Genomic DNA, 47,563 nt, shown 5'->3' with positions numbered 1-47,563 from the left:
AGGCGCCTTTTTCACTGTAACCAACAGGCTAGTCGACCTTGATATATAAAGTCAAGTCATTTGTCATAAAATCTCCACCTGTAGTGTAGGGATTTCGTTCATTCATCTTCAATTGTCATTAATAATCACGTGGTTATTTTTTCGCAAAAGCTTGCATGCAATTTTAAACAAATTAATACTATTTATACCAACATACCAACTTTAAAATCTTACGTATTTTACTTCGAGCACTCATCAATTGTTGTTGATTTACAACACATGCCTTTGAATAACGTCAATCAATTCTTTCCTGGCAAAGGGTTTGGTCAGATATCCATTTGAACCAGCCATATGACCCCTTGCTTTATCAAATATTCCATTTTTACTGGACAACATGATGACTGGCGTTGCATGAAAGCATGAATTCTTTTTAATCAACCGACACGCCTGATAACCATCAAGCCGCGGCATAATAACATCAATAAAAATTATATCCGGATGATTATCAACAATTTTAGCCATTGCATCAAAACCGTCTGCTGCCAAAATAACTTCACACCCGGTATTATTTAAAAAAATTTCCGCACTTCTTCGAATAGTACTGCTATCGTCAACTATTAACACCTTGATACCACATAATGCGTCAAGATCATCCACCTAAAAACTCCTTCTGTTTTTATTCATGAATGCATTAACTTTCATAATTTTAAACCTTTCCAATAGGCACTATTTTCTCCAGAAAGCGGGTGTAAATACTACCAGTAATGTAAAAAACTCTAACCTTCCAAGCAGCATGGCAAAGCTGCAAATCCATGTCTGAAATTCCGTTAATGAAGCATAAGTAGTGCCTGGACCTATTCCCCCCAAACCGGGACCTAGATTATTGATACAGGCTACAGCTGCTGAGAAAGCCGTCATTTCATCCAATCCACTCAATGTTAAAACCAATGTCATCAGCACAATACTGACGATATAAACGAATATAAATACTAAAACAGCAAAAACAACTCGACTAGATATAACCGTTTTACCTAATTTTGCAGGTGTTACCGCATTTGGGTGCATCATGGTAATTAACTCACGATATACTTGCTGGTATAAAATCCTTGCCCGCATCATTTTGATCCCACCACCTGTAGAACCGGACGACGTACAGAAAGCAGAGAGAAACAACATCCAGAAAGGAATAAAGATAGGCCATAAACTGTAATCTGTGCTGCTATAACCGGTTGTTGTCGCCACTGAAATGATATTAAAGCTGGCATAACGCAAAGCGGTTAATGGATCTGTATATATGTTAAAAAACCACAGATAGAGGGCGAACCCCAGACAACTTGCGAGCACAATAAATAAAAACCACCCTAACTCAGGGTCAAAACGGTAAGAAATAAAATTTTTTGCGCGCCATGCGACAAAATGCGTCGCAAAATTAATTCCGGCTATCAACATAAAAATTATGGCAACAAGCTCAATCAAGGGAGAATCCCAATAACCAAAACTTGCGTCATGCGAGGAAAAACCTCCTAAACCAAGAGTAGTAAAAGCATGCATGACCGCGTCAAACCAGTCCATACCGGCCCACCGATAGGCCAACATACAGACCATTGTCAAACTTGCATATATCAACCACAATCCTTTGGCAGTTTCGGCTATACGCGGTGTTAATTTGCTTTCTTTCATGGGTCCCGGGGTCTCAGCTTTAAAGATTTGTCGTCCACCTACACCCAGTAACGGTAAAATGGCAACTGCAAGTACAATAAGACCCATACCCCCCAACCAAACAATTTCACCGCGCCACAAATTTATTGAAAGGGGCAGATTATCCAACCCAGTCAACACCGTCCCCCCGGTCGCTGTTAATCCAGAGACCGCTTCAAAATAAGCCATACTCAGACTCAGGTCCGGCAAACAAAACAAAAACGGCAGCATGGCAAAAGCAGGCAAAACTGCCCATATCAGTACGACCAATAAAAATCCATCCCGCGTTTGCAATTCACGCTTGTAGCGCCGCGTAAGCAACCACATAATTAGACCGCAACTTAATGTAACCAGGATAGACTCTTGAAACACCCAACCTGCTCCATCATCAAGCCAGAGCGCCAGGCACAATGGAATCAGCATTGTCAGTCCGAATACCGCAATCATTTTGCCTAGCACATTAACAACCACAAGAAGTCGATTCATAGAATCATCAAACAACTATAAAAAACCGACCTTTACCTGGAACAATTTCTCCACTTCGCGAATCATCTTTCTGTTTACAACGAATAAAATCACATGATCTTCTGATTCAATCACCGTGTCATGATGCGCGATGATTACCTTGACTTCAGCGGACACATTTTTTTGTTCATCCAAAGTTTCGTCATAAACACTGTTCTGCGCTGGCAAACCGCGAACAATTGCACCGATTGTTGCACCTTTCGGCAGTTCAATGTCTTCTATTTTTCTGTCGACAACATTAGAAGACTGCGCATCTCCGTGCGCTACCAATTCAAGCGCTTCGGCCGCTCCTCGCCGCAGACTATGAACAGCCACCACATCACCTTGACGTACATAAGCTAACAATGAGCCAATTGTTACTTGCGCCGGGGAAATCGCGATATCAATGCCGCCACTTTGCACCAGATCGACGTAGGCGCGCCGGTTGATCAACGCGATAACTTTGCGTGCCCCCATACGTTTGGCGAGTAACGCCGCCATAATATTGTTTTCATCGTCATTGGTTAGTGCACAAAACATATCCATCTCGGCAATATTTTCGCTTTCTAACAATTTTTCATCCGTAGCGTCACCGTTTAACACCAATGTATGGTGTAATTCTGCAGCAAGACGTTCACTAGCCTTATAATTGCGTTCGATGATTCTGACCTGATAATCCTTTTCCAATGTTTTACCAAGACGCCTGCCGATCTTACCGCCGCCCGCAATCATTACACGTTTGACCGGCTTATCCATATTTCGTAACTCACGCATGACCGCTCGAATATTTTCAGCTGCTGCAATGAAAAAAACTTCATCCTCTACTTCTATAATGGTGTTACCCTCTGGAATAATAGGGCGATTCTTACGAAAGATTGCAGCAACACGCGTATCCACATTGGGCACATGTATACGTAATTCCTGCAACTGTTGTCCCACAAGCAGACCACCATATAAAGCCCTTACAGCAACCAAGCTGACTTTCCCTTCAGCAAAATCGAGGACCTGTAATGCTTCGGGAAATTCAATTAAGTTTTCGATATATTCAGTCAAAATTTGCTCTGGACAAATAGCAAAATCAACACAGAAATTATCCGTCGAAAATATTTCAGGATGAGCAAGATACTCAGAAGAACGAATACGCGCAATTTTGGTGGGCGTATTGAACATTGATGCAGCAAGTTTACAAGCTACAAGATTTGTTTCATCGTGTTCCGTAACTGCCAGAATCATATCCGCATCTTCCGCACCTGCACTAACCAAAACAGAAGGATGCGAAGCATTACCCACCACTGCGCGCAAATCCAAGCGATCCTGTAACAGAGACAAACGCTCCGAATCAACATCAACCATTGTAATGTCGTTGGCCTCGCTAACCAGACTTTCTGCTACGGATGAACCCACCTGGCCCGCGCCAAGAATGATAATTTTCAATTGTGTTCTACCTACCTGCCTACAACATAATGCGATTGGTCATTCTTACCTTTCAAGGTTTATTTATGTTCCCGGACCCAATCGCGCCACTGTTCAAACAAAGCCGCATCCAGCGCAGCAATAACTGAACGTCGCCACGGAGAACCTGCCCAATAATCATCATACTCAAAACCCGACATATGACCGCCTGCCTCCTCCAATATCAGACTACCTGCCGCATAATCCCACGGTTTCTGTCCGCCATGCAGATACAGATCAAAAAAACCGGCGGCGGTATAACACCATTCCAATGCACAGGCGCCGTAATTTCTCTGTGAAGCATAAGGAGGATTGGCTGCAACTTCAATTGCCAGTTTTTTGTGCAATCTTTTTAAATCAACATTTGCTATGGCACTGGACAGAACAGAAGCATTTCGTTTGATTGGCAGCGGCTTATTGTTCAGAAATGCACCGCACCCTTTTTCTGCGTAAAACATTTCATCTGTAACCGGGTTATAAATGACACCCAGCTCACTTTTGCCTTGCACCATCCAAGCTACCGAAATAGCAAAATATGGCAATCCATTTAGAAAATTAGACGTACCATCAATGGGATCCACACTCCACAAACCTTCCGCCTCGCCATTTATTCCTTTGAGCCACTGCACTTCCTGCGCTTCCTGAGACATCTCTTCTCCCATCACAGCGCCTGGACGAATTGTTTGAAGTGCTTGCAGCAATACTTTCTGTGCTGCAATATCTGCTTCGGTAAAACTACTGCCGTCCGCTTTTACTTGCCGAGCAACCCGCATATAACGTGGCATAACTTCTTGTTGAGCGACCTCTCTAACAATCGCTATAATGTCTTTTAACACTGTTATTCGGAACGCCACTTAATAGAACAGCCAATACTTGGTATCTGATCTTTAGGACCTTGACCGGTCTCGGCAACCTGAAGCATACCTTCAAACAAGTCACGACGCACATCAGGTGCTGCAGCCTCTTTGCGTGAAGCATCCAGACGCCCGCGATACTGCAGTTCAAGTTTATTATTGAAACCAAAAAAATCAGGCGTGCACACAGCACCATAGGCTTTGGCAACTTGCTGCGTTTCATCCCATACATAAGGAAAAGGATAATTGAGTTTCTTAGCAACCAATGCCATATTTTCAAAAGAATCCTCAGGATATTCATCCGGATCATTTGACATAACTGCAATCGCATTGACGCCATGCTGCTTTAGTTGATTGACATCTCGAATAAGCTTGTCCTGTATTGCTTTAACGTAAGGACAATGGTTACAAATAAACATCACCAACAACCCATTCTCTCCTTTAGCCGAAGCTAAATTATGGCGCTTTCCATCAACACCCAACAGGTCAAAATCAATCGCTTTCCAGCCAAAGTCACAAACAGGCGTTTCCAAACTTGCCATATCTATATATCTCCTTACAAGTGCTATTTCAATTCAAAGTGTCATTTTGTTATTACTACGCGACCATTTACCATACCAATCAGTTAATCACATCTAATTATCTGGACAGTAACGATCATTACTTGTCATGGTATATTAGCATGAGTAGACACAGTGATTTTGTTACTTACCTATCAAACCTTGGTTATGCCACCTCGTTTATTTCATGATGGCGAAATTTGCGCCGGAAAAACCGTTGAATTAGAAATGAACACCGGACATCATGCAACTCGCGTACTACGAATCAAAGCCGGTGATTCGGTCATTTTATTTAACGGAAAAGGTGGAGAATTTTCTGGCCGCATTGAGCGTATCCAGAAAACCTCTACTCAGGTTATCATTGATCAATTCAATGCTATCGAACGTGAGTCACCACTAGCCATTGAGCTTGTGCAAGCAATATGCGTTAATGAGAAAATGGATCTAATTATACAAAAATCTGTTGAATTGGGTGTCACCTGCATTCAGCCTGTTACGACAGCCCGGAGTATTGTCCGCCTTTCCGAAGAACGTGCAATGAAGCGACTACGGCACTGGCAACGCGTAATTATTTCAGCTTGCGAACAATGCGGTAGAAATTTTATACCAACCATCTTTCCCCTGGTTGCGTTAACCCATTGGATTAACAACAGAGATACCAAACCGGCCCATCACCTAAACTTTATGCTCTCAACAACTGGCAACGAAAGTTTAAAAAATTTAACCAGACCATCAGTGAACACACATTTGACATTAACCGTAGGCCCGGAAGGCGGCTTGACTTCAGAGGAAGAAATCATTTTGCAACAAGCAGATTTTACTCCCCTTCGGGTTGGCAAACGAACTTTGCGAACGGAAACAGCCGCACTGGCAACAATTGCTGCTTTGCAAATGCGTTGGGGTGATTTTTAAATTCATCTATGATCTACGTATCCAAGCGCTGGAATAAGATAATCAGTGCAATTTTTAACTGCTCTCTCGAAGTAATAAAACTTTATAGTTGCCGATGAATTCTACTGCAGATTTTGTTGCCTGGTTTCGCTCTGTAGCTCCCTATGTAAACACATTCAGAGGGAAAGTCTTTGTGATTGGTTTTAGCGGAGATATGGTCACTGATGAGAATTTCCTCAGTTTTATTCATGATATCAATTTATTAGCCAGCCTGGGCGTTCGACTGGTATTGGTCTATGGCGCTCGCCCGCAAATACATCAACGATTGCGCGAATGCCACTTGGAACACAAGTCTGCAATGGGTATCGATATAACTGATACAGCTTCATTGCAATGCGCTAAAGAAGCCATTGGGCGCATTCATTTTGAAATTGAGGCGCAACTATCCATGGGATTACCTAATTCTCCCATGGCAAACGCGGCAATTCGTGTTGCCAGTGGCAATTTCGTCACTGCCTGTCCATTTGGAATTATTGAAGGTGTTGATTTCATGCATACCGGCAAAGTACGTAAAGTAAATGTACCTGCCATCAAAACCTGTCTGGAACAAGGCAATGTTGTCTTGATTTCACCATTGGGCTATTCGCCCACAGGTGAAATTTTTAATCTGACTCTTGAAAATACTGCAACCGAAGTCGCAATTGCATTGAACGCTGAAAAGCTTATTTTTCTTTTGGATTCACTCAAAGATAATCTTTCTGCATTGAATAATGAGAAACTCCTTCCCCGTGAATTAACCGTTGCACAAAGTAAACTATTCTTACAAAGCAAAAAAAACAATGCATGCGCTTTGCCCGACGAGATTCAGAAATCACTTGCTTGCGCCATAAAAGCCTGCGAAGGTAATGTTGCACGCACACACCTTATTAACCGTCACACGGATGGCGCCATATTAAAAGAATTGTTTACACATTATGGTATCGGCTGCATGATTTCACGAGAAGCCTTGGAATCACTTAGAAAAGCCAGGATTGAAGATGTGGGAACCATATTGCAGTTGATTGAGCCTCTAGAAACCGATGGTATATTGGTCAGAAGAAACCGCGAGTTACTGGAAATTGAAATTGATCGTTTTATCGTTTTTGAACATGACGGCATGATTATTGGCTGCGCTGCTATGTATCCATTTCCGCAGGAAAATATTTGTGAATTGGCATGTCTGGCTATCCATCCGTCTTACCGTAATCTAGGTCATGGCAATCAATTACTAAAAACGATTGAAGAAATCACACTTTCGCAAGGAAACAATAAACTATTTGTACTGACCACCCATGCGACACATTGGTTTATTGAGCATGGGTTTATCGAAGTGTCATTGGCTGAATTGCCCAAACTCAAACAAGATTTATATAATTACAAACGCAGATCAAAAGTTTTTATGAAAACATTAAAAGCATGACTGAATTTCAGATTCGAGCATATTCATGTTTACTCTCGCGCAATGAGTCGCCATAATTGCAAGCTTTATGATTTCTTGAGGTTTCCAGATGACGAGAACAGTTGAATGCATCAAACTTGGGCGTGAGGCTGAAGGCCTTGATTTTCCACCCTATCCTGGTGAGTTAGGAAAACGTATATATGACAATATTTCAAAAGAAGCATGGCGCGAATGGATCAATCATCAAACCATGATAATCAACGAAAATCGTCTCAATCTTTCCGACAGCAAAGCACGTAAATACCTTGCCGAACAAATGGAAGCGCATTTTTTTGGCGAAGGTGCGGAGCAACCTAAAGGCTATGTTTCACCTGAGAACTAGAACGCTTTTCAGATCGCGTGTCTACTGAAGTCGAACTTAAATTACGCTTCCCGCCTCGATACTCTTGTTATATTAAACAACTGCAGCTTCTAAATGATTACGAGATCAAAACACCAATTAAGCAAAAACTTCATAGCATCTACTACGACTCGCCTGATTTTATACTCCGACAACATCGTATCGGGCTACGCATGCGCAAAATCGAGAACCAATGGATACAAACTATTAAGAATAATGGCACAATTTATGACGGCCTGCATCGACACAACGAGTGGGAATATCCAGTTACCCATGAAAATCCAGATTTTTCACACATTACGGATCAGGATTTAAAAAAATTCTTTGCTGATGAAGCGCTTCGTAAGTCATTACAATCCATATTTGTTACTGACTTTCAACGAACCACCTATTTTCTGAAACCCGGAAAAGACTTCATACTCGAGTTCTGTATTGATGAAGGAAGCATCACTGCCAATCAATTAACGCAGCCTATTTGTGAAATTGAGCTCGAACTCAAATCGGGCGGCACATCGCAACTGCTTCAGTTCTCGGCAACACTTCAGAAACAATGTTCCTTTTCGTTGATTCCGGAAAATACAAACAAAGCCATGCGCGGTTATGCCCTACTTACACAGTCTCTTAAAAAGCGAAACGCATATGGAGAATCAGACAATTAACCTTGTCTGATTCTCCATTTCTATTTGTGGTATTCAAAAAGTATGATTAGTTGAATAAACCTATCAATCCTTGTGCAGGACAGAACAATTTTTTATTTATTGTCAACTATTTAACGACCGGATCTAGCTCACCTTTTGCATACCGTACCGCCATGTCGTCCAACTGAATAACTTTAATCTTACTGGCCTGACCGGCACAGCCGAAAGATTCAAATCTTGCTCTACAGATATCTTTTGCTGCCGCGGTTGCTTCTTTAAGAAACTTGCGTGGATCAAAGTTACTTTTATCTTGACTCATATGTCGGCGGATTGCACCCGTCATAGCCAAACGTATATCTGTATCGATATTGACTTTACGTACGCCATTTTTGATACCCTCCCGAATTTCCTCAACCGGTACGCCGTAGGTTTCTTTCATTTCACCGCCATATTGACGGATAATTTCCAGCCATTCCTGTGGCACTGAACTAGAACCATGCATGACTAAATGTGTATTCGGTATACGCTGGTGAATTTCCTTGATCCGCTCAATCGCCAAAATATCACCCGTTGGCTTACGCGTAAATTTATAGGCACCATGTGATGTGCCGATTGCAATGGCCAACGCATCCACACCTGTTTTCTTGACAAAATCGGCTGCTTCTTCGGGATCTGTTAACAGCTGATCATGAGACAGTTTACCCTCAGCACCATGTCCGTCTTCCGCCTCTCCCATACCGGATTCCAGTGAACCCAGACAACCTAATTCGCCTTCAACCGAAACACCAACCGAATGCGCAATACCCACAACCTCTGATGTTACTTTTACATTATATTCATAGGTTGAGGGTGTTTTAGCATCCGCTTCTAGAGAACCATCCATCATGACGCTTGAAAATCCGCTACGAATAGCATTCACACAAACTGAAGGTGACGCACCGTGATCCTGATGCATCACAATCGGAATATGTGGATACGCTTCAACTGCAGCTGCAATCAAATGACGCAGAAAAGGCTCGCCTGCATATTTCCGCGCACCTGCAGACCCTTGCATAATCACTGGACTATCGCATTCGTCAGCTGCTTGCATAATGGCGTGAATTTGCTCCAGATTGTTTACATTGAACGCCGGCAATCCATAATCGTTCTCTGCAGCGTGATCCAAAAGTTGTCTTAATGATACAAGTGCCATATACGTCTCCTTAAAATATTAATTTGATATGTTTATGTTTCCAATACGTTAATCATTCTTAGCATTAATGGATTCGGCAAAATCAACTGTGCCGGATTGATATGCAATCATGTACTTTCTACGGCATTGTCGTCTTCATTTGCTTTACACTCACCCACCCTGATGATTTTCATGGTATTTGTGCCACCCGTTTTCCCAATAGGTTCGCCAATTGTCATTATCATTATGTCCCCACTGCGCACAATTCCTCTTTCGAGCAATTCATCCTCTGCAAGCTCCAAGATCATTTCAGTATCACTGAGTCCTTCGCCAAACTCCACAGGATAAACGCCTCTGAAAAGAGTCACTTTCCGGCGCGTGCTTTCGTGTGGGCTCAGTGCGACAATCGGCACCTTCGAGCTTCTACGGGACATGAGCAATGCGGTTTCCCCGCTTTGAGTCAAGGCGGCAATTGCACGAATCTGCAAACTTGTCGCTGTAAACATGGTTGCTCTGGCAATAGCCTCTTCAATAGAAGCAGGATGATTAGAAGGTTGCCGCCTGTCCACATTAACTAAATATTCCTTTTCAGCTTCCTGACAAACTCTTGCCATTGCCGCGACAGATTCAACAGGGTATTCTCCAGCAGCTGATTCAGCCGACAACATAACAGCATCGGTGCCATCCAACACTGCATTTGCCACGTCCGAAACCTCTGCACGCGTCGGAATTGGACTAGTTATCATAGATTCCATCATCTGAGTTGCCGTCACAACCAGTTTATTGTTGATGCGCGCAGATCGTATCATTTTTTTTTGTAATGCTGGGACTGCAGCATCACCTACTTCAATCGCCAAATCACCTCTGGCCACCATAATCGCATCCGAGGCTTCAATAATATCATCCAAGGCAAGAATCGCCTCTGAGCGCTCTATTTTTGCCATAACGAGGCTTTTACCACCTGAAGCAAGCATCATTTCTCGTGCTTGCCTAATGTCATCGCCAGATCGTACAAAAGAAACTGCCAAGTAGTCCGCACTCATTTCAGCAGCTATTTTAATATCTTCTATATCCTTACTGGTTAGAGCTGGCGCACCTAATCCGCCACCCTTGCGGTTGATCCCTTTATTATTCGACAACATGCCGCCTTGTTCAACTACGCATAAGATCTGGTCACCTGTTACCATGGATACACCCAATACAATGCGCCCGTCATCCAGCATAAGTGTCGCCCCTGTTTCTACATCATTGGGCAATTCCTTGTAATCCAGACCCACTCTTTCCTGATTGCCCAATTCACAAGCAGCATCCAGTATAAATTTATCTCCTATTTCCAGCTTGATTCTGCCTTGCTCAAATTTTCCAATACGTATTTTTGGGCCTTGCAGATCAGCCAGCACACCCACTGTTCGTCCAAGCGATTGGGCGACTGAACGCGTCATCTCAGCATATTTCATATGCTGTTCACATGTTCCATGCGAAAAATTAATCCGTACCACGTCCACGCCTGCACGTAACATTCTTTCAAGTACTTTTGGATTTGTGCAGCTCGCCGGGCCTAGAATTGCAACAATTTTTGTTCGCCGGATCATTTCAATTTATTTGGAAAAATTATTTTGCGCGTGCTTCAAGTATTTCAACTGCCGGCAGTTTTTTGCCTTCTAAAAACTCAAGAAACGCCCCCCCTGCTGTTGATATATACGACACTTTGTCATATATGTCATATTTTTGAATAGCTGCGATCGTATCGCCGCCGCCTGCTAATGTAAAAGCTTCTGTCTCGGCAATGGCACGGGCAATTTTTTCGGTACCTGCACCAAATTGATCAAATTCAAAAACACCTACGGGTCCGTTCCAGACCACTGTACCCGCTTTCATAATAATATCCACTAATTCTTGCGCGCTTTTGGGCCCAATATCGAAAATCATTTCATCATCTGCGACTGTATCCGCGCCTTTCAAGATAGCAGGCTCATTAGCATCAAACTTTTTCCCAACAACTACATCCACCGCAATAGGTATGGAAGCATTTCGGTTGATCATTTTTTCCATGAGCGATTTCGCTGTAGGAACAAGATCATCTTCGCATAATGATTTACCAATATTCTTTCCAGCTGCTTTAAGAAAGGTATTGGCAATACCGCCACCTACGACCAGTTGATCTACCTTTTCTGAAAGCGACTCAAGCACAGTCAGTTTTGTCGATACTTTTGAACCTCCCACTATCGCCACCATAGGCCTTGCGGGATCGTGCAAAGCTTTAGTCAACGCTTCGAGCTCTTCGGTCAATAAAATACCTGCACACGCAACAGTCGCGAATTGCGCTATACCATGGGTCGATGCTTGCGCGCGATGCGCGGTACCAAATGCATCCATGACAAAAATATCGCATAAACTTGCATATTTCCGGGCGGTCTCTTCTGAGTTTTTCTTTTCGCCCTTGTTGATGCGACAATTTTCTAACACAACCAATTCACCATCTGCCACATCAAAACCACCATCAACCCAGTTCTTGATTAAACGAACCGGTTTATTCAAGCGCACTGCAATATTATCCGCAACAGGCTTCAATGAATTTTCTTCTGACCACTCTCCTTCCTCTGGTCGGCCCAAGTGCGAAGTGACCATCACCTTCGCTCCTGCTTTCAGGCAATGGACGATAGTAGCCATTGAGGCTGTAATGCGTGCATCCGACGTCACTTGACCCTCTTTTACAGGGACATTTAAATCGGAACGAATAAAAACACGCTTACCTTTGAGATCCAGGTCTACAAGCTTGATAACAGACACGGTGCACTCCAAATTTGTCTTAAAATAAATAAAGGATAGCGTGTGCTACCCTTTATTTATTGTTGTTTAATTAAATAGACTATTGTTGAATGGCAAAAGGTACCCGGCCTTGATCAGCCGTGACTCCTGCACCATTCCAATCACCCTCATTAACTATGAGGATACCACAAATTAATTTCCGGCGACGGTACGGACCATTTCTAGGACTTTGGTAGAGTAGCCCCATTCGTTATCGTACCACGCCACCACTTTCACAAAACTACCATCAAGCGCCATACCGGCTTCTGCATCAAAAATAGAAGTGCAGCTCTCACCGCGGAAGTCGGTAGAAACCACTTTTTGATCGGTATATCCAAGAACGCCCTTCATTTCTCCTTCTGACGCATCTTTCATAGCTTTACAAATTTCTTCATAAGCCACATCCTTGTTCAGTTCAACAGTTAGATCAACTACTGACACATCAGATGTAGGCACACGAAACGCCATACCGGTTAACTTTTTGTTCAACTCAGGAATAACAACACCGACCGCTTTGGCTGCACCTGTTGAAGAAGGAATAATATTTTCCAAAATGCCACGACCGCCACGCCAATCTTTATTGGATGGCCCATCAACCGTCTTTTGTGTCGCCGTTGCCGCATGTACTGTAGTCATCAGGCCACGTTTAATACCAAACTTGTCATTCAATACTTTTGCCACCGGCGCCAGACAGTTAGTTGTACATGATGCGTTTGAAATAATTGTCTCACCTTTATAAGTTTTATCATTAACCCCATAAACAAACATCGGTGTGTCATCTTTGGACGGTGCTGACATTATCACTTTCTTGGCGCCCGCTGCCAGATGTTTTTCACATGTTTCTTTGGTCAAGAAAAGACCGGTTGATTCTACTACCACCTCTGCGCCTACGTCATTCCATTTCAGTTCGGCAGGATCCTTAATGGCTGTCAGTCGAATTCTGTTACCATTTACGACAAGCGTGTCACCATCTATCGAAATCTCACCCTGGAAACGGCCATGCACCGAGTCATGTTTTAACATATATGCTAAATAGTCCGGTTCCAGCAAATCGTTTATAGCGACGATTTCAATGTCCGGAAAATTTTGAACCGCGGAACGAAAAACCATGCGTCCAATACGACCAAATCCATTAATACCCACCTTAATTGTCATATAAAAACTCCTTAAATAAAAATCTTTTAGTGTGTAAATCTATTTGCTTTGCTGATCAAATACTATTTGATCACTTCCTTTACAGTTTTAACCACATTTGCAACGGTAAAACCGAAGTGCTCAAATAAAACATTGGCAGGTGCCGACTCGCCAAAGGTATCAATCCCAACGACCGCACCATCCAGGCCTACGTATTTACGCCAATAATCGGTGACACCGGCTTCAATCGCAACGCGCACCACGCCACGTGGCAAGACACTTTCCTTATATGCTCGATCCTGACGATCAAACACGTTTGTACAGGGCATTGAAACAACTCTTGCCTGAATACCATCTTTAGTCAATATGCTCTGGGCTTGCATTGCCAAATCAACTTCAGACCCCGTCGCAATTAAAATCACCTGTGGTTCTCCGCTACTCACCTCGGACAAAATATAACCACCCTTATCAATCAACTTGATTGTAGCTGTATCACGCTTTTGGAATGGCAGGTTTTGACGACTGAAAATTAATATAGATGGTCCGTCTGTTCGTTCAATTGAGCGTGCCCACGCAACGGTAGATTCAACAGTGTCGCAGGGTCGCCATACATCCATATTGGGAATCAACCGTAAGGTCGCGGTTTGTTCAACAGGTTGATGTGTAGGTCCATCTTCACCTAAACCAATGGAATCATGTGTAAAAACAAATAAATTACGTATCTTCATTAATGCAGCCATGCGTAAAGCATTACGTGCATATTCGGAGAACATCAGAAAGGTGGCACCATACGGAATCAATCCACCATGTAATGATATGCCGTTCATCATGGCACTCATGCCAAATTCACGCACACCATAGTAAACATAATTGCCACCTGTTTCGCGGTCCACGGCTTTCGACCCTGACCATAAAGTTAGATTGGAGCCCGCCAAATCCGCTGACCCTCCGATCAATTCAGGTAACATAGGCGCCAACCCTTCAATCGCATTTTGTGAAGCTTTACGACTAGCGATATTTTCCGCTTTACCATTTACCTCATTTACAACCGCTTCGACATGGGTCGCCCAGTTAGCAGGCAATTCACCCGCCATACGACGTTTAAACTCAGCAGCTTCAGTTGGATACTTGTTCGCATATTCTGCAAATTTCTGATTCCACTCACCTTCAAGCAGCTTTCCTTTGTCCTTCGCATCCCAAGCATTGTAGATTTCATCCGGAATGTCAAAAGGAGGATGATGCCAGCCGATATGGGGACGTGCAGCCGCAATTTCGGCATCACCCAATGCAGCTCCATGCACAGCATGCGTGTTAGCCATATTCGGAGAACCCAAGCCAATGACCGTTTTACAGCATATCATGGTCGGCTTGTCATTTGCTCGCTTTGCCTCTTCAATAGCCGCCTCAATAGCAACCGGGTCATGACCGTTGACATTGGGGACCACATGCCAACCATATGACTCAAACCGCTTAGGCGTGTCATCAGTAAACCAACCTTCAACATGGCCATCAATTGAGATGCCATTGTCATCATAGAAGCATATTAATTTACCCAGACCCAATGTGCCCGCAAGAGAACATGCCTCATGTGAAATACCTTCCATCAGACAGCCATCGCCCAGAAAAACATAGGTATGATGGTTAACAATATCAAACCCTGGGCGATTAAATTCAGCAGCCAACACTTTTTCAGCTAAAGCCATGCCTACTGCGTTGGTAATTCCCTGGCCCAACGGTCCAGTTGTTGTCTCGACGCCCGGTGTATAGCCATATTCAGGATGTCCGGGTGTTTTAGAGTGGAACTGACGGAATTTTTTTATTTCTTCCATTGGCAGATCGTAACCGGTCAGGTGTAATAGCGCATAGATCAACATGGATCCATGGCCATTCGAAAGCACAAATCGATCACGGTCAAACCATTCTGGGTTACCAGGATTATGCCGGAGATGATGTATCCACAGTACCTCAGCGATTTCAGCCATACCCATCGGCATACCTGGGTGACCAGAATTGGCCTTTTGCACGGCATCCATAGCCAATGCACGTACGGCACTGGTCAAATTCTTAAATACCGGCTCTTCAAAATCTTTGAATGTATCCATTGATACTCACTCCCTTATTCCTTTTATTTATAAATTTTTTAAATCAAATCTTAAATTTTTCTGAAAATGCCTGATCAGCGATTATCTTTAACTGATATGATCATAAGGTTAAACACAAAAACAGAATATTATCCCTTAAGATGATTTTTGAGACAACAACTGATACTTTATTTAACAAATATATAAAGTATCAGTTTCTTTAAAAAACGACGATTCTTTTGTTGGCATTTTACAACGGTACATATATAGAAATGTAACAAAAATTTCTCGCTGCAAACTACAAATTCCGGATCAAACTTTAAACAGAATATGCACCACTATCGATAGTCACTTGATCACTCAAATAGTTGAATGAATTATTTTACGGAGAGAAATTGAATATGAGACGATTAATTTTGCTGTGCGCAGTTAATGCTCGTTTCTACAATATGCTCTTTGTTTAACGCAAAGCAACCAATCGCTTAATGCAGCCCGCATCCGAACAGGGTAACTGACACGCTATTTTTTTGCATCAGTTTTACGCGGCGTTGTAAGAATTGTCAGCATGACGCCGAGTGCAAAAAAAATTAATAACAGGACACTCAGCGGCAGCTCTAACGATTGATTCTGATAATAAAATAAAGTTGTATTTTCTAAATTAATTGCCGCAAAACCAACCAGAAAGACAAATACGATTAAACGCAGTAGCCATATTATTAGTTGCATGATAGATAAAACTCAAAGGATTTAAACAAGTTTCCATTCCATACTATAAGTTACTACGTGTAACCTGTTGTAACAAGCAGGCGCAAAGATAAACACATAATGTACTTATCAAACCGCCCACTTCTTCGTTAACCAATTTTTATATTGTTTATCTCATAGAATAAGAATAATTAATTCTTGTAATCAACACGCTCTCTCATTTCTTTACCAGCTTTGAAGTGCGGAACATATTTTGCAGGAACTTGCACCTTTTCACCAGATTTAGGGTTCCGTCCAAGTCTCGGCGGACGGTAATTCAAATCGAAACTACCAAAACCACGAATTTCTATACGCTGACCCTCAGCCAAGCTCTTTGCCATTGCATCTATGATCATTTTAACGGAAAGCTCAGCATCTTTTGCCACAAGTTGCGGAAAACGGGCCGCAAGCCGGGAAATCAATTCAGATTTCGTCATGAATATTCCTTATTGCTCTGTATTTTTACTATCCATTTTAGCTTTAAGTAACGCGCCCAGGCTTGTTGTTCCTGCATTTGCCGGCGCTTTAATTTTTTGCATTGCGCTGGTTTCATCAGATTTGTCTTTAGCCTTGATTGAAAGATTAATAGCGCGGTTTTTACGATCAACATTGATCACCATGGTTTCCACTTTCTCACCCTCTTTCAAGTGAGCACGAATATCTTCAACACGGTCGCGTGAAATTTCAGATGCGCGCAAGTATCCATCAATTTCATCAGTTAACGCAATAACAGCACCTTTTGCATCAATGGATTTTACAGTTCCCTCAACAATACTATTTTTATCATATTCAGCGACAAAATTGTTAAATGGGTCATCCTCTAGCTGTTTGATACCTAACGAAATACGTTCACGTTCCACATCAATGGAGAGTATGACAGCTTCAACCTCATCACCTTTTTTATAATTACAAACCGCATCTTCACCAGGTTGATTCCACGACAAATCAGACAAGTGCACCAAACCATCAATATTACCTGGCAATCCAATGAAAACACCAAAATCAGTAATAGATTTGATTTGCCCCTTGACCTTATCGTTTTTTTCATGATTCATTGAGAATTCATCCCAAGGATTTACCTGACATTGTTTCATTCCCAGCGAAATACGGCGGCGTTCTTCATCAATCTCAAGTATCATCACCTCAACTTCATCACCCAGCTGCACAACTTTGGACGGATAAACATTCTTGTTCGTCCAATCCATTTCAGAAACATGCACAAGCCCTTCGATGCCTTGTTCAATTTCAATAAATGCACCATAGTCTGTCAGATTGGTTACTTTACCGAACAGGCGCGTACGCGGGGGATAGCGGCGCGACAGACCCACCCATGGATCCTCAGTCAATTGTTTCATACCAAGTGAAACGCGGTTTTTTTCTTGATCAAATTTAAGCACTTTTGCAGTTACTTCGTCCCCTATATTGACAACTTCAGATGGATGCTTAACGCGTCTCCATGCCAAGTCTGTAATATGCAGCAGGCCATCAATACCACCCAAATCCACAAACGCACCATAATCAGTGATATTCTTGACAATGCCCTGCACTACCGAACCTTCTTCAAGACTTGCCAGTAATGATTCACGATCCGCCCCTTGCGTTTCTTCAAGAACAGCACGACGCGAAACAACTACGTTGTTACGTTTGCGATCAAGCTTGATAACCTTGAACTCCATTTCCTTATTTTCATAAGGTGTTGTGTCTTTAACAGGGCGGATATCAACCAGCGAGCCAGGCAAAAAAGCGCGAATACCATTGATCATAGCCGTCAAACCACCTTTCACTTTACCATTGACCATACCGGTTACAACTGCCCCACTTTCCATAGCTTCTTCTAGATCATGCCATGCAGTCAGGCGCTTAGCTTTATCACGGGATAAACGCGTTTCTCCATAACCATCTTCTAACGTTTCGATAGCGACACTGACAAAGTCACCTGGTTCAACCTCGATCTCACCTTTATCATTTTTAAATTCCTCTACGGGAATAAAACTTTCCGATTTCAAACCAGCATTAACCACAACTATATTGTAGTCGACGCGCACAACTTCAGCTGTGATGACTTCACCCGCACGCATTTCTTGACGCGCAAGGCTTTCTTCAAACAGCTCGGCAAAACTTTCTGTGGACTTTGTTACAGTGGAAACAGTAGTCATTATAAAAAATACCTGATATTTTCCTTTTTTAAAAAAGGATGGGTTAGTTAAAAAATTGCTTGAAAAATATACGCTCTTCTTTTCCGAACGCTACATTTCAAACCCGCTTACTTGCACAGCATTCTCTGTACCATTCAAGCACGCTATTCTGCGCTTGCAAAATAGAAAGCGAGGTTGTATCAAGCAACCTCGCATCTGCGTTTTGCTGCAGAGGTGCAACACCGCGATTACTGTCTCGTTGATCACGTTTTTGGATATCCCTCTGCAATTCGTGAATATTAGCACTCATTCCTTTCTCTATCAACTGCTTATATCGCCTTTGCGCACGTATCTCAGCACTAGCGGTGAGAAAGACTTTGAGCAACGCGTCCGGAAAAATAACAGACCCCATGTCACGGCCATCTGCAACCAGACCAGGAAATTGACGAAAAGCACGTTGACGCATGACCAGAAATTTTCTGACCAGCGGATATGAAGCAAGCCTTGAAGCCATTAAACCACATTCCTCGGTCCGAATTTCATCAGTGACCGGAACATTATCCAAAAAGATTTGCTCATCCTTAAAAGCAACATCGAGATTTGCCGCTATTTCCGCAAGTTTATTTTCTTCAGAAACAGCAGCGCCTATCTGTAATGCTTTTAATGCAACCAGCCGATACAAAGCACCACTGTCCAGATAATGGAATTCTAGTTCTTTTGCTACCAACTGAGCGATTGTTCCCTTTCCCGATGCCGAAGGACCATCAATCGCGATTACCGGGACTTCGTCTAAGCGGCACATTATCAATTGCTTCATCCAGACTGAACAATTCGACTGAACTGATCAAAGTAATCAGGAAAAGTTTTAGACACACAACCCGGATCATTAATACGCACGGGGGCTCCAAAAGCCACCAAGGAAAAGCACATCGCCATGCGATGGTCATCATATGTATCAATGGCAACATCGGGGGTTAAGCCATTTTCCGGCGGATTGATACGCAGATAATCTTCACCCATTTCAATTTGAGCACCCAGTTTTTGAAGTTCTTTGGTCATTGCCGCCAGTCTATCCGTTTCTTTTAAGCGCCAACTTGCGATATTTCGAAGTGTTGTAACTCCTTTTGCAAACAGCGCAACGACAGCCAGTGTCATGGCCGCATCCGGTATATGATTACAGTCCAGATCAATTGCCCGTAGAGACTGATTGGAAAGTATACAATCAGATTCAATCCAGTTTTCACTCATACTGACATGCGCCCCCATTTTTTCCAATGCATCTACAAAACGAACGTCGCCTTGTGCGCTTTCACTGCCGACACCCAGCACACGCACAGGACCACCGCCTATGGCACCAGCGGCCAGAAAATATGAAGCCGAAGATGCATCACCCTCAACCGTAATATGACCAGGACTACGATAATATTGTTGCGCAGGAAGCGTAAATCTTTGCCATGAATCATGTTCAACAACAACACCAAAACGCTGCATCTGGGCTAGCGTCAATGCAATATAAGGCTGTGAAATTAATGTGCCAGACACGTCAATAACTGCTTTTTTTCCAGTAATCGGTAGCGCCATCAGCAATCCAGTTAAAAATTGACTGGATACATCGCCTTTTACAGTAAGGTGAATGCTATCATGATTAAATTTAACCGGCTTTATTTCCAGCGGCGGATAACCTTGGTCTTCCAAATAGTTAATATCTGCTCCGAGTTGGCGCAATGCGTCAACCAAGTCGCCTATAGGGCGCTCATGCATACGCGCAACACCCGACATTTGATAGCGCCCTTGCATCAGCGCCAGCACTGCCACCAGCGGACGAAAAGCAGTACCTGCATTGCCCAGAAACAAACGAGCATCGCGCACATGAAACTGGCCTTCGGCACCAATGATCTGATAGCTGTTTTCGCCCGTAGACGCAATACTGACACCCAGAGAAACCAGCGCCTTCAACATAAAATCGGTATCATCTGAAGCAAGCAAATCAATAACCTGGGTTGTCCCTTTCGCCAATGCTGCCAGCAACAGTATCCGGTTGGAAATACTCTTGGATCCAGGTAACTGAATAATGCCCTGCGCTTTTTTGGCAACCGGCAAATCAAGCCATTTCATGAAATTTTATATAAAAGTGAAAATGAATAATAATGTTGTGTGTTTACTTCGCATGAAATGCCTGCTCACCCACTACCGAACAACAACTTCAAAGTTGCGCAATAAAAAAATTTTATCAATATTTCTGTTTAAGGTAATCTAATACTGATGGTTGATATAATATTATAAGTTTTCTTTTTGTAAAAAAAGAAAATGTTATTTTAGCAGTTGTATACAAACTCAGGGATGATTCATAAAATGAAATCTCATAAAATACAACAAATGCAAATGCACAATGAAACAGACCAAAATAGGCCTCTACGCCATAACATCATGATATATAAGGAAGGGATTCACAAATGGAAGATGCAGAAATTGCTTTAATGTTTTCTCTACTGATGATTCCGGTCATTGTCTGGTTACAAGTTTGGGTAAAAAACCGCAGGGAAAATCGCAGAAATGAGTTAGGTGATGAAGAATTTGAAACTACAGGGCGCGCATTCTTCTCCATCATAGTTGAGGGTACGGCTGTTGTCGGCGGCCTGATAATGATTATTGTTTCATCTGGTGTTGTCGTTAAATACATCATCAATTTTTATACTTAACATACTTCGTGAATATAAAACCCGATGCTCAACATTTGACAGGTCGTTTGGATATCGGGTTTTTATTGCAAAAGAAATACAACCCAAGTAATCAGGTACGACTCATGTTGCCTTTGTTTTTTTAGCCGTTGATTTTTCATTAGCCTGTTTTGCATTCGCTTTAGGCTCGGCTTCCGTTTCTTTTTTAGATTTTTTCTGCTCGAATTCAAATGCAATTTTTCCATCAGCGTTTCTTACAAGATAAGCTGAAAAAGGCCTGCCTTTCTTGGAAATAAATTTTGTGAGCAAATCCGTTTTTCCTGCTTCAAGCAATTTTGCAACCTGTTCTTGTTCAATAGAGCGCTTCAGAATAATTTTTCCTATTTTGAAGTTGCAAGAACGTGATACGCCAACAGCCTTTTCACACGTATAGTGCATACCATGCTCATACACAGAATGTTGACACAAGGGACATTTTCCCAAAGCCACCTGCTCTGAAAAATCAACAGGCACTTGATCTTCATCATCATTGCCGAAATCAAACTTCATCTCGAAATCTTCGGTAAGCTTGATATTGGCATCAAACAATCGTCCCATTTTACTTCGAAAGCCTTGTAGCGGTCCAACCTCTCTTTGCGTAATGAGCGTCTCCATCTCTTCAACTTCGAACTGACGCCCGGCAAGTATCTTCCAGACTGCAAAGTCGCAATGCTGGCACTTAAATTTTTTGTAAGTCTCATGCACGACCCCGCCACATTTAGGGCAAGGCGACTTGAGAGTGGAAAAATCACCTTCGATCGTCTCACCGCGATGGCTTTTTGCCTGCTCAACAATATGCCGCGTCATCTCTGCAATTTTTTCCATAAATGCACTGCGTTTCAACTCACCTTTTTCGATCTGTCGCAGCTGAAATTCCCAATTACCCGTCAATTCCGGTGAGATCAATTCAGGAACCCTAAGACCACGTAACAATGTAATGAGCGAGAAGGCTTTGGCAGTTGGATGCAGTTCGCGACCTACTCTTAACAGATAATTTTCCGAAACCAAACCTTCGATGATTGCAGCACGCGTGGCAGGGGTACCCAGTCCTTTTGCGCTCATAGCAGCGCGCAGCTCTTCATCTTCTACCAGCTTACCGGCACTCTCCATGGCCGACAACAGAGTTGCTTCATTGAATCGGGCGGGTGGACGCGTCTGATAAGCAATCGTTTTAACTTCTTTTGTTGTCGCGGCTTTTTCAGGCCCAATCGCAATCAGCGAAGCATCATCTTCGACTCGATTATGCGCCGCCTTTCCATAGACAATTTGCCACCCCGGGTTAACCATTACTTTTCCTTCCGTCTTAAATGGCTCATTTTCTACCCGAGTAATACGCGTGGTAATCAAAAATTCTGCTGCAGGATAGAAAATGGCTAAAAATCGCTTGGTAACCAGATCATAAAGTTTGGCTTCCGCTTCATTCAGTTTCTTGGGGTTCAGCAATGTCGGAATAATGGCAAAATGATCAGAAATTTTGCCATTATTAAAAATGCGCTTATTAGGCTTTACCCAGTCTGATACCAATATCTTCCTGGAAAACTCTTCATAAACGGTTCCTCCAAGATTTTGCAAGGTATCTTTAACCGTAGCAATATAATCCTCCGGCAAGGCGCGTGAATCAGTACGCGGATATGTCAGCACTTTATGTTTTTCATATAAAGCTTGTGCCAGCCCCAGTGTTGCCTTTGCTGAAAACCCAAAACGACTGTTAGCATCGCGCTGCAAGCTGGTCAAGTCATAAAGTAACGGACAAGTTTCCTTGGACGGTTTACTTTCTTCACTGATAATACCCGGTTTTCCCTGGCATTTGATACGTATCGACTCAGCTTTATCTCGTTCCCAAATACGCTCTGCCTTTAATTCAATATTAGTTTTATCTTTTTTAAAATGTTCATTGAACCATTTGCCATGATAGCTTCCATTTTCAATGGCAAATTCACCATGCACTTCCCAATAATCTTTAGGTTTAAATTTCTTGATCTTTTCTTCGCGCTCAACAAGAATTGCCAGAGTCGGTGTTTGCACACGCCCAACAGTTGTTTTATGAAACCCGCCTTCCTGAGAATTAAAGGCGGTCATGGCGCGCGTACCGTTAATCCCAACCAACCAGTCTGATTCCGAACGACTGACGGCGGCCTCCGCCAGTGAATGAACCTCCGAATTGTCTAAGAGTTTTGCAAAGCCTTCCCGGATAGCATCCGGTGTCATAGACTGCAACCAAAGTCGTTTGACCGGTTTCTTGGTACCCGTATGGCGTACAATATAGTTAAAAATCAACTCACCTTCACGTCCTGCATCACAGGCGTTTATTAGAGTATCAACCTCTTTGCGCTTGATAAGCTTTGTTAAAAGCTTTAATCGCGCAGCGGTTTTCTCAATTGGGTTTAAATCAAAATGAGGCGGAATCACCGGAAGATTCGCAAAACTCCATTTGCCACGCTTAACTTCGTATTTTTCAGGCACAACGAGTTCGAGCAAATGACCAATTGCTGATGAGACGATATACTCGTCGCTCTCAAAATAATCAGTATGCTTTGTAAAGTTACCCAATGCACGCGTAATATCCGTTGCCACAGAAGGTTTTTCTGCTATTATCAATGACTTACTCATTATTTTTCTCTAAATAAAGAAGAATTAGTCATATTTTCAGCAGCAAGCGCGGCAATCATTGATTTAATATTTATTTTTGGCAAAACAGGCCTGTTTTTTTGGAATAATTTTGAAAAATTCATTTCTGGAAAAGTGATCTTTTGTGAAATTGCAATCAATGAATACGCAAGATCTTAATGCTTATAGTGCGAATCACTCACAACCAATAATTTTTCCAGAATAGCGTCATCAGAAAGCTGGTTATGTATCCAGAGTTCTGTCAGAACGATTAATTTGATTTTCTCCAGACTTGAAGAATCTTCGTCCATAGCGATAACACGGTCAATTAACAGTTCGCGCTGCAAGGGATTAATAATCTTAGATTGCTCAAGAAAAGTGATGAATCCACGCCCCTCCGTATCAATATTTTCCATTTCAAGCGCACTAAAGCAACGGAAAGATTTGTTGTCGGCAAGCGTGGCAGGATAACTCCCAATGTCCTGGCGCGCCAATTCTGATAACCAGTCAAGCGCCTGATGAATATCCTCATCATTAAAACCGGCCATAGTCAGTTTACGTGTAAGCGTCGCTGAATCAGGATAACTTCCTGAGTCAAAATAATTTTCAAATAAATAGTAAAGTATGTCAAACATCATATTTTTTAAAATTTATAAATATGTTTACGGTACAAACCGATCAATGACTAGACCGCAGATCCGTTTCATATCAGTTATACGATCTGTAACATAATGGAATTTAATGATTTAACTGTATTATATTATTTTTATTATGTAATTTTTTGATAACATCCACCTGGAAGGCTGGCGATCTGACCATCAAGTTCAAGCGTTAATAGCATGGCGGATACAGACTCAACCGTCAAGCCACTACGCACACATAAAGTATCCACATCTACAACATCATGACCCAGGCACATGAGTAGCCTTGTATTTTCATTAGACAGTTCATTATCCACTGGTTCGGTTGTGCTTGGATTTTTTTGAGCGGCAGAATAATTCAATTCGTCAAGAACATCCTGGGTGCTTTCAACCAGCTTAGCGCCTTCTTTGATGAGCGCATGACAGCCCTTTGACAGTGGAGAGTGAATAGAACCCGGTATTGCCAAAACTTCCCGCCCTTGTTCCAGTGCTTGCCTGGCTGTTATCAATGATCCACTTCGCAGTGCCGCTTCAACCACCAGACAGCCTTGGCTCATGCCACTGATAATCCTGTTTCTTCTGGGAAAATTCCTGCCAATAGCTGGCATACCAAGCGGCAACTCCGATATCAACGCCCCTTTTTTTGCCAGTTTATGTGCCAGTTGATGATTTCTTGCTGGATAGACGATATCCAGCCCCGTGCCAACAACAGCAATACTTGCGGAAGCCCCGCGCAAACCACCTTGATGCGCAGCAGTATCTATTCCGAGGGCCATGCCACTGATAATACAAATCCCTGCATTACTGATTGATTCAGCAAAAGCCTCCGCATTGGATAATCCTTGCGGTGTCGCATTGCGGCTACCAACAACTGCAAGTGCAGGTGCATTCAGAAGCTCACGTCTGCCCTTTAAATAAAGCAAAGGCGGTGGGTCTGAAATATTGAGCAATTGAGACGGATAATCAGAGTCTGCCAGAGTAATAATCGAATTAGTTGGATCCCTAAGCCAATCAATCGTGACATTAATTCTATCTGGGTCGGCGCCAAACTTTAGATGCTTTGCAATTGATTTTCCGACTATCCGCTCAAGTGCCGCTACAGGTGCAGTTAACACTGCGGCAGGAGCGCCGAAGGCGACTAACAGCCGCCGTATGGACTCATCGCCCACACCCTTAATAAGACAGAGTTGAAGCCAGGACTCAATGTCTGCTTCATGTTTCATATAATTTTTTAATAAAACGCTGATCCGCCTGAATATTCAGTTTTTTAGTATTCCTGTAACAAATATCAACTGTCAAGCGAATATTATTGTATTGCAATTGAAAAATTTATTTTTAATTTTATATCAGGTTTATGGGTTTTTGACCGCATCCAGAATCTGAATTGCGCTTGTGCTTTGCACAACAAGCGCATAGGAAACATGATCAAATACTCTAAATACAAAAACCAACCCATTGCGTTCATCTGGCAACGCTACCATTTTCCCATCCGGCATTCGAGTCAGGCTTCTCCGATATACTGCGAGAACATGCCCCATTTCCAAGCCGTCCAGCATACCTTTGTTAAGCGTGACAATAGAACCTTTACCGATTTCTGTAACTCCGCCATATACAGATATTATTCGACCATTGATAGATAAATCGGGCGCATGTGGCGCATAATTATTGAAAATAATACCGGGCGCGGGAATAAGACGGTCACCCTTTAAAATTTCCTGTGTCGAATACGTAATGACTGCCGTACTGATTTCATCAAAAGCTTTAACACTCGCATTGCCTAGATATTCTGCTTCATAGCCAATCACCTGATTGTTCCGGTCGGGGTCCTTTAATGCCTTACCTGTTCTAAAAATCTGCCATGCCTTACCCAAATCAAATGGCATGTTACTTATATATACTGTGTTGCCAGCACTCAGAATAACACGGTTATCACTTGTACCCAGTAAATGGGGTGCCAATGCAAGACCACCTTTCTCAACGACTAGTGGTTGACTGAGAAATGGCTCGATGACAGATGCCGGAATGCTTGGAATGGCGCCAGATTTAACTTGCTCAATACGTATTTGAGGCGATAACTTAACAGTTCTCTGATCCCCCTTACCCTTAATGAGTTGCAGGCGGTTGCCTTTCAGTGTTTTTTCCAAAACAATGATATCACCCGGATAAATTTTATGGGGATTTTTCAATTGATCACGGTTAAGCCCCCAAATTTCAGGCCAATGCCATGGCTCTTTCAAAAATCGCGCAGCAATTCCCCACAATGTATCACCCTTTACAACCTCATACCGATCGGGTGTATCACTTCTCAACATACCAGTATCAACCGCGCTGACTGGCAGCGTAGAAAGCAGGCCTAGAAACAGGATTATGGATATAATAAGCTTACGCATAAATAACCTCGAATACAGAAATAGTTTTAGTGAGCGCAGAATTACTCGTCAATGATACGGTCTATACAGGTCGTTTAGTTTATTAAATTAGATAATTTTTTTATGGCTATTCTAAAAATTTTACAATACCCGGATGAAAGACTTCACACTGTCGCCACACCTGTAACTCATGTAAATGACAAAACACGCACACTGATTCAGGATATGGCTGAAACAATGTATGCCGCCCCAGGTATTGGTCTTGCAGCGACACAGGTCGATGTTCATGAACGTATTATCGTCATTGATACTTCTGAAACGCATGATCAGCTACATGTCTTTATTAATCCAAAAATCATTGTGCGTAACGGATCGCATGAGTATGAAGAAGGCTGCTTATCCGTGCCCGGAATTTTCGGCAAAGTAAATCGGGCAGAATCAATAACGGTAAAAGCACTGGATATCGAAGGAAAATCCTTTACGCTTGAGGCTACAGGACTATTGGCCGTGTGTATTCAGCATGAAATGGACCATCTCGAGGGCAAGGTCTTTGTGGAATACTGGTCTAAGTTTAAACAATCCAGGGTTCTGGCAAAATTAAAAAAACATCAACGCAGCGCAATGTAACCGAAAAAATATTTTTTAATTATTGCCATGATTTAAAATCCATTTCTACTGATTGAAGAACGAACAGCATAATGAAAATAATTTTTGCAGGGACACCGGTTTTTGCAGCAACCGCGCTGGATGCATTGTTGAAAACAAAACATGAAATTGCATTGGTACTCACACAACCGGATCGGCCCGCCGGCAGAGGGATGAAAATGGTTGCTAGCGCAGTCAAGCAATCAGCTGACATGCATGGATTATCGATACTGCAACCACAATCACTGAAAGAACATGCATTACATACGCAACTAAGCGCGATAAATGCGGATGTCATGATTGTAGCCGCATATGGCCTTATTTTACCCGAAGCCGTATTAAAAATACCGCGTTATGGATGTCTCAATATTCACGCGTCCATACTGCCTCGCTGGCGTGGTGCAGCACCCATACAAAGAGCCATTCTGGCAGGCGACAAAGACACAGGTATTACCATTATGCAAATGGACACCGGCTTAGATACCGGCGCCATGCTTTTAAAGGAAAACTTAGATATTTCACAAGATGATACAACCCAGACGCTGCATGACAAACTGTGCAGGCTGGGGGCACATACCATTATCAAGGCTTTGAGCCTGTACGAACAACAAAAACTAACACCCGTTCAGCAGGATGAATCACAGGCTTGCTATGCTGCCAAAATCAAAAAAACAGAAGCACAAATCAACTGGCAGCAGTCAGCTGAAGAAATTGAACGCAAGGTTCGCGCCTTTAATCCAGCACCTGGTGCTTATAGTCTTTTCCGGGGAAATAAAATCAAGATCTGGCAAGCAAAAGTAATACCGGAGATTTCCGGTCGATGCGGAACAATAATGGCAACCGAACGTGATGGTATTACTGTCGCTTGCGGAGCAGATTCACTGCTCCTTGAAATCATACAAAAGCCGGGTGGAAAACGATTGACCGCAACTGAATTTCTAGCTGGATTTAATATGCACACAGGTGATTATTTTGATGTCATCGACAAGACACTTGAAACATGATCAAAACACAGCTTATCGCTGTATCGGTTGTCAGTAAGGTTTTAGCCGGATCCAGTTTAACAGCTGTACTCCTTGAATGTTGGCAACAACATGCAACACTTTCTGGTCAACAAAAAGGCGCCATTCAGGATTTCAGTTATGGCGTGCTGCGTTTTTATGGACAGCTCTCTGAAATTCTGGCAATTCTGCTCAGCAAGCCACCCCAGGATAAGAAAATATATTACCTGTTGCTAATAAGCCTATATCAATTGCTTTATAGCAAGTTGCCGGCGTATACGATAGTCAACCAGGCTGTTGCCGCCTCGCGAACACTTACCAGGAGTATAAAAATACAGGGACTGGTCAATGCAGTGTTGCGCAACTTCATCCGGCAGAAAGAAATGCTGTTAACAAAGGCAGCAGAAAAAGAAGTGGGTCTTTATTCCCACCCGCAATGGTGGATAGACAAGTTGCGTGCCCAATACCCACATCATTTTCATGCAGTCCTGAATGCAGATAATAAGCGCCCTCCCATGACCTTACGTGTCAATCAAAGCAAAATCAATATAGCAGCCTATCAGCAACTGCTTGCAAATAGCGGCATGGAATCAAGGCTGATATGGCCTGAGGCATTAATGCTCAATAAACCTGTTGGTGTTGAAAAGCTACCCGGGTTTAATGACGGACTGGTCTCCATACAAGATGCCGGCGCTCAGTTAGCTGCGCCATTGCTTGATGTGCAACAGGGTATGCGCGTGTTGGATGCATGCGCCGCACCGGGCGGCAAGAGCGGCCATTTGTTAGAACTGGCAGACATTTCCCTAACGGTACTTGATAATAATAAAAGCAGGCTTATTCAGGTTAAACAGAATCTTGAGCGCCTACAAAAGCGTGCGGCATGCATCGTCTGCGCTGATGCGGCTCACCCCGACGTATGGTGGGATGGAAAATTATTTGATCGTATTCTAGCTGATGTACCATGCTCATCCTCGGGAGTGGTATGTCGACACCCTGATATTAAATGGCTGCGGCGTGAAAGTGATTTGCAAAAATTTTCTGTTCAGCAACAGGCAATCTTGCATGCTTTATGGCAAATTTTAGCAAGAAATGGTAAGTTGCTTTATGCCACCTGTTCAATATTCCCAGAAGAGAACAAATTGCTAATAAAACAATTTTTACAACAGCATTCCGATGCTCGAATTGAACCGCTCTCAGAACCCAAAATACAGGATGGTCAGCTATTACCAGATATTCAACATGATGGTTTTTTCTATACGCGCTTGCATAAACGATAAACATGTCATGAAACAATCAGGGTTTTTACAATTCGTTCTCATATGCACGCTTTCGTCTGCATGGTTATGTGCCTCAAATGCGCTCGCCTACGGCAGTATTCAAGTAAACTCATTCAAGCTCGCTGCTGTGGAAAACGGTTATGCAGTCAGCATCGACTCCAAGATTGAATTAAATCCGACGCTTGAAAAAGCACTTGAAAAAGGCGTTGTGCTTTACTTTGTCAACAAGTTTACCCTTGTTGAACCACGCTGGTATTGGTTCGACAAGGAAGTCGCGCGCATAAAAACACGCATTGGCTTAAGATACCATGCCCTTACACGACAGTATCACCTCAGCGATAGCACATTTTCAAAAAATTTCACTACACTGAAAGATGCGTTACGATCATTGGAACAGCTGCGTGACCACCCGCTGACGATCAAACACGAACTAAAATCCAATGTTCATTATGACGCAATACTAAGATTATGGCTCGATTTAACGCGCATGCCCAAACCTTTCCAAGTTGAAGCACTTGGTTCAAACGCATGGAATTTGAGTTCCGATCGCTTGGAATGGCATATGAAGCTGCCATCACCGGAACAACCATTTCAGATATCAGGTGATCAATGAAATATGTCTTGATCACCGGTGCCGGGCTCGGCGCAGTCATGCTGTTTTTACTGGCAACAGCCGGCGCCAATACCGACTTTTTTGAACGCCGTTACCAGTTACTGCTGATCATTAATATCGTTTTCGTATTGCTTTTTATGTTCGTTGTCGGATATCTATTGCTGCGATTCAGACGGCGACTCAAATCGGGCGTATTCGGTTCTAGATTAGCTTTGCGTTTATTGTTGATTTTTTCGTTAATGGCCATTTTACCCGGTGTACTGGTATATACAGTCTCTGTGCAGTTCCTTGAAAAAAGTATTGAATCATGGTTTGATGTCAAAGTCGATCGGGCGCTTGAGAGCGGTCTGCACTTGGGACAGACAATGCTGGAAAATTTACTGGAGGATCTGCAGAAAAAAGCTAAAGTTGCGGCCCTGACATTATCCGAACCATCTACTTCGCATGTGGCGGCATTGAACGAATTATTATTGCAATCCCAGATAGAAGCCGCCACTTTATTTAATCAGGACGGCAAAGTGATTGCTTTCTCAAGTGAAACCAATCTGGCATCATTTCCTCAGGTTCCCAGCAGAACAGTCATGCGCCATATAAGAACCCAGAAAGTATACGGCGCCATTGAACCGATAGCTGACAAAGGATTGTATCTACGTGTACTGGCACCTGTAAATGTGCTAAGTTTGGATGATGACATTAGGATTCTTCAGTTACTACAGCCAGTTCCGGATTATTTAGCCAGGAATGCCGAAAAAGTGCAAGCAGGCTATTGGGATTACCAGGAGCTTTCACTGTCAAGGCAGGGTTTGACTCGACTGTATAGTGTAACCTTAACGTTAGCGCTCTTATTATCCCTTTTTTCGGCATTGGCAACAGCTTCACTGTTGAGTGAAAATTTAAGCGCGCCACTTGGTATGCTGGCTGAAGGCACCAGAGCAATCGCGCAGGGCGATTACAGTCGCCGCCATCTGGTGCAAACCCGGGATGAGCTGGGCGTCCTGACAGAATCCTTTAATTTAATGACGCAACAACTGGAAGAAGCACGTGCAATCGCTCAGCATAATCAGTACGAAGTGGAAAGTGCACGCACACATTTAGAAAGCATTCTTGCAAATCTTTCATCAGGCGTACTGGTATTTGATGAACACTTAACTCTGATTAAGGCTAATCGTAGCGCTGAACAAATTTTGCAAGCACCTTTAATCAGTCTGGACGGTTCGGTTATTGACGGTTGTGTTGAAAAAGAACCTCAGGTGAACGCCCTGGTGACAGAAATTCGTGCAGGCTTCAATTCGGGTGAAACGGGCATGTGGCAGCGACAAATGACGCGCACAAATAGCGGCAACAATCAGGTTCTGTTATTGCGCGGCACACGATTACCCGAAATATCAGGCGGCGGTGGTGTCGTCGTATTTGATGATATTACCAGTCTTCTGCAAGTACAACGCGCCGTAGCCTGGAGTGAAATCGCTCGACGACTTGCCCATGAAATTAAAAACCCTCTTACCCCTATTCAACTTTCAGCTGAACGGATGGTGCATAAACTGGTTAAAAAGCTTGATGCGCAAGATGCCATATTTCTGCAGCGATCAACTGAAACGATTGTCAATCAGGTTGAAGCACTCAAGCGGATGGTTAATGAGTTTAACCAGTATGCACGTGCACCCGCGCTGGAAATGTGCAAACTCGATATTAATAATCTGGTGTTAGAAATACTCTCACTATATGAGACAGCGAATGTCGCAAATGCGAAGAAAGAGCATATACACATTAAACGGACGTTAGCAGACAACCTGCCTCCCATTAATGGAGATTCCGCACAGTTACGCCAAGTTTTGCATAACCTGTTGCTCAATGCACAAGATGCTTTGACCGGAATTGAAAAACCTTACATAGAAATTAAAACAGAAATTGCGCCAAACGGTATACAGTTGACTGTGCGGGATAATGGGTGCGGTTTTTCAGATGAAGTCAGATCGCGGGTTTTTGAACCCTATGTTACGACCAAAGCTAAGGGCACCGGATTGGGTTTACCCATTGTCAAAAAAATAGTAGAAGAGCATGAAGGAACGATCCATGTAGAAAATTTGAAACCTCATGGTGCCCAGATAATAATCACTATGCCGGCGGCAAAGAATTTAGAATCACTTAGCTAAAGACTAAGGATAAAATTAGAATGATGACGAATAATACGATATTGGTAGTTGACGACGAAATCGGAATACGCGAATTATTATCCGAAATTTTACGTGATGAGGGCTATCGCGTTGCACTAGCTGAAAACGCTGAGCAGGCGCGTGTATGGCGAAATCAGACACGACCCGAACTAGTATTACTGGACATATGGATGCCTGATACAGATGGTATAACTCTGTTGAAAGACTGGGCAAGTAGCGGCATGCTAACCATGCCGGTCATCATGATGTCAGGCCATGGCACTATAGATACAGCTGTAGAAGCAACGCGCATTGGCGCATTTGGTTATCTGGAAAAACCCATACCATTACAAAAACTATTAAGTACCGTCGGCAAAGCGATGCGTGGCGGCCAGAACAAACAACAAGCTGCGCTCTCACTGGCAAGTCTGGGCAAGGGTGCATTAATTATTGATCTGAAAAAGAAATTGGAAAAAGTAGCTAATCTGAAAACACCCTTACTTTTGATGGGTGAACCGGGCGTAGGCATGGAAGTCTGCGCACGCTTTTTGCATCGTCCCAATACCTCATGGATCGAACCAGAGTCACTGGCCATTTTAGCTGAGAAACCCCTGGATTTGCTAGAACAAGCCAAGAACGGATTATTATTTCTGAAAGATATTGGTGAAATTAATAAACTAGCGCAAAAAGGTTTATTATTAATAGTAAGCAAACTTGAAAAATATAATGTGCGCCTGATTTGCGCTACTTCTCAGCCACTTGCCGAACTCGCTTCACAAGGCAGCTATCATGCAAAACTATATGAATCATTGAGCGGACTTAGCATCGGTGTTCCATCACTCAGAGCCCACCGGGAAGATATTCCAGATCTTGCTAATCAGATTTTATCAAGTTTTGCTGAATCAGGAGAAGTCTCGCCAATTCTACAGTTTAGTACGGCTGCATTAAATTGCCTGCGAAATTATGATTGGCCGGGTAATCTGACACAATTGACAGGTGTTGTACATTCTTTAGCTTTGACCTGCACCGGGGATGAAATTACTGCAGACATGGTACAACAAGCCATGGTTTTCCCAGAATCCACCTCAACATCATCTGCACCTGACATTCCTTTTGATCTCTCATTACGAGAAGCGCGTGATTTATTTGAAAAAACCTATTTTGAAAGACTAATTGAAGAAGAAAATGGCAATATGACGCGCGTAGCCGAACGCGCCGGACTTGAACGCACACATTTATACCGGAAGATTAAATTACTCGGAATAAAGTTAAGAGGAAATTGATTTTTTACATTTATCGCACGGAACGCTTAAGCAAAAAAAAGCACGCCTAAATGGCGTGCTTTTTTACGAATTCAACCGACAGCAACTTATAGCAGTGGAATAATCATCAATGCCACAATGTTGATAATCTTGATCAACGGGTTAATGGCCGGCCCAGCGGTATCCTTGTAAGGATCACCTACAGTATCACCGGTAACAGAAGCTTTGTGCGCTTCACTGTTTTTACCACCGAAATTACCATCTTCAATGTACTTTTTGGCATTATCCCACGCACCACCGCCGGTAGTCATGGAAATTGCTACAAACAATCCAGTCACAATAGAACCCATCAGTACACCACCCAGTGCTTGCGGTCCAAGCAGAACACCTACCAACAATGGCGCCAGGACTGGCAAGAGTGATGGAATCATCATTTCTTTAATCGCAGCTTTAGTCAACATATCAACCGCGCGAGAATAATCAGGCTTTGCCGTACCTTCCATAATTCCTGGAATCTCATTGAACTGGCGGCGCACCTCAATCACCACAGAGCTGGCAGCACGTCCGACTGCTTCCATCGACATAGCAGCAAACAAATACGGAATTAAACCACCAATAAACAAACCAATGATCACCATATGATTGGATAGGTCAAATGACAACAAATGACCAGCAGCTTCAAGCCCATGCGTATAATCCGCAAATAACACCAACGCAGCAAGACCGGCAGATCCGATTGCATAACCTTTGGTTACCGCCTTTGTGGTATTACCTACCGCATCAAGCGGATCAGTAATCGCGCGAACAGACTCAGGCATTTCCGCCATTTCCGCGATACCACCCGCATTATCGGTAATCGGACCATAAGCGTCCAGTGCCACGATAATACCGGTCATCGACAGCATAGCAGTCGCTGCAATGGCGATCCCATACAGACCTGCTAATGAATAGGCCATAAGGATGCTCAAGCAAACCGCCAATACCGGCGCTGCCGTTGCACGCATGGAAACACCCAGACCAGCAATAATGTTAGTAGCATGTCCGGTTGTAGATGCTTCAGCAATATGTTGCACGGGAGGATAGTCAGTGGAAGTGTAATATTCAGTAATCACAACCATAGCACCTGTCAGTAACAAACCAATCGCAGCAGCGAGAAATACGCGCATAACCAGTGCACCACCCGCTACTTCAACACCTGAAACTTCGAGTGTCATATCAGCCATAAACCAGACCGTCACAGGCAAATAAGCAAGCAACGCAATACCCCCCGCAACAATAAGTCCACGGTATAGTGCCTTCATGATCGTTCCGCCATCTTGTATTTTGACGTAGTAGCACCCGATAATTGAAGCAACGATAGAAGCGGCGCCCAGCATGAGTGGATATACCACGGCACTCATCGCATTGCTGGTAAACAGTAATGCACCCAGCAACATGGTAGCGATAATTGTCACCGCATAGGTTTCAAATAAGTCAGCTGCCATACCCGCACAATCACCGACATTATCACCCACGTTATCTGCAATTACAGCCGGATTACGTGGGTCATCTTCTGGAATTCCGGCCTCAACTTTACCGACCAGATCTGCGCCAACATCTGCACCCTTGGTAAAGATACCGCCACCCAAACGCGCAAAAATGGAGATCAGTGAACCACCAAAAGCAAAACCAATCAATGGCTTGATTACATCACTCACCGGTGTGTCCGGATCTGCACCGCTGAATAACCAGGCACAGTAACCGGCAACACCCAGAAGACCTAAGCCGACTACCAGCATGCCTGTTACCGCGCCACCGCGGAATGCGACGGCTAGCGCCTCATTCAATCCTGTACGTGCGGCTTCGGCAGTGCGTACATTTGATTGAACAGAGACATTCATTCCCAGATAACCAGCGGCACCGGATAGCACGGCACCCAGTGCAAAACCGATTGCAGTGTCCCATGTCAATGCCAAGCCAATGGCCAGGAATAGAATCAAACCCACTATACCAATGGTTGTATATTGACGATTGAGATATGCCGAAGCACCTTCCTGTATTGCAGAAGCAATTTCCTGCATGCGAGCATTGCCGGTAGACTGGATATAAATACCCCTAATCCATATGCCGCTGTATACCAGGGCCAGAATCGCGCTACCAATTGCGATAATTAAACCGTTAGACATAAAGAACTCCACTTAAAGTCAGACCATCAAAATTATACGTAGAATATTGGCCTAATAATTCCACATAATTAAACACTTGTTCAAAATCCTGCACAAAAGGCGCATATTTTATATGCACTTGCTGTTTAAATGCATCTTTTTTTATGCAACCTAAATTTCGAATTTTTCCAGTTTCTTTTCTATTGCAACATTTTTCAACCGCACGTAATCAGGCAAACCATTTTTATACGGCGGATAATCTTCTCCCTCTATGAGCGGCAACAGATACTCACGGCATGCTTCACTGATACCAAATCCATCTTCACTGATATAGTCGGCCGGCATCATTTTTTCGACATTTGCGACATTCGCAAGCTGCGCCATACCCACTTTCCACGTGTAAGGCGCGCTGGAAACGCGATCAATTGTCGGCATGACTGAGTTATGACCGGCAATGGCGTACTCCACTGCAGCCTTACCCATCGCGTAAGCTTGCTCGACATCAGTTTTGGAAGCAATATGGCGTGCGGCACGTTGCAAATAATCAGCCACACCCCAGTGATACTTAAGCCCCAGACCATCCTTGATAATATTGGCCACAACCGGCGCAACACCACCCAGTTGCGCATGCCCGAAAGCATCACGCAGCCCTTGATCGGATAGAAAATTCCCATCCTCACCCTTGACACCTTCCGATACTACGACAGAACAATAGCCAAATTGCTTGACATAACCATCCACTTTGGCAAGAAATTTTGCCTTATCAAATGTTATTTCCGGAAACAGAATAACAATCGGAATTTCACAATCCTGGCTGGAAGCCAGACCACCGGCTGCAGCAATCCAACCAGCATGGCGTCCCATGACTTCAAGAACGAAAACCTTGGTGGATGTCTTCGCCATACTGGCCACATCAAAGCTTGCTTCACGCGTGGATACCGCAATATATTTAGCTACAGAACCGAACCCCGGACAACAATCTGTAACAGGCAAATCGTTATCTACTGTTTTAGGCACGTGAATCGCCTGAATCGGGTAACCCAGCGTATCGGAAATCTGCGACACTTTGAGACAGGTGTCGGCAGAATCACCACCGCCATTATAAAAAAAGTATCCGATATTATGCGCTTTAAAAACTTCAATCAAACGTTCGTATTCACGGCGGTTTTGTTCAATGCTTTTCAGCTTGTAGCGACATGAACCGAATCCACCGGATGGTGTATGGCGCAATGCGGCAATCGCTTCGGCTGAATCGGCACTGGTATCTATCAAATCTTCAGTCAGCGCACCAATAATACCGTTGCGGCCCGCGTAAACATCGCCAATTTTATCGGCATGCTGGCGCGCTGTTTCTATGACACCAGCTGCTGATGCATTAATAACAGCAGTTACACCACCCGACTGGGCATAAAATGCATTTTTTATTGACATATTTTTATTTCTCCTGATTAATCAAATCGTAAGCAAAACTATACTGTCAAAAGATACAATTATTAAAATCCAGCAAAACAAAAATCACAGCACAACAAAATCATAACCAGCATAATGTTGTCGCTCTAATTTTGGAAAGTATTACGATGAAACGATACAGATAAACTAATAGTGATTAGTTCAGTGCCGTCAGTATCCTGTCACGAATTTCTTCAACATTCCCTACTCCGGCAACCTTGATATAGCGGGGAGCACTGTTTGTGCCCTCTTCAGACCAATTTGAGTAATAGGAAATGAGCGGCTCAGTTTGTTCATGATAGACCGCCAGTCTTTTTTTGACAGTCTCTTCCCTATCGTCATCACGCTGTATGAGCAGTTCACCGGTTTCGTCATCCAGATTGTCAACTTTTGGGGGATTGAATTCGATATGATAGGTGCGGCCTGAAGCAGGATGCACTCTTCGACCCGACATGCGCCGGATGATTTCATCATCTGCAACATCAATCTCTACCACATAATCAATTTGCACGTCTGCCGCCTTCATGGCATCAGCCTGCGGGATAGTACGTGGAAAACCATCAAACAAAAAGCCCTGGGCACAGTCAGGTTGAGCGATGCGCTCTTTAACTAGATTAATAATAATTTCATCAGATACCAGTCCACCGGAATCCATGATTTTTTTGGCCAGCATGCCAAGCTCGGTGCCTTCCTTGACAGCATTACGCAGCATATCACCCGTAGAAATTTGCGGAATACCGAAATGTTCCTTGATATAATTTGCTTGCGTTCCTTTACCTGCACCGGGACCGCCTAGTAATATAACTCGGATAGCTGTTCTCCCTATTCTTTTATCAGTATGTTTTACAATAAATGCATAGTTAGCAGCAAAAAAGCAAATCCAGAACGAATTTAAAACGCACACGCCCTGCGCCTGACGTCATCTTTCAATGCCATATCACGCGCCTGATGTGTGCTTAATGCGCTGCCACTTCAACCTTAATACGTTATTATATCGTAGGCTGACGAGATACTCGAGTTTTGTTTTATTTTATTTTATTTTTTTAGAACCCAGCAATCTCCAAAAAGAATTTTGAAAACAACAAGCTTCATTGAAGTAATTCCGAATATGCGATAATGCGCCGAATCTTCACAGGAAAAAACATGGACGAAAACAGAAGTAAAGCACTGGCTGTAGCACTTTCCCAAATTGAAAAACAGTTCGGCAAAGGATCCATCATGCGTTTGGGCGCCAACGATGTCGCCAATGACATACAAGTTGTGTCCACCGGATCACTCAGCCTGGACATAGCTTTAGGAGTTGGCGGTTTGCCGCGCGGCCGTGTCATTGAAATCTACGGCCCCGAATCATCAGGCAAAACCACGCTTACACTTCAGGTGATTGCCGAAATGCAGAAACTCGGCGGAACTGCAGCTTTTATTGACGCTGAACATGCCCTCGACCCCCAATATGCACAAAAAATTGGAGTCAATGTGCAGGAACTATTAATCTCACAACCGGACAACGGTGAGCAGGCATTGGAAATCGCCGATATGCTGGTGCGCTCCAGTTCCGTTGATATTGTCGTTATCGATTCTGTCGCCGCCCTGACGCCACGCGCTGAAATTGAAGGCGAAATGGGCGACCCACAAATGGGTTTACAGGCCAGGCTGATGTCGCAGGCGCTCAGAAAGCTGACCGCTAACATCAAACGCAGCAACACCATGGTGATTTTCATTAACCAGATACGCATGAAAATCGGTGTTATTTTTGGTAATCCGGAGACAACCACTGGCGGAAACGCACTCAAGTTCTATGCCTCCATACGCCTTGAAATACGCCGCACAGGCGCCATCAAGAAAGGCGAAGAAACAATCGGCAACGAAACTCGCGTCAAAGTAGTTAAGAACAAGGTGGCGCCACCCTTCAAACAAGCCGAATTTGATATTCTATATGGCGAAGGCATTTCCCGCGAAAGCGAAATCATCGAACTCGGCGTACAACATAAACTAATCGACAAAGCAGGCGCCTGGTATTCCTACAACGGCGAAAAAATTGGCCAGGGAAAAGATAATGTGCGCGAATACCTTAGAGAGCATTCTAAAATAGCCCAGGAGATTGAACAGAAAATTCGCACTGCCGTCAGTATCATAGACAAAAGTAAAAAAACCGGAAAACCAGCAGGTGAACCGACAAATGATGAGAAATAACCAACACTTTTACCACCGCAATTGTAACTATAATGAACGACAAACCGACATTGGAAACACGCGCACTGCGTTACCTGGCAAGACGTGAATATTCCCGGTTTGAGCTGGAAAAAAAATTGTCCGCACACGCATCTTCACCGCAGTCATTGATCAACCTGCTGGATCAGCTCGAACTTGATGGCTGCTTGTCAGCAGAACGCTTTGTCGAACAAGCCACACGTACCCGTAGAGCGCGGTTTGGCAGTCGGCGCATTGTGCGCGAACTAAAAGACAAAGGCATTGAAGAACATTTAATTGCACAGATCTTACCTGACCTTAAAGAAACTGACTTCGAAACAGCCTTGCATATCTGGCAAAAAAAATTCGGTGCACCACCCGATGATTTAAAAGCACGCGGCAGACAGATACGCTTTCTGATCAATAGAGGTTTTTCGTCGGACATTATTCGTCAGGTATTATTACAAGCTGAAAAGGAAAGAATATGAAAACAATTTCAGCACTCATCGTATGCCTGCTCATACTGTTCCCATTAGCAGGCTTCGTTCATGCCAGCGAAATTACCGCTATTCATGAAATCAATACATCACCTGCCGATTTCGACGGTAAATTAGTGACACTCAGAGGCATCACAAAAGATCCGACACGTATTCCTGTCATTGATCTCAAAGCCTATGTACTGGAAGATGACAGCGGTGAATTAATCATACTCACCAGCTCCAATCTGCCAAGAATGGATAAGGAAATCACTGTTCGCGTACGCATCGAAAGTTTGGCGATTATCAAGGGTGAAGCCTTAGGCACGACGGTTGTAGAATTACAAAGATACGAATAATCATTAACAGATATGAAAAGCAGCGAAATAAGACAAAAATTCCTGGAATTCTTTGAATCACACGGTCATACCATTGTTTCCTCCAGCCCGCTGGTACCCGGCAATGACCCGACATTATTGTTCACCAACGCCGGGATGGTGCAATTCAAGGACGTTTTTCTGGGGCAAGATCAAAGAAGCTATACACGTGCAGCCAGCTCGCAGCGTTGTGTACGTGCCGGCGGCAAGCACAATGATCTGGAAAATGTTGGCTATACGGCGCGCCACCACACCTTCTTCGAGATGCTCGGCAACTTCAGTTTTGGTGATTATTTCAAACGTAATGCCATTCAGTTCGCCTGGGAATTTCTGACTGTGACCCTCAAAATACCGCAGGAAAAATTATGGATAACCGTGTACGCTGAAGACGACGAAGCGGCCGACATCTGGCTCAATGAAATTGGCGTGAACGCAGCACGTTTTGTGCGCATCGACACTTCGGACAATTTCTGGCAAATGGGCGATACCGGACCTTGCGGCCCCTGTTCCGAAATTTTTTACGATCATGGCCCGGATGTGGCTGGCGGCCCTCCGGGTTCCGTCACGGCTGAAGGAGATCGTTATATCGAAATCTGGAATCTGGTTTTTATGCAGTACAACCGCGACAGCAACGGCGAATTACACCCGCTTCCCAAACCATCCGTCGATACCGGCATGGGTCTGGAACGCATCTCCGCTGTCATGCAACAGGTTCACAGTAACTATGAAATCGACCTGTTCCAGAAATTGATCAAGGCCGCTGCACGCGTCACCAATACGCAAAATCTCAACGATAATTCACTCAAGGTCATTGCCGATCATATCCGCGCCTGCGCTTTTTTGATTACCGACGGCGTCATTCCAAGCAGCGAAGGACGCGGCTATGTGCTGCGGCGCATCATTCGCCGCGCCATTCGTCATGGTTATCGTCTCGGACAAAACGAACCTTTTTTTTACCGGCTCGTAGCAGACTTGAGTCGGAGCATGGGCGACGCCTATCCTGAACTGATAGCTGCCAATGAGCGTGTTGCCAGTGTTTTGAGACAAGAGGAAGAACGTTTTGCCGAAACCCTGGAACATGGCATGCAAGTACTGGAAAATGCACTGAGCCAGAAAATAAAAGTACTGGATGGTGAAACAGCATTTCGACTATACGACACTTTCGGATTTCCATTGGATTTAACCGCTGACATCGCCCGTGAACGTGACATCAGTATTGACACCGCCGGTTTTGAGCAAGCCATGGCACGCCAACGTGAACAGGCACGCGCAGCCAACAAATTCACCATGACCGAAGGATTCAACTACAGCGGCGACCAAACCGTCTTTCATGGCTATGACGCATTACAACATGAAGGAAAAATCCTTGCGATCTACAAGCAAGGTACTCCTGTCGACTTTATCGAGGCCGGTGATGAAGCCGTCATCGTACTGGACCATACACCCTTCTACGCCGAGTCCGGCGGACAAGTGGGCGACAGCGGCGAGCTCATGGCCGCCAACGGTACCTTTACCGTCTCGGATACACAAAAAATCCAGGCGGATGTATTTGGTCACAAAGGATTATTGCAAAGCGGCCGGCTAATCGTCAAAGATCATGTTCAGGCCAGAGTCAATCCGCTCACGCGCACCAGCACCGCAAATAATCATTCAGCCACCCATCTCCTGCATGCCGCGTTGCGCAAAGTGCTCGGCAACCATGTTACACAAAAAGGCTCGCTGGTTGACGCCAACCGGTTGCGTTTTGACTTTTCGCACAACACGCCGCTCACAGCCGAAGAAACCCGTGAAATCGAGCGCCTGGTCAATGAACAAATCCGCCATAACTGGCAAGTCACAACCGAACATATTAAATATGATGAGGCCATCAAACAAGGCGCGATGGCGTTATTCGGCGAAAAATATACCGATGTCGTGCGCGTCATCGGCATGGGCGAATTCTCGACAGAACTCTGTGGCGGCACCCATGTCGCGCAAATTGGGCAGATTGGTTTTTTTAAAATTATCAGCGAAACAGGCGTTGCTGCAGGCATCCGCCGCGTTGAAGCCGTGACCGGTAAAGCAGCGCTCGATCATGTGCAGCAGCGCGAAGCACAATTACAGACAATCGCACAAACACTCAAAACCAGCCCGCAGGAAATCAATCAGAAAATTGCCCAGATTATCGACAACGTCAAACAAACCGAAAAAGAGCTGACACAAATCAAAGCCAAACTGGCCGCTTATCAAAGCTCTGGGCTAGCCGATCAGGCACAGGAAATTAATGGTATCAAAGTGCTCACTGCCAACCTCGAAGGCGCCAACGCCAAATCGCTACGTGAAACCCTGGACAAACTGAAAGATAAACTCAAAACCTGCGTCATTGTATTAGGTACTGTAGAAGCCGAAAAAATCACTTTGATCGCAGGCGTCAGTGATGATTTAACAAAACAGGTCAAGGCCGGTGAACTGGTCAACTTCGTCGCCCAGCAAGTAGGCGGTAAAGGCGGCGGGCGGCCGGATATGGCGCAAGCAGGCGGCACACAGCCGAATCAGTTGCCTGCGGCACTTAAAAGTGTAATTGGCTGGGTTGAGAATAAATTATAGAATTGAGAAAACTGAAAGATAAATAAACACTCCTTGCTTATAAGGCGAGGGGTTCGACCCTTCCCCCGGAAGAAACACCCATCTTAACCCTGTTGGTTCATTCACATTCCAAATTTTTTTAACAAAACCACACCATCAGAATTCTGAAAATTGATATGCGGCAATTCAATTGCTGTCAATGGCAAAAATATTGACCATATCGTTCATACTATATGTTCATACTTGCCGTGTAATATATTCAACTCTATCGTACTATTAAACAATACGATGGCATGTTTTGAAGTGATAAAATGCATCCCGGAGCTGCCGTAAAATATTAAAAAACAGAAACTTAAATAAAATAGAATATCAATTAATCATTATGTTGGAAATTGAATTTTTCTCAAAAAAGCTATTTTTCGACAGCTCCATCCTATAATAGCGCTTGCTAACATCTGCTTTCGCATATTGTATGGCAAGATCAAACCTCAATGTTCGTTAATTTTTTTACGACGGGCAACTGCGAATCCTGCAAGACCAATACCCAACAGAACAAGAATAGGAGACTCGGGTACGGGACGCGGATTGTCAGGGTTGCTAGCTTTGTTATCCGAACCTGATCCCACGATATTACTACCAAAACCAAACGAATTAGGTTGAGAATTACTCAAACGGTTGGTATCAGTCAGCATGTCATTCAGACTTCCATAGGTAACATAACTGGCTGAAATCGATGATTCACCTTCAATGTTGAAAAGATTCCAGTAGGTTGTGCCATCCGAACCTGACCCCACGATGTTACTGCCAAAACCAAACGAATTAGGTTGAGAATTACTCAAACGGTTGGTATCAGTCAGCATGTCATTCAGACTTCCATAGGTAACATAACTGGCTGAAATCGATGATTCACCTTCAATGTTGAAAAGATTCCAGTAGGTTGTGCCATCCGAACCTGACCCCACGATGTTACTGCCAAAACCAAACGAATTAGGTTGAGAATTACTCAAACGGTTGGTATCAGTCAGCATGTCATTCAGACTTCCATAGGTAACATAACTGGCTGAAATCGATGATTCACCTTCAATGTTGAAAAGATTCCAGTAGGTTGCATGTACAGTGCTCGCCATCGCCATAAAAACCGTGACAGCTACCAACCCGATCAACCTGATTTTATTTTGCATAATAATCTCCAAAGGAATATTGATAAGGAAAAATTCCTTATCCACCAAACAAAAGGAAGCAATAATTGCGCCACCATTCTAGCCATGACAATTCATGAAAAATTATTATTAAAATACATACGGTTAGATTGTTGTTAACAAGACATTCTTTTTCACTGTGCTCACCTTAATTTTCATTGTAAAATTCCTCGACAAATAATGAAAAAATTGACCTAAGCAAATCATTGAGAGGTTAATTACTGCGTTGCTACATTACCAGAAGATTGTTACAGATAATGAACCACTGAGACATAAGCTCCTCTATTGCCAGACTCTCAGAAACATGACAAAAAAATGCTTACAGATTGGGTTGAAAACGCAATAGTACCCCCCCCAAATGACAACCGAAGTCAAAAGTAGAATTTTCTTGTAATTGATAAACAGGCATTTGAGCAGCCTCTACCGGTACATAAAACTTACCTTGCGCTGTGGTCATGAAACCATATTCATCTTTCATTGCTTAATCTCCGGGTGTATAACTTTGATTACTGCGAATAGCTTTGCGAATTGTCGATTTTTTATCGGCATGATACGTATACAATGCGCAATTTGGTGTCGTTGACAACAATTCTTGTCGATTTGAGGTGAGATGATGAAAAAAATTCTAATTGTTTTCTGTTGTGTCTTATTACTGTTAATACTGTCATCCTGTGCATGGGTTAAGGTAAGTCCGAAAGGAGAAGGTGTTCGCCTGGTGCAATCGACCCGAACAATTGAATCGTGCAAAAAGCTGGGAAATGTGAATGCCAAGGTTGTTGGTAAAGTTGTGTTTGACCGTGATGCGGAAAAAGTCGCGGGTGAACTTGCAGCGCTTGCACGTAATGAGGCCGCTTTAATAGGCGGCGATACAATTATTCCCATTTCCGAAATTAGCGACGGAAGACGCACTTTCGCTGTTTATCAGTGCTTCCAATCCAATCGCAATTATTGAAGTTTCCATTATAAAAGCCTTGTGAAAGTTCAGATTTGATTGAAGTTGCTGCTAACCATCAATGTCCACGGCAAACAGAGGGACCAGATCTTGCATGAACACAGCTACAAAAAGCACTGAAAAATGAAGTCAAGTCTTACAACCTAGAAATGACGGACACGGCATTCACAGGGTGTTTCGTCATAAGTCGCAGCTTTGCAGGTAATGGCCGGCACTTGGCAAGCACTGCAACGAGATGACGAAGCATTCTGTGATCGCTCTTCGGTGGATTAGCTTTTCTAAGTTGCTAGAGTACTAGCCACTTCCGTTGGATAACGAGAATTTTGTGCATGCTATCGACTCAAAGCGACTAACAGGCGACCTGGCACGCACATGTTGAAAAATAGAAAAATGTACCAAGATACGTAGTCGTTGCAATCAGTATTCAAAATTCAACGAACAAAATGAAGGAGTATGAATTATGAAATTTAATACATTTTCATTGTTGATAAATATAATTTTAGTATCAGTTATTTTGTGGACACTGCCGCTTACTGCAAAAGACAGCAAATCAACTACCCAATCGACTGGTCTGGCTAGCGCAAAGGTTATAAGTGAAACTGAGCGGGCAAAAGTTGATGATCAAGTTAATAAAAAAGAAAAAGAAATTATTAACGAAGCAGTCGCAGCAATTAATAAGACAAAAAAGCCGTAAACGCACTTAAAAATGAGAAAAAACAGGAAGCTCTAGAAGCATTAGAGGACGCATTGGGTGAGCTTGAAATCGTGCTCGCACGCGAACCGAGCCTGGCTTTTGCGCCTGTTGATACACACATCACCATTCATCATTTAAATCCAAGCCTGGCTGATATTGAACTGGCCAGAAAACAGGCTATAGATTATCTTAAAGACAAGGAAATTCAGAAAGCACGGGCCATTTTAACCGGTCTGGCAAGTGAAGTCGTTCTCAGTGTCACCAGTATCCCATTGGCGACATATCCAGATGTAATCAAACGTGTCATTCCACTGATTGATGCGAATAAGCTTGAAAATGCGCAAGCAGCTCTGCAAACTGCATTGAATTCACTGACGGTAACCAACTATGTTTCTCCGTTGCCCATTATACGGGCCGACGAAATACTTGAAAACGCACAGGCATTGACAAAGAAAACCAATCGCACCAATGCTGAAAATGAAGCGCTTGTACGTTCCATTGGCGACGCGCGTTTGCAGCTGGAAACAGCTGAGGCGCTTGGATATGGCAATCAAGATAACTATCGTGTGCTTTATGAACGATTGGATACGCTTGAGGAAAGAATCGGTGGAAATGCGCCCGGCACTGGCTATTTTGAAGAAATCCGCAATTTTATTTCGGATTATATGGAACCGTTCGACAAGGAATAACTGGTCAACCAACAAGTACACTATCACGCTATTCATTCTTGTTTGATAAGCGTACTTGTCCCGCAATTTTTGGCATTATTATCCGAATCCGCCTACAATGATATCTCGTATTTTTGCCAAAAGGATAAAACAATGCTATGAACAAATTAATATTGATTTTAATGCTACTTTTCTTCAGCACGGATTCAATGGCTGTTGAATGGATCAAGATAACTGAAAGGGAAGAAGATGGCGGTTATACAATTTACGCTGACTTAACCTCTATTAGCATGGCAGATGACCGGGTTAAGATGTGGACTTTGTTTGATTATAAAATCGAACAGGAAGATACCGGCGCTTACTTTTTGTCAAAAAAAGTCCGGCGAAAATATGACTGCCGGGGCAAGCATGTTAAAGAGCTTGCGTTCAAGTTATACAACTGGAATATGGGGCGGGGGGAACTTATCCGTTCTTACAGTCAACCTCAGGAATGGGAAAAAATCGAGCCCGGTAGCGTAAGAGAGGCTGAATGGAAAATGGCCTGTAATCATCCCGCATTAAATGACTAAATAGTTATCGACTTTTCCCGTTTAGGCCAGACCGGATGAAAGCCATGAATGAACTGACAATCAATGCTATCCTGCCAGACAGTTTAATATCCGTTCATCTGACCGTTTCATGAATAGGACACCAACTCATTCAAAGTCACAACTTGCGCGGCAATTGACTGAGTTGGTTTCACAGTCTTCCGCTATCAGACTGGTGATATTGTTCGGCTCTCAGGCAAACACCGAACAACAAAAGCACTTCGGCAGTGACATTGATCTGGCAATAGTAGTTCCATAATCAATCAATACTACCGTCATCAAATGACCGACTTGAATCAGAAAATAACTTTTGCGAGTTCTGCGGATAAAATAATAATCTGAGAAGCTCATACTAATCTAACTAACTAAATGCTTTAAAACAATATTACATGTACTAGTGTGATTACCAAGGGAAACTGTCGGTCTAATTACCGAGCGACTTTGTCATAATCACTTTAGCAAGTCGTGCCTCATTCCACAATTACTTTTTTAT

The 47,563-nt window shown here is 43.5% G+C and carries 44 protein-coding genes and 1 pseudogene; 20 read left to right on the top strand and 25 right to left on the bottom strand.

Annotated elements, in window-relative coordinates:
- Positions 1–249: 249 nt before the first annotated feature.
- The 5 genes from C8R11_RS14295 to C8R11_RS14275 all read right to left on the bottom strand — a co-directional run bounded on the left by C8R11_RS14295 (position 250) and on the right by C8R11_RS14275 (position 5,029).
- A complete protein-coding gene (locus C8R11_RS14295) occupies positions 250–636 on the bottom strand; it encodes a response regulator (RefSeq protein ID WP_107796288.1) in 387 nt (128 codons plus the stop codon).
- 69 nt (positions 637–705) lie between these two features.
- Positions 706–2,163, bottom strand: a complete 1,458-nt coding sequence (locus C8R11_RS14290; protein WP_107796292.1) for a TrkH family potassium uptake protein — start codon at positions 2,161–2,163, stop codon at positions 706–708.
- Between the two features lie 15 nt (positions 2,164–2,178).
- Positions 2,179–3,615 carry a Trk system potassium transporter TrkA gene (gene trkA / locus C8R11_RS14285; protein WP_107796287.1) on the bottom strand — a complete coding sequence of 479 codons (1,437 nt, stop codon included), beginning with the start codon at positions 3,613–3,615 and terminating at the stop codon, positions 2,179–2,181.
- Between the two features lie 59 nt (positions 3,616–3,674).
- Positions 3,675–4,469: an inositol monophosphatase family protein gene (locus C8R11_RS14280; protein ID WP_107796286.1), complete on the bottom strand. Its 795-nt coding sequence runs from the start codon at positions 4,467–4,469 to the stop codon at positions 3,675–3,677.
- 2 nt (positions 4,470–4,471) lie between these two features.
- Positions 4,472–5,029: a thioredoxin family protein gene (locus tag C8R11_RS14275; protein ID WP_107796285.1), complete on the bottom strand. Its 558-nt coding sequence runs from the start codon at positions 5,027–5,029 to the stop codon at positions 4,472–4,474.
- A gap of 153 nt (positions 5,030–5,182) precedes the next feature.
- Between C8R11_RS14275 and C8R11_RS14270 the strand changes: the two genes are divergently transcribed.
- The 4 genes from C8R11_RS14270 to C8R11_RS14255 all read left to right on the top strand — a co-directional run bounded on the left by C8R11_RS14270 (position 5,183) and on the right by C8R11_RS14255 (position 8,435).
- Positions 5,183–5,959, top strand: a complete 777-nt coding sequence (locus C8R11_RS14270; protein ID WP_244907707.1) for a 16S rRNA (uracil(1498)-N(3))-methyltransferase — start codon at positions 5,183–5,185, stop codon at positions 5,957–5,959.
- A 94-nt stretch (positions 5,960–6,053) separates the two neighbouring features.
- A complete protein-coding gene (argA, locus tag C8R11_RS14265; RefSeq protein ID WP_107796284.1) occupies positions 6,054–7,397 on the top strand; it encodes an amino-acid N-acetyltransferase in 1,344 nt (447 codons plus the stop codon).
- Between the two features lie 88 nt (positions 7,398–7,485).
- Positions 7,486–7,758, top strand: a complete 273-nt coding sequence (locus tag C8R11_RS14260) for an oxidative damage protection protein (protein WP_090700014.1) — start codon at positions 7,486–7,488, stop codon at positions 7,756–7,758.
- Between the two features lie 17 nt (positions 7,759–7,775).
- Positions 7,776–8,435, top strand: a complete 660-nt coding sequence (locus C8R11_RS14255; RefSeq protein WP_107796283.1) for a CYTH domain-containing protein — start codon at positions 7,776–7,778, stop codon at positions 8,433–8,435.
- Between the two features lie 106 nt (positions 8,436–8,541).
- Here C8R11_RS14255 and fba read toward each other — a convergent pair whose 3' ends face one another.
- From fba to aroA, 10 genes are all read right to left on the bottom strand, one after another.
- On the bottom strand, positions 8,542–9,606 hold the full coding sequence (gene fba, locus C8R11_RS14250; RefSeq protein WP_107796282.1) for a class II fructose-bisphosphate aldolase: 1,065 nt from the start codon (positions 9,604–9,606) through the stop codon (positions 8,542–8,544).
- Positions 9,607–9,713: 107 nt separating this feature from the next.
- On the bottom strand, positions 9,714–11,177 hold the full coding sequence (gene pyk / locus C8R11_RS14245) for a pyruvate kinase (RefSeq protein WP_107796281.1): 1,464 nt from the start codon (positions 11,175–11,177) through the stop codon (positions 9,714–9,716).
- Positions 11,178–11,196: 19 nt separating this feature from the next.
- Positions 11,197–12,375, bottom strand: a complete 1,179-nt coding sequence (locus C8R11_RS14240; protein WP_107796280.1) for a phosphoglycerate kinase — start codon at positions 12,373–12,375, stop codon at positions 11,197–11,199.
- A 171-nt stretch (positions 12,376–12,546) separates the two neighbouring features.
- Positions 12,547–13,548: a type I glyceraldehyde-3-phosphate dehydrogenase gene (gene gap / locus C8R11_RS14235; RefSeq protein WP_090700025.1), complete on the bottom strand. Its 1,002-nt coding sequence runs from the start codon at positions 13,546–13,548 to the stop codon at positions 12,547–12,549.
- Between the two features lie 62 nt (positions 13,549–13,610).
- Positions 13,611–15,629 (bottom strand): transketolase, encoded by a 2,019-nt coding sequence (gene tkt, locus C8R11_RS14230; RefSeq protein ID WP_107796279.1) that lies wholly within the window; start codon positions 15,627–15,629, stop codon positions 13,611–13,613.
- Between the two features lie 498 nt (positions 15,630–16,127).
- A complete protein-coding gene (locus tag C8R11_RS14225) occupies positions 16,128–16,334 on the bottom strand; it encodes a LapA family protein (RefSeq protein WP_244531872.1) in 207 nt (68 codons plus the stop codon).
- Positions 16,335–16,504: 170 nt separating this feature from the next.
- Positions 16,505–16,789 (bottom strand): integration host factor subunit beta, encoded by a 285-nt coding sequence (locus tag C8R11_RS14220; protein WP_090700031.1) that lies wholly within the window; start codon positions 16,787–16,789, stop codon positions 16,505–16,507.
- Positions 16,790–16,798: 9 nt separating this feature from the next.
- Positions 16,799–18,508, bottom strand: coding sequence for a 30S ribosomal protein S1 (rpsA, locus tag C8R11_RS14215; protein ID WP_090700034.1), 1,710 nt, complete (start codon positions 18,506–18,508; stop codon positions 16,799–16,801).
- 97 nt (positions 18,509–18,605) lie between these two features.
- A complete protein-coding gene (gene cmk, locus C8R11_RS14210) occupies positions 18,606–19,289 on the bottom strand; it encodes a (d)CMP kinase (RefSeq protein WP_107796278.1) in 684 nt (227 codons plus the stop codon).
- Between the two features lie 11 nt (positions 19,290–19,300).
- Positions 19,301–20,602, bottom strand: coding sequence for a 3-phosphoshikimate 1-carboxyvinyltransferase (gene aroA / locus C8R11_RS14205; protein WP_107796277.1), 1,302 nt, complete (start codon positions 20,600–20,602; stop codon positions 19,301–19,303).
- Positions 20,603–20,940: 338 nt separating this feature from the next.
- On the opposite strand from aroA, the gene C8R11_RS14200 reads away from it, so the two are divergent.
- Entirely contained in the window at positions 20,941–21,186 is a 246-nt protein-coding gene (locus tag C8R11_RS14200) for a hypothetical protein (RefSeq protein WP_090700042.1), read from the top strand.
- Positions 21,187–21,288: 102 nt separating this feature from the next.
- Here the strand turns inward: C8R11_RS14200 and C8R11_RS14195 are convergent, their stop codons facing one another.
- From C8R11_RS14195 to C8R11_RS14180, 5 genes are all read right to left on the bottom strand, one after another.
- Positions 21,289–23,814, bottom strand: coding sequence for a DNA topoisomerase III (locus tag C8R11_RS14195; RefSeq protein ID WP_107796276.1), 2,526 nt, complete (start codon positions 23,812–23,814; stop codon positions 21,289–21,291).
- A complete protein-coding gene (locus C8R11_RS16295) occupies positions 23,814–23,972 on the bottom strand; it encodes a hypothetical protein (RefSeq protein ID WP_181258274.1) in 159 nt (52 codons plus the stop codon). Before C8R11_RS16295 ends, C8R11_RS14195 begins: the two co-directional genes overlap by 1 nt.
- 15 nt (positions 23,973–23,987) lie before the next feature.
- Positions 23,988–24,446 carry a Smg family protein gene (locus C8R11_RS14190; RefSeq protein ID WP_107796290.1) on the bottom strand — a complete coding sequence of 153 codons (459 nt, stop codon included), beginning with the start codon at positions 24,444–24,446 and terminating at the stop codon, positions 23,988–23,990.
- Positions 24,447–24,580: 134 nt separating this feature from the next.
- Positions 24,581–25,675 carry a DNA-processing protein DprA gene (gene dprA, locus C8R11_RS14185; RefSeq protein WP_107796275.1) on the bottom strand — a complete coding sequence of 365 codons (1,095 nt, stop codon included), beginning with the start codon at positions 25,673–25,675 and terminating at the stop codon, positions 24,581–24,583.
- A gap of 129 nt (positions 25,676–25,804) precedes the next feature.
- Positions 25,805–26,842, bottom strand: coding sequence for a LysM peptidoglycan-binding domain-containing protein (locus C8R11_RS14180; RefSeq protein ID WP_107796274.1), 1,038 nt, complete (start codon positions 26,840–26,842; stop codon positions 25,805–25,807).
- A 102-nt stretch (positions 26,843–26,944) separates the two neighbouring features.
- Here C8R11_RS14180 and def point away from each other — a divergent pair, with 102 nt between their 5' ends.
- The 6 genes from def (at position 26,945) to C8R11_RS14150 (ending at position 33,793) form a co-directional block, all read left to right on the top strand.
- Complete coding sequence (gene def / locus C8R11_RS14175) at positions 26,945–27,448, top strand: peptide deformylase (protein WP_107796273.1); 504 nt, start codon at positions 26,945–26,947, stop codon at positions 27,446–27,448.
- A gap of 71 nt (positions 27,449–27,519) precedes the next feature.
- Positions 27,520–28,470, top strand: a complete 951-nt coding sequence (gene fmt, locus C8R11_RS14170; RefSeq protein ID WP_107796272.1) for a methionyl-tRNA formyltransferase — start codon at positions 27,520–27,522, stop codon at positions 28,468–28,470.
- Positions 28,467–29,744: a 16S rRNA (cytosine(967)-C(5))-methyltransferase RsmB gene (gene rsmB, locus C8R11_RS14165; protein WP_107796271.1), complete on the top strand. Its 1,278-nt coding sequence runs from the start codon at positions 28,467–28,469 to the stop codon at positions 29,742–29,744. Before fmt ends, rsmB begins: the two co-directional genes overlap by 4 nt.
- Positions 29,745–29,751: 7 nt before the next feature.
- On the top strand, positions 29,752–30,357 hold the full coding sequence (locus tag C8R11_RS14160; RefSeq protein WP_107796289.1) for a DUF4390 domain-containing protein: 606 nt from the start codon (positions 29,752–29,754) through the stop codon (positions 30,355–30,357).
- Positions 30,354–32,510, top strand: a complete 2,157-nt coding sequence (locus C8R11_RS14155; protein ID WP_107796270.1) for a sensor histidine kinase — start codon at positions 30,354–30,356, stop codon at positions 32,508–32,510. The genes C8R11_RS14160 and C8R11_RS14155 overlap by 4 nt, the downstream gene beginning before the upstream one ends.
- A 23-nt stretch (positions 32,511–32,533) precedes the next feature.
- Positions 32,534–33,793 carry a sigma-54-dependent transcriptional regulator gene (locus C8R11_RS14150; protein WP_181258275.1) on the top strand — a complete coding sequence of 420 codons (1,260 nt, stop codon included), beginning with the start codon at positions 32,534–32,536 and terminating at the stop codon, positions 33,791–33,793.
- An 86-nt stretch (positions 33,794–33,879) separates the two neighbouring features.
- Here the strand turns inward: C8R11_RS14150 and C8R11_RS14145 are convergent, their stop codons facing one another.
- The 3 genes from C8R11_RS14145 to adk all read right to left on the bottom strand — a co-directional run bounded on the left by C8R11_RS14145 (position 33,880) and on the right by adk (position 38,176).
- The gene (locus tag C8R11_RS14145; protein WP_090700065.1) at positions 33,880–35,937 is read right to left on the bottom strand and encodes a sodium-translocating pyrophosphatase; all 2,058 of its coding nucleotides are present in this window, start codon (positions 35,935–35,937) and stop codon (positions 33,880–33,882) included.
- Positions 35,938–36,087: 150 nt separating this feature from the next.
- The gene (locus C8R11_RS14140) at positions 36,088–37,347 is read right to left on the bottom strand and encodes a 6-phosphofructokinase (RefSeq protein WP_107796268.1); all 1,260 of its coding nucleotides are present in this window, start codon (positions 37,345–37,347) and stop codon (positions 36,088–36,090) included.
- 175 nt (positions 37,348–37,522) lie between these two features.
- Positions 37,523–38,176, bottom strand: a complete 654-nt coding sequence (gene adk / locus C8R11_RS14135) for an adenylate kinase (RefSeq protein WP_090700173.1) — start codon at positions 38,174–38,176, stop codon at positions 37,523–37,525.
- A 332-nt stretch (positions 38,177–38,508) separates the two neighbouring features.
- Here adk and recA point away from each other — a divergent pair, with 332 nt between their 5' ends.
- Genes recA through alaS form a run of 4 tightly spaced genes read left to right on the top strand, consistent with a single transcriptional unit; the run spans position 38,509 to position 42,991 of the window.
- Positions 38,509–39,555 (top strand): recombinase RecA, encoded by a 1,047-nt coding sequence (recA, locus tag C8R11_RS14130; protein WP_107796267.1) that lies wholly within the window; start codon positions 38,509–38,511, stop codon positions 39,553–39,555.
- 32 nt (positions 39,556–39,587) lie between these two features.
- Positions 39,588–40,040 carry a recombination regulator RecX gene (recX, locus tag C8R11_RS14125; protein WP_107796266.1) on the top strand — a complete coding sequence of 151 codons (453 nt, stop codon included), beginning with the start codon at positions 39,588–39,590 and terminating at the stop codon, positions 40,038–40,040.
- The gene (locus tag C8R11_RS14120) at positions 40,037–40,387 is read left to right on the top strand and encodes a hypothetical protein (RefSeq protein WP_107796265.1); all 351 of its coding nucleotides are present in this window, start codon (positions 40,037–40,039) and stop codon (positions 40,385–40,387) included. Before recX ends, C8R11_RS14120 begins: the two co-directional genes overlap by 4 nt.
- Positions 40,388–40,399: 12 nt before the next feature.
- The gene (gene alaS, locus C8R11_RS14115) at positions 40,400–42,991 is read left to right on the top strand and encodes an alanine--tRNA ligase (RefSeq protein WP_107796264.1); all 2,592 of its coding nucleotides are present in this window, start codon (positions 40,400–40,402) and stop codon (positions 42,989–42,991) included.
- Positions 42,992–43,458: 467 nt separating this feature from the next.
- On the opposite strand, the gene C8R11_RS14110 is transcribed toward alaS, so the two are convergent.
- On the bottom strand, positions 43,459–44,151 hold the full coding sequence (locus C8R11_RS14110) for a PEP-CTERM sorting domain-containing protein (RefSeq protein WP_107796263.1): 693 nt from the start codon (positions 44,149–44,151) through the stop codon (positions 43,459–43,461).
- 337 nt (positions 44,152–44,488) lie between these two features.
- Positions 44,489–44,647 carry a hypothetical protein gene (locus C8R11_RS16290; RefSeq protein ID WP_181258273.1) on the bottom strand — a complete coding sequence of 53 codons (159 nt, stop codon included), beginning with the start codon at positions 44,645–44,647 and terminating at the stop codon, positions 44,489–44,491.
- A 132-nt stretch (positions 44,648–44,779) separates the two neighbouring features.
- Here C8R11_RS16290 and C8R11_RS14105 point away from each other — a divergent pair, with 132 nt between their 5' ends.
- The 5 genes and pseudogenes from C8R11_RS14105 to C8R11_RS15935 all read left to right on the top strand — a co-directional run bounded on the left by C8R11_RS14105 (position 44,780) and on the right by C8R11_RS15935 (position 47,329).
- On the top strand, positions 44,780–45,121 hold the full coding sequence (locus tag C8R11_RS14105) for a DUF4156 domain-containing protein (protein ID WP_244907706.1): 342 nt from the start codon (positions 44,780–44,782) through the stop codon (positions 45,119–45,121).
- A gap of 460 nt (positions 45,122–45,581) precedes the next feature.
- The gene (locus tag C8R11_RS14100; RefSeq protein WP_107796261.1) at positions 45,582–45,815 is read left to right on the top strand and encodes a hypothetical protein; all 234 of its coding nucleotides are present in this window, start codon (positions 45,582–45,584) and stop codon (positions 45,813–45,815) included.
- Positions 45,816–45,862: 47 nt separating this feature from the next.
- Positions 45,863–46,504: pseudogene (locus C8R11_RS14095) on the top strand (YfdX family protein); the annotation flags it as partial.
- Positions 46,505–46,641: 137 nt separating this feature from the next.
- Positions 46,642–47,052: a surface-adhesin E family protein gene (locus C8R11_RS14090; protein WP_107796259.1), complete on the top strand. Its 411-nt coding sequence runs from the start codon at positions 46,642–46,644 to the stop codon at positions 47,050–47,052.
- Positions 47,053–47,161: 109 nt separating this feature from the next.
- Positions 47,162–47,329, top strand: a complete 168-nt coding sequence (locus C8R11_RS15935; RefSeq protein ID WP_146159123.1) for a nucleotidyltransferase domain-containing protein — start codon at positions 47,162–47,164, stop codon at positions 47,327–47,329.
- The last annotated feature ends 234 nt before the right edge of the window (positions 47,330–47,563 follow it).

The organism is Nitrosomonas aestuarii (assembly GCF_003046585.1).
Classification (GTDB): domain Bacteria; phylum Pseudomonadota; class Gammaproteobacteria; order Burkholderiales; family Nitrosomonadaceae; genus Nitrosomonas; species Nitrosomonas aestuarii.
This window is presented reverse-complemented; position numbering and strand designations above follow the sequence as displayed.

Bases quoted from the DNA above. Each gene is read 5' to 3' on its own strand.
- C8R11_RS14100 (WP_107796261.1), top strand. From the start codon at position 45,582: ATGAAATTTAATACATTTTCATTGTTGATAAATATAATTTTAGTATCA.
- cmk (WP_107796278.1), bottom strand. From the start codon at position 19,289: ATGTGCCGCTTAGACGAAGTCCCGGTAATCGCGATTGATGGTCCTTCG.
- C8R11_RS14220 (WP_090700031.1), bottom strand. From the start codon at position 16,789: ATGACGAAATCTGAATTGATTTCCCGGCTTGCGGCCCGTTTTCCGCAA.
- gap (WP_090700025.1), bottom strand. From the start codon at position 13,548: ATGACAATTAAGGTGGGTATTAATGGATTTGGTCGTATTGGACGCATG.
- fmt (WP_107796272.1), top strand. From the start codon at position 27,520: ATGAAAATAATTTTTGCAGGGACACCGGTTTTTGCAGCAACCGCGCTG.
- C8R11_RS14110 (WP_107796263.1), bottom strand. From the start codon at position 44,151: ATGCAAAATAAAATCAGGTTGATCGGGTTGGTAGCTGTCACGGTTTTT.
- recA (WP_107796267.1), top strand. From the start codon at position 38,509: ATGGACGAAAACAGAAGTAAAGCACTGGCTGTAGCACTTTCCCAAATT.
- C8R11_RS14120 (WP_107796265.1), top strand. From the start codon at position 40,037: ATGAAAACAATTTCAGCACTCATCGTATGCCTGCTCATACTGTTCCCA.
- rsmB (WP_107796271.1), top strand. From the start codon at position 28,467: ATGATCAAAACACAGCTTATCGCTGTATCGGTTGTCAGTAAGGTTTTA.
- C8R11_RS14200 (WP_090700042.1), top strand. From the start codon at position 20,941: ATGGAAGATGCAGAAATTGCTTTAATGTTTTCTCTACTGATGATTCCG.
- C8R11_RS14260 (WP_090700014.1), top strand. From the start codon at position 7,486: ATGACGAGAACAGTTGAATGCATCAAACTTGGGCGTGAGGCTGAAGGC.
- fba (WP_107796282.1), bottom strand. From the start codon at position 9,606: ATGGCACTTGTATCATTAAGACAACTTTTGGATCACGCTGCAGAGAAC.
- C8R11_RS14155 (WP_107796270.1), top strand. From the start codon at position 30,354: ATGAAATATGTCTTGATCACCGGTGCCGGGCTCGGCGCAGTCATGCTG.
- aroA (WP_107796277.1), bottom strand. From the start codon at position 20,602: ATGAAATGGCTTGATTTGCCGGTTGCCAAAAAAGCGCAGGGCATTATT.
- C8R11_RS14145 (WP_090700065.1), bottom strand. From the start codon at position 35,937: ATGTCTAACGGTTTAATTATCGCAATTGGTAGCGCGATTCTGGCCCTG.
- C8R11_RS14195 (WP_107796276.1), bottom strand. From the start codon at position 23,814: ATGAGTAAGTCATTGATAATAGCAGAAAAACCTTCTGTGGCAACGGAT.
- C8R11_RS14105 (WP_244907706.1), top strand. From the start codon at position 44,780: ATGATGAAAAAAATTCTAATTGTTTTCTGTTGTGTCTTATTACTGTTA.
- alaS (WP_107796264.1), top strand. From the start codon at position 40,400: ATGAAAAGCAGCGAAATAAGACAAAAATTCCTGGAATTCTTTGAATCA.
- C8R11_RS15935 (WP_146159123.1), top strand. From the start codon at position 47,162: ATGAATAGGACACCAACTCATTCAAAGTCACAACTTGCGCGGCAATTG.
- C8R11_RS14275 (WP_107796285.1), bottom strand. From the start codon at position 5,029: ATGGCAAGTTTGGAAACGCCTGTTTGTGACTTTGGCTGGAAAGCGATT.
- C8R11_RS14190 (WP_107796290.1), bottom strand. From the start codon at position 24,446: ATGTTTGACATACTTTACTATTTATTTGAAAATTATTTTGACTCAGGA.
- C8R11_RS14090 (WP_107796259.1), top strand. From the start codon at position 46,642: ATGAACAAATTAATATTGATTTTAATGCTACTTTTCTTCAGCACGGAT.
- C8R11_RS14150 (WP_181258275.1), top strand. From the start codon at position 32,534: ATGACGAATAATACGATATTGGTAGTTGACGACGAAATCGGAATACGC.
- C8R11_RS14180 (WP_107796274.1), bottom strand. From the start codon at position 26,842: ATGCGTAAGCTTATTATATCCATAATCCTGTTTCTAGGCCTGCTTTCT.
- dprA (WP_107796275.1), bottom strand. From the start codon at position 25,675: ATGAAACATGAAGCAGACATTGAGTCCTGGCTTCAACTCTGTCTTATT.
- rpsA (WP_090700034.1), bottom strand. From the start codon at position 18,508: ATGACTACTGTTTCCACTGTAACAAAGTCCACAGAAAGTTTTGCCGAG.
- recX (WP_107796266.1), top strand. From the start codon at position 39,588: ATGAACGACAAACCGACATTGGAAACACGCGCACTGCGTTACCTGGCA.
- def (WP_107796273.1), top strand. From the start codon at position 26,945: ATGGCTATTCTAAAAATTTTACAATACCCGGATGAAAGACTTCACACT.
- C8R11_RS14160 (WP_107796289.1), top strand. From the start codon at position 29,752: ATGAAACAATCAGGGTTTTTACAATTCGTTCTCATATGCACGCTTTCG.
- pyk (WP_107796281.1), bottom strand. From the start codon at position 11,177: ATGATCCGGCGAACAAAAATTGTTGCAATTCTAGGCCCGGCGAGCTGC.
- C8R11_RS14140 (WP_107796268.1), bottom strand. From the start codon at position 37,347: ATGTCAATAAAAAATGCATTTTATGCCCAGTCGGGTGGTGTAACTGCT.
- C8R11_RS14290 (WP_107796292.1), bottom strand. From the start codon at position 2,163: ATGAATCGACTTCTTGTGGTTGTTAATGTGCTAGGCAAAATGATTGCG.
- C8R11_RS16290 (WP_181258273.1), bottom strand. From the start codon at position 44,647: ATGAAAGATGAATATGGTTTCATGACCACAGCGCAAGGTAAGTTTTAT.
- argA (WP_107796284.1), top strand. From the start codon at position 6,054: ATGAATTCTACTGCAGATTTTGTTGCCTGGTTTCGCTCTGTAGCTCCC.
- tkt (WP_107796279.1), bottom strand. From the start codon at position 15,629: ATGGATACATTCAAAGATTTTGAAGAGCCGGTATTTAAGAATTTGACC.
- C8R11_RS14225 (WP_244531872.1), bottom strand. From the start codon at position 16,334: ATGCAACTAATAATATGGCTACTGCGTTTAATCGTATTTGTCTTTCTG.